Source organism: Streptomyces sp. NPDC044984 (assembly GCF_040646935.1).
Classification (GTDB): domain Bacteria; phylum Actinomycetota; class Actinomycetes; order Streptomycetales; family Streptomycetaceae; genus Streptomyces.
The window spans coordinates 1-49,619 of sequence record NZ_JBEZBE010000005.1 but is presented as its reverse complement, the minus strand read 5'-3'; the positions used below and the strand labels follow the sequence as shown (position 1 = coordinate 49,619).

Annotated in this window: 41 protein-coding genes and 1 pseudogene; 20 read left to right on the top strand and 22 right to left on the bottom strand. The window is 72.9% G+C overall.

The window, feature by feature from the left end; translation table 11 throughout:
• The 6 genes from AB0A94_RS07110 to AB0A94_RS07085 form a co-directional block, all read right to left on the bottom strand.
• The coding region (locus AB0A94_RS07110; RefSeq protein ID WP_361740056.1) for a zinc ribbon domain-containing protein at window positions 1-348 on the bottom strand (348 nt) is incomplete at its 3' end.
• 3 nt (window positions 349-351) lie between these two features.
• Window positions 352-2,874 (bottom strand): tetratricopeptide repeat protein, encoded by a 2,523-nt coding sequence (locus AB0A94_RS07105; protein ID WP_361740053.1) that lies wholly within the window; start codon window positions 2,872-2,874, stop codon window positions 352-354.
• 22 nt (window positions 2,875-2,896) lie between these two features.
• Window positions 2,897-4,231 carry a hypothetical protein gene (locus tag AB0A94_RS07100; RefSeq protein WP_361740050.1) on the bottom strand — a complete coding sequence of 445 codons (1,335 nt, stop codon included), beginning with the start codon at window positions 4,229-4,231 and terminating at the stop codon, window positions 2,897-2,899.
• A 63-nt stretch (window positions 4,232-4,294) separates the two neighbouring features.
• A complete protein-coding gene (locus AB0A94_RS07095) occupies window positions 4,295-5,338 on the bottom strand; it encodes a glutamate ABC transporter substrate-binding protein (protein ID WP_361740594.1) in 1,044 nt (347 codons plus the stop codon).
• 35 nt (window positions 5,339-5,373) lie between these two features.
• The gene (locus AB0A94_RS07090) at window positions 5,374-6,813 is read right to left on the bottom strand and encodes a hypothetical protein (RefSeq protein ID WP_361740047.1); all 1,440 of its coding nucleotides are present in this window, start codon (window positions 6,811-6,813) and stop codon (window positions 5,374-5,376) included.
• A gap of 234 nt (window positions 6,814-7,047) precedes the next feature.
• A complete protein-coding gene (locus tag AB0A94_RS07085; RefSeq protein ID WP_361740044.1) occupies window positions 7,048-8,133 on the bottom strand; it encodes a mechanosensitive ion channel family protein in 1,086 nt (361 codons plus the stop codon).
• 314 nt (window positions 8,134-8,447) lie between these two features.
• On the opposite strand from AB0A94_RS07085, the gene AB0A94_RS07080 reads away from it, so the two are divergent.
• A complete protein-coding gene (locus AB0A94_RS07080; RefSeq protein ID WP_217127748.1) occupies window positions 8,448-8,984 on the top strand; it encodes an HNH endonuclease in 537 nt (178 codons plus the stop codon).
• Between the two features lie 70 nt (window positions 8,985-9,054).
• Here AB0A94_RS07080 and AB0A94_RS07075 read toward each other — a convergent pair whose 3' ends face one another.
• Window positions 9,055-9,510, bottom strand: coding sequence for an ATP-binding protein (locus AB0A94_RS07075; protein WP_361740040.1), 456 nt, complete (start codon window positions 9,508-9,510; stop codon window positions 9,055-9,057).
• A 161-nt stretch (window positions 9,511-9,671) separates the two neighbouring features.
• Between AB0A94_RS07075 and AB0A94_RS07070 the strand changes: the two genes are divergently transcribed.
• Both AB0A94_RS07070 and AB0A94_RS07065 read left to right on the top strand, forming a co-directional pair.
• Window positions 9,672-10,580, top strand: coding sequence for a helix-turn-helix transcriptional regulator (locus AB0A94_RS07070; protein ID WP_361740591.1), 909 nt, complete (start codon window positions 9,672-9,674; stop codon window positions 10,578-10,580).
• Entirely contained in the window at window positions 10,580-10,774 is a 195-nt protein-coding gene (locus AB0A94_RS07065; protein ID WP_361740037.1) for a DUF397 domain-containing protein, read from the top strand. Before AB0A94_RS07070 ends, AB0A94_RS07065 begins: the two co-directional genes overlap by 1 nt.
• On the opposite strand, the gene AB0A94_RS07060 is transcribed toward AB0A94_RS07065, so the two are convergent.
• A complete protein-coding gene (locus AB0A94_RS07060; protein WP_361740034.1) occupies window positions 10,765-11,421 on the bottom strand; it encodes a class I SAM-dependent methyltransferase in 657 nt (218 codons plus the stop codon). The genes AB0A94_RS07065 and AB0A94_RS07060 overlap by 10 nt on opposite strands.
• Before the next feature lie 712 nt (window positions 11,422-12,133).
• Between AB0A94_RS07060 and AB0A94_RS07055 the strand changes: the two are divergent.
• A pseudogene (locus AB0A94_RS07055) lies at window positions 12,134-12,395 on the top strand (HNH endonuclease); the annotation flags it as partial.
• A gap of 75 nt (window positions 12,396-12,470) precedes the next feature.
• Here AB0A94_RS07055 and AB0A94_RS07050 read toward each other — a convergent pair.
• The 4 genes from AB0A94_RS07050 to AB0A94_RS07035 form a co-directional block, all read right to left on the bottom strand.
• A complete protein-coding gene (locus AB0A94_RS07050; RefSeq protein WP_361740031.1) occupies window positions 12,471-13,838 on the bottom strand; it encodes an FtsX-like permease family protein in 1,368 nt (455 codons plus the stop codon).
• On the bottom strand, window positions 13,835-14,533 hold the full coding sequence (locus AB0A94_RS07045) for an ABC transporter ATP-binding protein (protein ID WP_361740028.1): 699 nt from the start codon (window positions 14,531-14,533) through the stop codon (window positions 13,835-13,837). The genes AB0A94_RS07050 and AB0A94_RS07045 overlap by 4 nt, the downstream gene beginning before the upstream one ends.
• On the bottom strand, window positions 14,530-15,063 hold the full coding sequence (locus AB0A94_RS07040) for a PadR family transcriptional regulator (RefSeq protein WP_361740025.1): 534 nt from the start codon (window positions 15,061-15,063) through the stop codon (window positions 14,530-14,532). Before AB0A94_RS07040 ends, AB0A94_RS07045 begins: the two co-directional genes overlap by 4 nt.
• An 80-nt stretch (window positions 15,064-15,143) precedes the next feature.
• Window positions 15,144-18,062, bottom strand: coding sequence for a beta-N-acetylglucosaminidase domain-containing protein (locus AB0A94_RS07035; protein ID WP_361740022.1), 2,919 nt, complete (start codon window positions 18,060-18,062; stop codon window positions 15,144-15,146).
• 297 nt (window positions 18,063-18,359) lie between these two features.
• Here AB0A94_RS07035 and AB0A94_RS07030 point away from each other — a divergent pair, with 297 nt between their 5' ends.
• The 3 genes from AB0A94_RS07030 (at window position 18,360) to AB0A94_RS07020 (ending at window position 21,246) form a co-directional block, all read left to right on the top strand.
• Complete coding sequence (locus tag AB0A94_RS07030; RefSeq protein ID WP_361740019.1) at window positions 18,360-18,641, top strand: hypothetical protein; 282 nt, start codon at window positions 18,360-18,362, stop codon at window positions 18,639-18,641.
• Between the two features lies 1 nt (window position 18,642).
• Window positions 18,643-20,709, top strand: coding sequence for a 4-alpha-glucanotransferase (malQ, locus tag AB0A94_RS07025; RefSeq protein ID WP_361740016.1), 2,067 nt, complete (start codon window positions 18,643-18,645; stop codon window positions 20,707-20,709).
• A 261-nt stretch (window positions 20,710-20,970) separates the two neighbouring features.
• Window positions 20,971-21,246: a hypothetical protein gene (locus tag AB0A94_RS07020; protein WP_361740013.1), complete on the top strand. Its 276-nt coding sequence runs from the start codon at window positions 20,971-20,973 to the stop codon at window positions 21,244-21,246.
• 143 nt (window positions 21,247-21,389) lie between these two features.
• Here the strand turns inward: AB0A94_RS07020 and AB0A94_RS07015 are convergent, their stop codons facing one another.
• Window positions 21,390-21,971, bottom strand: a complete 582-nt coding sequence (locus AB0A94_RS07015) for a TetR family transcriptional regulator (RefSeq protein WP_361740010.1) — start codon at window positions 21,969-21,971, stop codon at window positions 21,390-21,392.
• Between the two features lie 128 nt (window positions 21,972-22,099).
• Between AB0A94_RS07015 and AB0A94_RS07010 the strand changes: the two genes are divergently transcribed.
• Window positions 22,100-23,599, top strand: coding sequence for an FAD-dependent monooxygenase (locus AB0A94_RS07010; protein WP_361740007.1), 1,500 nt, complete (start codon window positions 22,100-22,102; stop codon window positions 23,597-23,599).
• A 23-nt stretch (window positions 23,600-23,622) separates the two neighbouring features.
• Here AB0A94_RS07010 and AB0A94_RS07005 read toward each other — a convergent pair whose 3' ends face one another.
• A complete protein-coding gene (locus AB0A94_RS07005; protein ID WP_361740004.1) occupies window positions 23,623-24,129 on the bottom strand; it encodes a MarR family transcriptional regulator in 507 nt (168 codons plus the stop codon).
• Window positions 24,130-24,239: 110 nt separating this feature from the next.
• On the opposite strand from AB0A94_RS07005, the gene AB0A94_RS07000 reads away from it, so the two are divergent.
• On the top strand, window positions 24,240-25,247 hold the full coding sequence (locus tag AB0A94_RS07000; RefSeq protein WP_361740001.1) for an EamA family transporter: 1,008 nt from the start codon (window positions 24,240-24,242) through the stop codon (window positions 25,245-25,247).
• A 130-nt stretch (window positions 25,248-25,377) separates the two neighbouring features.
• Here the strand turns inward: AB0A94_RS07000 and pepN (AB0A94_RS06995) are convergent, their stop codons facing one another.
• Window positions 25,378-27,954 carry an aminopeptidase N gene (gene pepN, locus AB0A94_RS06995; protein ID WP_361739998.1) on the bottom strand — a complete coding sequence of 859 codons (2,577 nt, stop codon included), beginning with the start codon at window positions 27,952-27,954 and terminating at the stop codon, window positions 25,378-25,380.
• 173 nt (window positions 27,955-28,127) lie between these two features.
• Here pepN (AB0A94_RS06995) and AB0A94_RS06990 point away from each other — a divergent pair, with 173 nt between their 5' ends.
• The gene (locus AB0A94_RS06990) at window positions 28,128-28,604 is read left to right on the top strand and encodes a DUF1203 domain-containing protein (RefSeq protein WP_361739995.1); all 477 of its coding nucleotides are present in this window, start codon (window positions 28,128-28,130) and stop codon (window positions 28,602-28,604) included.
• 16 nt (window positions 28,605-28,620) lie between these two features.
• Here AB0A94_RS06990 and AB0A94_RS06985 read toward each other — a convergent pair whose 3' ends face one another.
• Window positions 28,621-29,988: a TerD family protein gene (locus AB0A94_RS06985; protein ID WP_361739992.1), complete on the bottom strand. Its 1,368-nt coding sequence runs from the start codon at window positions 29,986-29,988 to the stop codon at window positions 28,621-28,623.
• Between the two features lie 139 nt (window positions 29,989-30,127).
• Window positions 30,128-31,147: an aspartate-semialdehyde dehydrogenase gene (locus AB0A94_RS06980; RefSeq protein ID WP_361739989.1), complete on the bottom strand. Its 1,020-nt coding sequence runs from the start codon at window positions 31,145-31,147 to the stop codon at window positions 30,128-30,130.
• Between the two features lie 334 nt (window positions 31,148-31,481).
• Here AB0A94_RS06980 and AB0A94_RS06975 point away from each other — a divergent pair, with 334 nt between their 5' ends.
• From AB0A94_RS06975 to AB0A94_RS06960, 4 genes are all read left to right on the top strand, one after another.
• A complete protein-coding gene (locus AB0A94_RS06975; RefSeq protein ID WP_361739986.1) occupies window positions 31,482-32,024 on the top strand; it encodes a sigma-70 family RNA polymerase sigma factor in 543 nt (180 codons plus the stop codon).
• Between the two features lies 1 nt (window position 32,025).
• Window positions 32,026-32,736 carry a hypothetical protein gene (locus tag AB0A94_RS06970; protein ID WP_361739983.1) on the top strand — a complete coding sequence of 237 codons (711 nt, stop codon included), beginning with the start codon at window positions 32,026-32,028 and terminating at the stop codon, window positions 32,734-32,736.
• An 87-nt stretch (window positions 32,737-32,823) separates the two neighbouring features.
• Window positions 32,824-33,351: a sigma-70 family RNA polymerase sigma factor gene (locus AB0A94_RS06965; RefSeq protein WP_361739980.1), complete on the top strand. Its 528-nt coding sequence runs from the start codon at window positions 32,824-32,826 to the stop codon at window positions 33,349-33,351.
• A complete protein-coding gene (locus AB0A94_RS06960; protein WP_361739978.1) occupies window positions 33,348-34,046 on the top strand; it encodes a hypothetical protein in 699 nt (232 codons plus the stop codon). Before AB0A94_RS06965 ends, AB0A94_RS06960 begins: the two co-directional genes overlap by 4 nt.
• Window positions 34,047-34,112: 66 nt before the next feature.
• On the opposite strand, the gene AB0A94_RS06955 is transcribed toward AB0A94_RS06960, so the two are convergent.
• The gene (locus AB0A94_RS06955) at window positions 34,113-37,409 is read right to left on the bottom strand and encodes a S8 family serine peptidase (protein ID WP_361739975.1); all 3,297 of its coding nucleotides are present in this window, start codon (window positions 37,407-37,409) and stop codon (window positions 34,113-34,115) included.
• Window positions 37,410-37,820: 411 nt separating this feature from the next.
• Here AB0A94_RS06955 and AB0A94_RS06950 point away from each other — a divergent pair, with 411 nt between their 5' ends.
• From AB0A94_RS06950 to AB0A94_RS06935, 4 genes are all read left to right on the top strand, one after another.
• Window positions 37,821-38,591 (top strand): hypothetical protein, encoded by a 771-nt coding sequence (locus AB0A94_RS06950; protein WP_361739972.1) that lies wholly within the window; start codon window positions 37,821-37,823, stop codon window positions 38,589-38,591.
• A 14-nt stretch (window positions 38,592-38,605) separates the two neighbouring features.
• The gene (locus AB0A94_RS06945) at window positions 38,606-39,127 is read left to right on the top strand and encodes a hypothetical protein (protein ID WP_361739969.1); all 522 of its coding nucleotides are present in this window, start codon (window positions 38,606-38,608) and stop codon (window positions 39,125-39,127) included.
• Window positions 39,127-39,510 carry a hypothetical protein gene (locus AB0A94_RS06940; protein ID WP_361739966.1) on the top strand — a complete coding sequence of 128 codons (384 nt, stop codon included), beginning with the start codon at window positions 39,127-39,129 and terminating at the stop codon, window positions 39,508-39,510. Before AB0A94_RS06945 ends, AB0A94_RS06940 begins: the two co-directional genes overlap by 1 nt.
• A gap of 663 nt (window positions 39,511-40,173) precedes the next feature.
• Window positions 40,174-41,937: a TIGR03767 family metallophosphoesterase gene (locus AB0A94_RS06935; RefSeq protein ID WP_361739963.1), complete on the top strand. Its 1,764-nt coding sequence runs from the start codon at window positions 40,174-40,176 to the stop codon at window positions 41,935-41,937.
• Between the two features lie 72 nt (window positions 41,938-42,009).
• Here the strand turns inward: AB0A94_RS06935 and AB0A94_RS06930 are convergent, their stop codons facing one another.
• Together AB0A94_RS06930 and pepN (AB0A94_RS06925) are read right to left on the bottom strand one after the other, a co-directional pair.
• Window positions 42,010-43,062 (bottom strand): hypothetical protein, encoded by a 1,053-nt coding sequence (locus tag AB0A94_RS06930; RefSeq protein WP_361739960.1) that lies wholly within the window; start codon window positions 43,060-43,062, stop codon window positions 42,010-42,012.
• Window positions 43,063-43,252: 190 nt separating this feature from the next.
• The gene (pepN, locus tag AB0A94_RS06925) at window positions 43,253-45,847 is read right to left on the bottom strand and encodes an aminopeptidase N (RefSeq protein ID WP_361739958.1); all 2,595 of its coding nucleotides are present in this window, start codon (window positions 45,845-45,847) and stop codon (window positions 43,253-43,255) included.
• Between the two features lie 150 nt (window positions 45,848-45,997).
• Between pepN (AB0A94_RS06925) and AB0A94_RS06920 the strand changes: the two genes are divergently transcribed.
• A complete protein-coding gene (locus tag AB0A94_RS06920) occupies window positions 45,998-46,645 on the top strand; it encodes a DsbA family protein (RefSeq protein WP_361739955.1) in 648 nt (215 codons plus the stop codon).
• 3 nt (window positions 46,646-46,648) lie between these two features.
• Here the strand turns inward: AB0A94_RS06920 and AB0A94_RS06915 are convergent, their stop codons facing one another.
• Together AB0A94_RS06915 and AB0A94_RS06910 are read right to left on the bottom strand one after the other, a co-directional pair.
• Window positions 46,649-46,891: a hypothetical protein gene (locus AB0A94_RS06915; RefSeq protein ID WP_361739952.1), complete on the bottom strand. Its 243-nt coding sequence runs from the start codon at window positions 46,889-46,891 to the stop codon at window positions 46,649-46,651.
• Window positions 46,892-47,122: 231 nt separating this feature from the next.
• The gene (locus AB0A94_RS06910; protein ID WP_361739949.1) at window positions 47,123-48,541 is read right to left on the bottom strand and encodes an amino acid permease; all 1,419 of its coding nucleotides are present in this window, start codon (window positions 48,539-48,541) and stop codon (window positions 47,123-47,125) included.
• A 381-nt stretch (window positions 48,542-48,922) separates the two neighbouring features.
• Here AB0A94_RS06910 and AB0A94_RS06905 point away from each other — a divergent pair, with 381 nt between their 5' ends.
• Window positions 48,923-49,507 (top strand): biotin transporter BioY, encoded by a 585-nt coding sequence (locus AB0A94_RS06905; protein ID WP_361739946.1) that lies wholly within the window; start codon window positions 48,923-48,925, stop codon window positions 49,505-49,507.
• Window positions 49,508-49,619 lie beyond the last annotated feature (112 nt).

Genomic DNA, 49,619 nt, shown 5'->3' with positions numbered 1-49,619 from the left:
GCCGGGCACCGGAGGCGGCGGTACGGGCGCCCCCTGGACCGGTGTTCCACGGCCGGCCGGCGTGCCGGGCGGGTCGGCCGGGCGGTGGACCGGTGGGGCGGCGGGGCCGTCCGGGGCGGGCCAGGCCGGTGCGGCGGGCGGGTCCGACGGCGGCCGGGGCAGGCCGCGCTCCGCCGGGGCCTGCGACGGCACCGCGCCGTTCATGGCGATCGTCGGCTCGTCCCGCGGCCGTGCGGGGACCGCGGACAGGTCGTATCCGCACGCACCGCAGAAACGGTCACCCGACTCGAGGGGCTCCTCGCAGCTCGGGCACTTCGACAGAGCGGCCTGCTGAGGCATCTGCGACATCAACTACACCCACGTCCGGGGGCGGTAACGATTGGCACGTTCCACCAGGTCGATCCTCTCCTCGCCGCTGCGCGCCAGCCGGGCCAGCGTGCGGTACGAACGCTCCAGGCCGAAACGGAGGCCCCGCTCGTCCAGACCGCTGCCGAGCAGCGTCCGCCCCCCGGCGGCGGAAGGAGCGGAACCCTGGCCCCCGGAGAGTACCCAGTCCAGCCCGCAGCCGAGGACTTCGGCCGACAACAGCTCGCGCCGCGCCGGGTCCAGACCGTACGCCTCCAGGGCCTCGACCTGCCCGGCGGCGGCGGTCAGGTCGTCCAGGAACGGTACGTCACCGGCGGCGGCCGCACGCCCGCGCAGCCGCGCCCGGACGGACGCCACCCGCGCGGCCGTGTAGTGGATGGAGGACTCCGGCACCGACACCAGCGTCCGTACGGCGCCGTTGCGGTCCCCGGCCGCCAACTGCACCCGGGCCAGCCCGAACGCGGCGCTCACATGGCTCGGGTCGGTCGACCACACCAGGCGGTAGTACTCGGCGGCGTTGTCCAGCTGGCCCAGCACCTCCGCGCACACGCCGAGCGCCAGCTTCGGCGCGATCTCACCGGGGAACGCGTCGTAGACCGCGTCGAAGGCGAGCGCGGCGCCCTCGTGGTCGCCGGTGACGAGCGCGGCCACCCCCCGGTACCAGACCACCCGCCAGTCGTCGGGGTCCCGTTCCTCCAGCGTGCCCAGCGCCGCCAGCGCGGTGGACCACTCGCCGGTCTCCAGCCGGGCGCGGACCTCGCGCAGCCGGGTCTCCGCCGACGGGGCGGGCGCGGCGGCGAGCGCGTTGATCAGCTCACCGGGCGCGGACGCCAGCAGACCCGCGAGGAAACCGGCGTTGGGATCGGCGGGGTGCACGTGCGGCACGGGCAGGGCGAGCCCGGCGGCGGCGCAGTCGACGGGCTTGACGAGGACGGAGGTGCCGGCGGCGGCCGGGAGCACCCGGGGCGCCCCCTTGCGGGCGCGGCCCGGGCGGGAGCCGAGGCGGGAGACGTCCCCGTTCAGCGCGGGGAACAACTCCGTGTCCGTCACCCGCAGTTCCGGGCCGAAGAGCGTGGACAGCGCGGGGCGGGCGCGGCCCGACTGCAGGGAGACCACCTCGCGCAGCACGCCCGTCAGCTGCTCGGCCATCTCCTGCGCGGAGGCGAACCGGCGGGCCGGGTCCGGGTCGGTGGCGCGGACCAGGAAGCGGTAGAAGGACTCGTACCGCCGGAAGACCTCGATGCCGTCCGGGTCGGGCAGCGAGTCCACGTAGACGTTCGTGTAGCCCTGGAAGTCGAACGTGAGGACGGCGAGCGTACGGGCCACCGTGTACAGGTCCGACGCCACCGAGGGCCCGACGTCGGCGACCTCGGGCGCCTGGTAGCCGACCGTGCCGTAGATGGCCGACTCCTCGTCGTCCGTCCGGCGCACCGCGCCCATGTCGATCAGCTTCAGCTGGTCCTCGGTCTGGATCGCGTTGTCGACCTTGAAGTCGCAGTACAGCAGGTTCCGGCTGTGCAGGTGGCCGAGCGCCTCCAGGGCCTCGATGCCGTACGCGCACGCCTGCTCCACCGGCAGCGGATCGCGCCTTCCCTCCGGTGTGCGGCGGCCGTTGGCGATCTCCTTCAGTGACTTGCCGCCCAGGTACTCCATGACGATGTAGCCGTCGAGGGAGCCGGTGCGCTGGTCGAGGTGCTCCACGAAGTTGTAGATCCGCACGATGTTGGCGTGCTCGATCTCCGCGAGGAAGCGCCGCTCGGAGATCGCCGCCGCCATCGCGTCCTGGTCACCCGTGTCCAGCAGGCCCTTCAGCACCACCCAGCGGTCCGAGACCGCCCGGTCCACGGCGAGGTAGATCCAGCCCAGACCGCCGTGCGCCAGACAGCCGACCACCTCGTACTGGCCGTGCACGACGTCGCCGCCCCGCAGCTTCGGGACGAACGAGTACGGGTGGCCGCACTTGGTGCAGAAGCCCTCCGTGCGCCCCGGCCGGCCGCTGCGGGCCCGGCCCACCGGCGCCCCGCAGTCCGAGCGCGAGCAGAACCGCTTCCGCTCGGGCACCTCGGGGTTCTCCAGCACCATCGCGCGCGGATCGGGGCGCGGGATCGGCGGCACCTCGACCAGGCCGGCACCGAGGCGGCCCCGGCCGGACGAGCCGGCGCCCGCGCCGGAACTGCGCACCGAAACCGAACGGCCCGTGGGCCGGCCCGACAGCGAGCGGGAGAGCCGTCCGGAGACCGAACGGCGGGACTTCGACGACTGGGACGAGGTACGGGAACTGCGGCCGCTGCGGCCGCTGGAGCGTCCGCTGCCCGCCGAGCCGCGCGAGTCGCGGCCGCCCGCCGTGATGCCGGTCGGGGCCGAGCCGACCATGCCGGTCGGCGACACCACCGGGGCGAGGCCGCAGGTGTCGCAGTACAGCTCGCCGCCGCCGACGTCCTCGTACGCGCCGCCGCAGCCGGGACGCTGGCACCCGGTCCCGGGTGTCCGGTTCTCCGGTTCGCTCATGGCGCGGCCTCCCCCTCGTCGCTCATGCGCCGGGTCCCCTCCGGTCGTCGGGCACGCCCTGGCCCGGCACCCGCGGCGCCGTGCCGAGGACCTCCGCGGCGGCCTGCTGGTAGCGCAGCACCGCCCGGTCGGCGGCGCGCAGGTCGCAGGGCGCGCTCCACAGCATCCGGCGCGCCTTCTCGTACCGCTCCACCAGGACGGGATCCTCCGCCAGGCCGTGCCGGGCCACCTTCGCCTTGTACGCGTCCAGCCGGCCGCGCAGCTCGGCACGGACCGCCAGCGGTGCCGTCACCGCGGTCAACGACTCGCGGGCGCGCAGCAGTTCGTCCTCCGCCTTCTGCTCGAGGGACTCCAGGAGCGGGGACAGGCGGTGCCACTGGGCGTGTCTGCGGTACTCCGCGGCCGTCGACAGCTGCTCCTGCAGCACGGTCGGCGGTCCGCTGACCACCGGCACCTCCGTCGCGGCGATCTTCGCCAGCACCTCGCCGCGCGCGGTGCGGGCCTCGGCGAGGGTGCGGTCGGCACGGGACAGCACGTCCCGCAGCCTGACGATGCGCTTCTCCGCGTCCTGGCGGACCGTCAGCACCGCGTCGATCTCCCGGCGCACGTCCTCCAGCGCGCGCGCCTCACGGTCGTAGACCGTGGTGTCGGGCCGTCCGCCGCCGGGCGCCGAACTGCCCTCCGCGCGCTTCCAGTACGCCAGCGGGTCGGACACCACCTGCTCGCGCAGCTTCGTCAGCGTGCGGGTGATCCGCTCCAGGTCGTCGCCCGCCGGGTGCTCGCCCGGGCGCACGCCGACCGAGTGCGCGAGCCGGCTGGTGCGCTGGAGCTCGGCGGCGAGCAGGTCGATCCGGGCGGGCAGCGCCGACCACACCGCGTCGGCGGCGACGACCATGTCCAGCGAGGTCGCGTACAGCTCGTTCATCCGGTCGACGAGGGCGGCCAGCGAGTAGCGTTCGCTGAGTCTCCCGGGGGCGGCGTGGAGCGTCGGCGCGCCGGCGGTCGCCGCCGCACCGCCGGCCACGGTCACCGAGTCGCCGCGCAGCAGCTCCGTCAGCTCCACCAGGTCCTCACGGCTGGACCAGCGGCGGCGGGACCGGATGTCCCGGGCCGTGCGCAGCGCGTCCGTGTACGCGTCGAAGTACGTCCACAGCAGCGTGATCGACGCCTCGGTGGCCGTCCAGCGCTCCTCGGTGATGCCGGTGAGCCGCGCGCCCTCCAGGAGTCTTCGGCCCGCGTGGTCCTGCAGGGCGAGGAGCGAGGTCTCGATCGCCTCGTGCTCCGCGCCGAGCCGCGCCAGCGCACGGTCCACCTCGTCCCGGTCCATCACCGGCCCGGTGGGATCCGTGTCGGCCATCGATCACCTCTCGCTGGGGGGTTGTTGACGGTTGGGGTGTGTCCGGCCGGGGCCGGTCCGGGGTCAGCTCTCGCGCAGGTACTCCGGGGTCGGGGGCCTCGACTCGGAGGAGTCGGCGCCCAGCGTGGCCGAGAGCCACTCGGTGTACGCGTCCTGCCAGCCGTCCGTGGCGTCCTCGCGGAAGTCCACCAGGATCCGGTTGACCCGGCGGACCAGGTCGTCCGCGTCCTTCTTCATCGCCACGCCGTAGTACTCGGTCGTGAAGGCCTCGCCCTTGAGCTGGACCGTCGGGTCCTGCGCGGCCTGGCTGGCCGCGAGCGCGCCGTCGGTGACCACGGCGTCGACCTCGCCGAGCTGCAGCCGCACCAGGCAGTCCAGCTGGTTGGGGACGGTGGTGCGGATGTCGGTGGACGCCGGCAGCCTGCCCGCCTCCTTGTCCGCCTCCAGCTTCGTGTACGCGGTCGAGCCCGTCGCCGTGCAGATCTCCCGGCCCGCGAGCGTCTCGTCGTACCCCCGGACCGGTGAGGACTTCGGGGCCAGGACCTGCTGGCCCGTCTTGAAGTACGGCGCGGAGAACGCCACGTCCTCGATGCGGTCGCAGTTGATCGTCATCGTGCGGACGACCATGTCGACCCGGCCCGCCTGGATCGCCGGGATGCGCTGGTCGGTCGGGATCGCCTTGAACTGGACCGCGTCGCGGTCGCCGAGTATGTCCTCGGCGATGCGGTGCACCAGGTCGATGTCGAACCCCTCGAGGGTGCCGCCCTCCCCGCTGTTGGGGTCGCGGTAGCCCCAGCGGTAGCTGTTCTGGTCGACTCCCACGATCAGCTTGCGCTTCTCGCCCCGGCGGTTCTTGATCTCCTCGATGGTGGGGCCGTCGGCGTCGGAGGGGGAGAGGGTCTGCTTCTCCGGGTCCGTGCAGTCCTCGTCCGCCTGGGTCCGCGCGGTGTGGGACACGGTCTGGCCGGTGGTCCTCGGGGGAGCGGCGGCCGGGGCGCCGACGCAGGCCAGTGCCAGCGCGAAGACCAGGGTCAGGGCGCAGGCGGTCGCCATCGCGCCCACTCCGCCCCAGCCCTTCAGGCGGGCCCGCAGGTGTCGTGCGATCATCGTCATGGCCCCCTTCGGCTCCTTCACGCGCCCGTTCACCGGTACTCCGACAGCCTGCGGCCGATGCCCAGCACCGCGCCGGCCGCGCCCAGCACGGCGAGCACGGCCGCGCCGGCCGGCAGGCCCGTCAGCGCGTCCCGGCCGTCGCCGGCCGCCTGCTCGAACTCGTTCTCCTCGTGCGCGAGCGCCGCGGCCAGGTTCTTGTCGATGCTGTCGAAGCACTCGCCGGTCGCGCCCTTCGCGCCGATCACCATGTCCAGAGCCTGCTGGTAGTTGCCGTTCTCGTCCTGCTCGCGGGCGGCCGCGTGGCGCTTCTTCCACTCCGTCATGTTGCCCACCGCCGCGGAGACCGGCTTCGTGCCGCTGTCGTCGTCCGCGAGGCGCTCCGCCCGGGCCAGGCCCTTGCCGAGGGTGTCCAGGTCGCGGCCGAAGTCGTGGTCGTAGGCGTCGAACGTCTCGTCGCCGATCTTCGTCGTCTCGGCGCCGCGGGCCACCAGGGTCAGGTTCTCGTTGCCCCTCGCCTTCAGGGAGGCGATGCGGGCGTCGTGCAGCACGTCGAGGGAGCGGACGCCGTGGTCGTAGGAGTCGTTCAGGCCCGAGCGGGCGAGGGTGTGGCCGACCGTCAGCCAGAGGAGGACGACGGTGGCCGCCGTCGTCGCCGCCACCAGGCCGTGGTTGAGGACCCGGTTGGTGCGCAGGTAGGTGCGGCGCATGGCCCAGGCGAGGGCGGCCAGGGCGAGGACGCCGAGGGCGATGGCGGGCCAGGGGTAGGGGGTCGCGTCCGCGTAGTCGTCGCGGAGGCGCTGGTTCTCCTTGGTGTAGAGGTCCTCCGCCGCCGGGAGCATCTCCTCCTGCATCTTCTCGTTCGCGTACCGCAGGTAGGCGCCGCCCACGGGGAAGCCCTGGCGGTTGTAGGTGCGGGCGCGTTCGACCAGGCCCTTGTACTCGGGGAGCAGGCGGTTGAGCTCGGTGATGGTCTTCGCGGAGGGGGAGCCGGGGTCCGAGTTGGCCGCGGCGTTGACGAGCTTCGCGGCGGCGGTGCGGATGTCCTTCTCGTAGCGGTCCCTGGAGGCGGCGGTCTCCTGACCGCCGGCCAGGAAGCCGCTGGACGCCGCGGTGTTGGCGTCGGCGAGGGAGCGGTAGATGTCGGCGGCGTCCGAGCTGAGGGGCTGGCTGCTGGTGAGGACGTCGTCGGCGGCCGCGGCCCGGTCGGTCATCTGCCAGGCGGTCACCGCGCCGAAGGCGACGACGAGGGCGGCGAGGACCGCGCCGATGATGCGGAGGCGGCCGGGTTCGGTGGTGGCGGCCTTGCGGAGGCGGTCGGCGCCCTCGGCGAAGGCGGTGCGGCGGCCCTCCGGCGGTGGCGCGGTGGGGACGGGGACGACGGCGGGGGTGGGCTGGGGCGGCACCGCGGGCAGCGTGGGCACGGGCGTGCCGGTGCCGGGCGGTGCCGCGCCGCTCGGTGTGTGTGTCATGTGACCTCCCCCATGGTCATCCCTCGCGGCAAGTATCGCCGCCGCGCCTGACATATGCACCGGCCTTGGCGCGATCTTGATTCGGTCGCGGTGCGATCGCCGGGGATTCCGCCCCCACCCTGCCCACGAACACGCCCGGGAAATCAGTTCGGTTCCCGTACGGGGAGCGTCAGGAGCGGTACGGGAAAGGGCGGCGCCCGGCAAGTCCCGGGTGCCGCCCTTCGGGGTCGACGGTCACTTCGTGGTGCTCGGCGGGGGCAGCGGGGAGGCCGCCGCCGACTGCGGGGAGACCGTGCTCGAGTAGACCGACGGGGGCGCGACGCCCGCAGTGGGGTCGGGGGCGGCCACGTCCTCCATGGCCGTGGCGCCGCCGACGATACGGATGCCCGCCGCGTCGAAGGCGCGCTTGATGCGCCAGCGCAGCTCCCGCTCCACGGTCAGGGACTTGCCGGGCATGGTCTTCGCCGAGAGGCGGATCACCATCGAGTCCAGCAGCACCGAGTCCAGGCCGAGCACCTCGATCGGGCTCCACAGGAGCTCGTTCCAGGGCTCCTCCTTGCTCATCTTCTCGGCGACCTCGCTCAGCACGGCCTTCACCCGGTCCAGGTCCTCGTCGGAACGGACCGTGACGTCGACGCCCGCGGTCGCCCAGCCCTGGGAGAGGTTGCCTATGCGCTTGACCTCGCCGTTGCGGACGTACCAGATCTCGCCGTTGTCGCCGCGCAGCTTGGTCACCCGCAGCCCGACCTCGATCACCTCACCGGAGGCCACCCCCGCGTCGACGGTGTCGCCGACGCCGTACTGGTCCTCCAGGATCATGAAGACGCCGGAGAGGAAGTCCGTGACCAGGTTGCGCGCGCCGAAACCGATCGCGACACCCGCGACACCGGCCGAGGCCAGCAGCGGGGCCAGGTTGATCTGGAAGGTGCCGAGGACCATCAGCGCGGCCGTGCCCAGGATCAGGAACGACGCCACCGAGCGCAGCACCGAGCCGATCGCCTGCGAGCGCTGCCGGCGCCGTTCGGCGTTGACCAGCAGACCGCCGAGCGCGGTGCCGTCCACCGCCTGGCCGGTCCGGGACATCCGGTCGACCAGCTTGGTGATCGCCCGCCGCACCATGACTCTCAGTACCGTCGCGATCACCAGGATCAGCAGGACCCTGAGCCCGATCGCGAGCCACGTCGACCAGTTCTCCTCGATCCAGCCGGCGGCGTTGCCGGCGGTCTCCTGGGCGTCCTGGAGCGAGGGCACCCGTGGTGTCCCGGACTCCGAGGGCGTCGGCGACGGATCGACGGCCGACAGGACGGCGGACAAGGACACGGCAGGTACCTCCAGGTGCATGTCTGCCCCCGGTGCGGCGGTCAATAGCTTCAAGGTCACGAAAGGGTCACCGTCGCGGGCAGAACCACCACACTAACGGGGCATTGTGAGCGGATCGGCGGCATGTGTGAAGAAGAGACCGTCCTCACCCGCGCTTGAACCGGCCATGATCCTGGGGATGAATCGGGATGTGGTCGAAAACACTCCCAGCCCGTTACCGGGACATGGTGGCGCGTCCACCAGGCATGAGGGGAGACTGACTACGGATCGTCCCGGCGCGAGCCACGCGCCGCCGGCGTACAAGGAGGCCGTCCGTGCCGCATGTCCTGGTCCTTAACGCGTCGTACGAGCCGCTCGGCGTCGTACCGCTCCGCCGCGCGCTCGTGCTCGTCCTCGAGAACAAGGCAGTCTGCCTCGAGGAGACCGGCGCCCATCTGCACAGCGCGACCGTCACAGTCCCCGCACCCAGCGTGGTCCGGCTCAAGCGTTTCGTGCGGGTCCCCTACCGGGGGCCCGTTCCTCTCACCCGCCGGGCGCTGTTCGCCCGTGACGGGGGCCGGTGCATGTACTGCGGTGGCGTCGCAACCAGCGTCGACCACGTCATCCCGCGCAGCCGCGGGGGCAAGCACGTCTGGGACAACGTGGTGGCGTCCTGCCGCCGCTGCAACCACGTGAAGGCCGACCGTCACCTGTTCGAGCTGGGCTGGCGCCTGCGCCACAAACCCGCCCCGCCCACCGGCCTGGCCTGGCGCATCATCGGCACCGGCCACAGGGACCCGCGCTGGCTGCCCTACCTGCAGCCGTACGGCGCGGACGACGCGCTGGCCCGGATCGACGGCATCTCCGCCTGACGCCGTATCCGGGCCTACGCATGACGGGGCCCGGCTCCGGGGTGCTCCGCGCGGCGTGAACACTCCGGTGTCAGGTGTGCACGCTTGCGCGGACGGGCTCCGGGGCGGGCACGTCCCACTCGGCGTACACCGTCTTGCCGACGGTCCGCGGTTCCCAGCCCCACCGCGCGGCGACCGCCTCGACCAGTAAGAGCCCCCGTCCGAACTGATCGGCGGCGTCGCCCCCGGCCGGACGCGTCCTCGGCGGCCGCTCGCCGCGCGGGTCGCTCACCTCGACCCGCAGGGTGCGGTGACCGAGGGTGACGTGTACGCGGATGAGCCGTCCCCGGACGCTGCCGTGCAGCAGGGCGTTGGTCATCAACTCCGACACGACGAGGGCGACGTCCCCGGCGAGTCCCGGCTGCCCCCACTCGGCGACGAGCCGCGCGGCCCGGCGCCGGGCGAGGGGGACGCTGCGCTGGGTGGGGGTGTAGTCGAGCCGGTCCTCGTGGAGGAGTGGTACCGGCAAGGGGACGGGTTCTGCCATGGGGGATGCCTCCGAGTGGGGGCGGCGGTGTCTCTGCCGTGCCTGCGTGGGGCAGGACGGTGCGCTTCCGCCGAGTGAGCGAATGGGTACCCACCGTAGCGAGGCGAGCCGTACGGGAGTAATCGCTACGGGGAATTAATTCCCCAGAACTCGACGTGACCCTGGATCACCGCCACACTGTGGCGGTGACGCGATCAACTCAAGCCGTAGGAAACCGGGTCTCGACAGTTCTGGGCCGCAAGCTGGGTGCCGAACTGCTGCGTCTGCGTGACGCCTCGGGCAGGACGCAGACGCAGGCGGCCGGCATCATCTCCGCGACCGCGACGAAGATCGTGAAGATGGAACGTGGCTGGGTTCCCATGCGGGACCCGGACATCCGCGCGCTCTGTGAGTTCTATGGGGTACGCGAGGACCGGGCAGTCAACCGGCTCCTCGGTATTGCTCGGCTGGACCGGGAACGTCGTAAGGCGAAGGGGTGGTGGAGGCAGTCGCCACAGGCCGAAGCGGTGGCGGAGTACATCTCCATGGAGGATGTGGCCAGTCGGGTCCGCACCTGGCAACAGTCCTTCGTGCCCGGCCTGCTTCAGACGCCCGAGTACACAAGGGCCCTGGTGGTCAGTGAGGGCGTTTGGACGGACCCGGACGAGATCGAAGGTGTCGTAGACGTCCGGATGAAGCGGCAGGAGCGTCTGGAGGGGAGCGAACCCCTTCAGCTGTACGCGGTCATCTGGGAGGCGGCTCTACGACAGCAGGTCGGCGGGCCCGACGTGATGCGAGCGCAGCTTCACCGCATCCTTGAGCTGGCTCAACTCCCCAATGTGCGACTTCAAGTGCTGCCCTTCCGTGCGGGCGGACACGCCTGTATGGCTGGAGCTTTCAGCATCGTCTCGTTCGTCGAACCCGAGGCCGTGGACGTGGTCCACGTCGACACCATCGCGGCTACCGTGTGGGTCGAGGACGAGTTCGAAAGCGCCACGTACAGCTCGTTCTTCGATCGCACCGCACGACTGAGTCTGGCCCCCAAGGACTCGCTCAGACTGATCGAGAGCATCAGCGAGGACATGCATTGATGAACGACTTCGACTTCGTGAAGTCCAGCTACAGCAGCGGAAGCGGGGAGTGTGTGGAAGTCGCTCTCAACGTCCCGGAGACCGTCGCCGTCCGCGACTCCAAGGACTCCGGTGACGGTCCGATACTCCGCCTCGCGCCGCAGGCCTGGGCGCGGTTCGCGGGGGCGCTGGGGCGGCTGCCCGCTCAGGGGTGACGCCACGAGAGTGTGTAGCGCCAGAAGAGCCGCCGGCGCAGCCGGGCGCCGGGCAGGACCTCGCGGGCCTCACCGGCGATGTCGGAGAAGGTCATGTCGGCCGGCCGGGTCCGCGCGGTCATCGAGACGGGCCGGGGCGCTCCGCGGCCCTTGTTCTTGAGCCACCCGGTGGCGGCGTTCAGCGGGGTGGCGGCTGCGCCGAGCAGGTGGTCCGTGGCGGTCTGCGGCCGGAAGAGGCCCACGACGACCAGGGTGCCGCCGGGAGCCAGGTGCCGCCGGAAGGCGGTGAGGGCCTCGGTGAACGGCAGATGGTGGATGGTGGCGACGCAGGTGATGACGTCGTGGGGTCCGGCGGGGAGTCCCGTCAGGGCGTCCGCGACCGCGAAGGACACCGGCGTCGTCCCAGGGGTCAGTGTGCGCGCCCGCGAGGTGATCGCGGGATCGGAGTCGATGCCCCGGACCTCGTCGGCGCGTGTGGCGAGGAGCCGGGCCAGGTCGCCGGTGCCGGAGCCGACGTCCAGTGCCCGGCCGAACCGGCGGGGGAGCTGCCGCAGGATCCACCGGTGGTAGTGGGCGTTGTGGTCCCAGGGGTGGGCGGCGTTGAACCGGTCGAGCGCCTGGAGAACTCGGTGCGGCAGTGGCGTCATGTGGTTCCTCGGAGGACGGTCCGCGCTACGGAACCGCGCTGAGAGAGCGAAGAGGAGGAGCCGGAATCAGTCGCGGGAGCGGCGACCGCGGACGTGTTGTCAGACGACGGCCCCGGCATCGCGCGCGGCCGACCTGCCGTCAGTACCGCCGGCGATCCCCGGACCGCGCCGATGGGGCGGTGACCCGCGTACTCCACGTACTCGACCGGCTGCACCACCCGGCGGGACATGACCCCCCGAGGACTCATGACACCTCCCCTGCCGAAAAGAGTGAGCATCTGACGGGTGATTGCAACCCGCTCACTCAAATGAGCGGAACATGAACACCGAAGGCCGAGATGCTCCCGATTTTCAGAGGGATGCATGCCTCCTGGCGGCGCGGCGAGGGATCGGTCCCACGATGTGATGCGGGCGGTCAAGGCCTCCGCGTCCCGGTACCAGGGCCGTGGCGAGCTCCAGGGAAGCGGCGGTCCGCGAAGTCTCCCGTGAGGACGGGCCGGATGCCCGACTCGGCAGCACCGACCGTCCCACCTGTGAATTCCGGCGCCGTGAACCGCGGCACCATGCGACGGAACGCCACCTCGAGGAGCCTGCTGTACGCGCACAACAGGATCCGACGCCCGGTCAGGGCGACGAAACGGCCATGGGCGGTCCGCCGGGGCTCTGCGGGGCGTGGGCGGCGGACCGACAACACCGCGAGTACCTCCCCGACGTCGTAACCAGCGTCGACCACGTCGCGTCCCGCGCAGCCGCGGGGGCAAGCACGTCCGGGACAACGTGGTGGCCTCGTGCCGCCGCTGCACCCACGTGAAGGCCGACCGCCAGCTGCTCGAGCCGGGCCGGCGTCTGCGCCACAACCCGCCCCGCCCACCGACCTGGCCTGGCGCATCACCAGGCACCGGGACCAGGCACCGGGCCCTGAGCACCGGGACCAGCGCCGGCTGTCGTACCTGCAACCGTACGGCGCGGACGACGATCCGGGCCAGCGCACTGCCCGGCCCGGGAAGCCCCCCGCGCTTCCCGGGCCGTCCGGCACGCCCGCCGGCGGGTCACGCGTACCGCAGCTCCGCGGGCCGCACCGTGCGCCCCAGCAGGGGAAGGGCGGTGGCCGCGGCCAACAGGCAGGTCGCATAGACCGCGAGCGGGACCAGCAGGGCCGCCCACGGCCAGGAACCGGCCCCGGTGAGCGCGGCGTACCCGGTGCCGACCGCCATACCGCCGACGCCCGCCAGCAGCAGAGCCGGTGCGAGCGGCAGCGCGGTCTCCAGCAGCAGAGCCCGGTTCAGCACCGCGCGCGGCACCCCGGCGGCGGCCTGCGCGGCCAGGCCCCGGCGGCGGGTGGAGAGCGACTCGGCGGTGCCGACGGCGAGCGCGGACAGGGTGATCACCAGTCCCACCACGATCGCGGCGGCGGTCAGGTCCAGCCCCGTCGTGTAGTACGTGATCCTCTCCCCGAGGTGTCGGCTCTCGTGCAGATCCTCCAGGAACGCCTGCCGTACGCCCACGAACCCGGTGCCCACCACCGTCACCAGCAGGACCGCCGCGTGCGTACGGGCCGCCGCCCACGGGTCGTCGCGCAGCCGTCCCGCCGCGATCAACGTCGCCGCCGAACGGGTCCGGACCGTCAGGGTCCGCCCCACGAGACGGCAGGTGGCCCCGGACAGCCACACCGAGCCCGCGCCGACCGCGAGGAGCGCCGCGAACACCGTCATCGGTGTCCACAACCGCATCGGGCCGCGGGGAGGGCCGACCGAGGTGATGCCCGCCGCGAGCAGCGCCAGCCCGGCCAGCAGCAGCAGCGACACCAGGAACAGCCGTCCCGGCCCGCGCCCCGAGCGCGCGGGGCCGACCCGGCGCACCCAGCCGAGCGGCGAGGCCACCACCCTGCGCAGCGCCAGCCCGCCCGCCGCCGCGCCCAGCACCGGCACGGCGACGGCGACCAGCGCGAGCGCCACCCAGGTGAGCACCGCCGGACGTTCCCACACCCGCACCAGGGCCAGTACCGAGACGACGGTCGCGACCGCCGACCCGAGCAGACAGGCCAGCCCGGTCTCCAGCGCGGCGATCCGCCGCACCTGGCCCGGGGCCGCCCCGGCCAGTCGCAGCCCGGCCAGCCGCCGGTCGCGGTGCAGCGCCCCGATCCGGGCGCACTGACCGAGGAAGCCGAGCACCGGGACCAGAAGCAGCAGCAGGGTGAGGACCACCCCGGAGCGGGTGCCGGGCTCGCTGAGCAGTCCCTCGGCGAGGGACACGGGGTAGTTGCCCCGCAGGGAGGCCAGGGTGGCGGCCGTCAGCGCCAACCCGGTCGCGAGCGCCGCGCCGGCCGCGGTGAGCGCGATCCGCCACCACTCCCGCCGGTCGGAACCGCGGGTGAGCTGCCAGGCGAGCCGCAGGTCGGCGTCGAGGGACGTCGTCACGCCGTCACCTCCAGCGGGGCCACGGCGCCGTCCCGCAACTGCACTTCCCGGTCCGCGTACGCCGCCACCTGTGCGTCGTGCGTGATCAGCAGCACCGCCGTGCCGGCCTCGCGGGCCGTGTGCACCAGGGCCGTCATCACCTGCTCGCTCGCCAGCGAGTCCAGCGCGCCGGTCGGCTCGTCCGCGAAGACCACCCTGGGGCCGGTGACCAGGGCGCGGGCCAGCGCGGTCCGCTGCGCCTGGCCGCCGCTCAGCTCGCCGGGCCGCGACTCCGCCTGCCCGCGCACCCCGAACCGCTCCAGCCACTCCCCGGCCGTCGCCCGGGCCTTGGTGCGGGCGGTACCGGCCAGCATCAGCGGCAGCGCCACGTTGTCGAGCGCGGTCAGCTCCGGGATCAGCTGCCCGAACTGGAACACCACCCCGAACTCGGTGCGGCGCAGCTCGCTCAGCCGCTTCTCCGGCAGCTCCTCCAGCCGCTCACCGGCGTACGTCACCGACCCCTCGTCGGGACGGACGATGCCGGACAGGCAGTGCACCAGCGTCGACTTGCCGCTGCCGCTGGCGCCGGTGACCGCGAGGATCTCACCGGCCCGCAGTTCGACGGAGGCGCCGCGCAGGGCCTCGGTCCTGCCGTGCGCCTTGACCAGGGAGCGGCCCGCGAGCAGTGGCCCCGCCGTGTTGTCCCGCATGCTCATGCTGTGTCGACCTCCGCGGTCAGGGTGGTGAGCCGGGCCGCCGTGGTCGTCATCCAACGAAGGTCGGCGTCCAGGTGGTTGAGGGCGAAGTCCGCCGAGAGCACGGTCGCCAGATCCGCGCCCCGCGCCGACTTCACCGCGGTCAGCTCCCGCATCCGCTCCATGTGGGCGGCGCGCTGCGCGCGCAGATACGCGGCCGGGTCGCCGCCGGACAGGATCGACACCACGACCTTGGCGAAGATCTCGTTCGTCACGAACGGCGCGGGCGGGGCGATCTCCCCGGCCCAGCGCGCCAGTTCGCGCGTCCCGTCGTCCGTGGTGCGGTACAGCGTCCGCTCCGGACCGCCGTCCGAGTCGGTTCCCTCGACCTCGGCGAGGCCGTCCCGGACCAGGCGTTGCAGCGTGGTGTAGGCCTGCCCGTAGGCCAGCGGGCGGGCCTGCGGGAAGCGTTCGTCGTGGCGTCGCTTGAGGTCGTAGCCATGGCTCGGCCCCGAGGCGAGCAGGCCCAGCAGGATGTGGCGGGTGCTCATGACGTCATTATGTACTCAGTACATGTACTGAGTGAATAGTGATCACCGAAAAGATCCACACCGAATGAGGGGAGGGACGCTCAGTCCGCGACCGCGTACGCCTCCACCGACCACAGCGAGTAGCCGTACCGCGTGGCGCGCTTCTCGCCCTGGACCCGGATGTGGCGGACTTCGGGCTCGTCCATGCGGACGGTCTCCCGGCCCTCGTGGCCGTCCCGCACCGTCGCCGCCGTGCGCCAGGTGCGGCCGTCCGCCGACACCTCCACGCGGTACGCCGACGGGTGCGCCTCCTGCCAGTGCAGCGCGACCTTCCCCAGCCGCACCGGGCGCTCCAGCTCGACCTGCCACCAGGCGTCGTCGTCGACCGGGGACGACCAGCGCGTCCCCGGGTCGCCGTCGTTCGCCGCCGGGGCCGGGAAGTCGGGCGTCTCGTCGGCCGAGGAGCTCGCCCGGCCGGTGCGGGCCAGGTCGGGGCCGGCGGTGCGCGGAACGGCGTGGACCGTCAGCGTGCGGGTCGTGCCGGCGAAGGCGAGCCGGACGTCGTACGACCCGGTGGGCGTGCCCGGTTTCACGGTCACCTCGACCGGGACCTCCACCGGCGTACCGCGCGGGACGGTCAGCGCGTCCTTCGGCACCCGGACCCCGACCCCCTTCGGCGCCTTCGCGGTCAGCCTGCCGCGCACCTCGCCGGGACGCAGCGGGCCGAGGGTGGCCGTCACCGTCCGGGTGCCGCCGATGTCGGTGTCCGCGCGGTCGTCGGACAGCTCCAGGGAGGCGGCGGGCGCGTCCGTGAACCAGGGGACCAGGTGCCGCACCCGGGAGGCGTCGGCGCCGGTGACCCGGACGGAGTCCACCGGGTCGTCGCCGGGCCGCAGTTCGGTGGCGCCCGTCGCGGACAGCGCGCCGAGGCGACGCCACCCCTCGCCCGGCACCCTGACCTCCACGGCCCCCCGCGTGCCGGGCTCGGTGAGCACCGTCACGGCGTCCAGCGCGCGGGCGCGCGGAAGGCGGAGCGTGCGGTCGCCGCCGGACCGCGCCGGCGGCTCGTGGTCGATGCCCGCCCAGTTCTCGTACGCCTTCTGCGCCCGGCTCAGGAACGGGTCCAGCACGCCCTCGCCGACCGTCACCCGGGACGGTTCCAGCCGGGCCCGCTGCTCGCCCAGCCGCCGGTACGCCGTCCAGGCGGCGCCCGCGTCCCCGGACCGTTGCGCGCGGAGCAGGTCCAGGGCCGTGGTGCCCGCCTCGCCGTAACGGGCCAGCCGCCGGGACCACGGGCCGGTCTCGGCGGCGAGCCCGGTCCCGGACAGCCGCTCCGGCAGCTCGCGCAGGACGGTGAAGGCCGCCCGCAGCCGCCCGGCCTCCGCCGTCCCCTCCGCTGTCCCGCCCTTGCCGCGGGCGGTCGTGCGGGTCCGCCAGAACGCTTCCACCAGCGGCCGCAGGTACGCCGACTCCTCGCCGCCCAGCACCGAGGACGCGGTGTTCCCGGCGAGCGCGGCCAGGGCCTCCCCGCGCCGGGCGTCACCGGCGGCGAGGTCGGCGATCGCGGCCCGCCAGGACTCCCGGGGGCGGTAGTCGCGCGGGTTCCAGGCGAAGTCGGCGGCGGTGAACAGCGGAACGCGGGACGCCTCGGGCTGCTCCATCGCGTTGGCGAGCAGCGCGGCCGAACCCGTGGCGACGGCCGGTTCACGGCCCTGGTAGGGGCCGAGGAAGATCCGGCCGGGGGCGTAGTCGTTCACCGGGTAGTTGTCCATGGTCACCAGCGGATGCCCGAACACGCGCCGCGCCTCCGCCAGTTGGCCGCCCGTGATGGTGCGCGGCACCACCCCGACCCCGGTCCACGCCACCTCGACCCCCGCGTCCAGTTCCTCCGCGAGGGCGCGCCGGTACGCCGTCGAACCCTCCTCGTAGAACTCGGTGGGCATCACGGACAGGGCGGGGGAACCCGGGTGACGCTCCGCCAGGTGCCGGGCCACCGCGTTCACCACGTGCGCCTGGGCGCGGGCGGCGGCGCCGGGTCCCGAACCGAACCGGTCGGCGTCCGCCCCGCAGTGCCACTCGCTGTAGCTGACGTCCTGGAACTGCAGCTGGAAGGCGCGGAAACCCAGTGCCCACATCGCGTCCAGCTTGCGGGTCAGCGCCCGCAGGTCGTCGTCCGAGGCGAAGCACATCGCCTGCCCCGGCGCCACCGCCCAGCCGGGCGTGACGTGGTTGCGCCGCGCCCGCTCGGCCAGCTCCCGGAACTCCGCCCGCCGCTCGGCCGGGTACGGCTCGCGCCAGCGGGCCTGCCGGTGGAGGTCCTCGCCGGGTGCGTAGAGGTACCGGTTCTGCTTGGTGCGGCCCATGAAGTCCAGCTGGGCCAGCCGCTGCTCGTGCGTCCACGGAGTGCCGTAGAAGCCCTCGGTGATGCCGCGCACGGCGGTGCCGGGCCAGTCGCGGACGACGGCCGCGGTGAACGTGGCGCCGTCCGGGCGCAGCAGCTGGCGCAGTGTCTGCACGGCGTGGAACAGACCGTCGCCGTCCGCGCCGGTCAGGGAGACGGCACCCTTGCCGACGGTCAGCGCGTAGCCGCCGGCGGGGAGGGCGTGCCGGGGGTCGTCCGAGGCGCGTTCCCTGCCCACGCGCACCACGAGCGCCCCCTCGGGCACCCGGGCGCCGGGGGCGGTGAACCGGCGTGCGCCCGCCTCCCGCAGCAGTGCGCGGAGCGCATCGAGGGTGTACGCGTCGGCCGTCGCGTCCGCGGTCAGGGCGACCTCCTCGGTCACCGCGACCGGGGCGCCGTTCGCGCGCAGCGAGTGGGGGCGCGGCCACACGGACGGCTCCGCCGCGCGAGCCGTGCCGGCAGTCGGGGACGTGTCGGCGGCCAGGGAGGTGGTGGCGGGCGGCGCGGCCACGGCGGCGGGCGCGGTACCCGGGGTCCCGGCGCCCAGGAGTCCGGCGAGGACGGCGAGGGCGAGGGTGGTCCTCCTGGCGTTCGCCGTCCTCCCGCGCCGCAGTCGCACAGGGCCCTCCTGATCGCTCGACGGGCCGCCCGGCCCGGTGGCCGGTGCGGCCGTGTCCATTCCGTTACCGAGGAACCCCGAGCCCACCATTTCTGCGGTGAACGTGTCAATGAGAGGGGGTGTTGTGGCGCGTTTGTCCCACTGCGGAGAGAGGAGACGGGGGAAGAATGTGATCAGGGACACGTGGGAAGAGTTTGTGCGTCTGGCATCGCGCCCCCTGGGTAGGGCTGCGAGATAACCCGCACGACCCGCACGCCCCGCGTGATCCGCGCGCCGTGCCCGACGAGGAGGCCATCTGTGGCTGCACCCGCCTACGTTCCTTCCCCCATCCTGTCCAAACCCGCGGCGGAGCTCTCCGCCGACTTCGAAGAGCCGCACTTCTGCGTCTTCAGCGCGGAAGGCCCCTGCGCCGAGGTCCCGCTGACCAGCGAACCCCCGCTGCCCGACGCCGAACCCCTCACCAGCGAACCGCCGCTCGCCGACACCATCCCCCTGACCAGCGAGTCCGACGCCTTCCTGGACACCTCGGACTCCTCCGGACTCGACTCCTTCCCGGCCCAGTACCGCCCGGAGCCCTAGGGTGGGCGCGCCACGGCCGGCCGAACCCCCTTCCGGGGACCTGTCCCGGCTCGCCGCCCTGCACGGCGTCGCCACCTCCTACCGCCCCTCCCCCGACCGCACGGTCGCGGCCTCGGCCACCGCCGTCACCCTCGCGCTGGCCGCCCTCGGCGTGGACACGGCCACTCCGCAGGCCGTCCGCGCCGCCCTCACCGCCCGCGAACGGGAACTCGGCGAGCGGCTGCTGCCCCCCACCCTGGTCGGCTGGGACACCCACGCCCCCGCCGCCCTGGCCGCACTCCCCGAGGGCACCCGGCTGCACGTCGTCACCGAACAGGGCGAGACCCGCGCCTCCGCCGAGCACCTCCCGCCCGGCGTCCACGAGGTGACCGCCACCGCCCCCGACGGCCGCACCGCCCGCGCCCACCTGATCGTCGCCCCGCCCAGGCTGCCCGCGCCGCCCGGACGCTCGTACGGACTCCTGGTCCAGCTCTACTCCCTCCTCTCCCGCCGCTCCTGGGGCATGGGCGACCTCGCCGACCTCGGCGAACTCGCCGGCTGGGCCGGACGCGCCCTCGGCGCCGGATTCGTCCAGGTCAACCCCCTGCACGCGGCCGTCCCCGGCCCGCCGACCGACCCCTCCCCCTACCGCCCCTCCTCCCGCCGCTTCCCCGACCCGGTCCACCTGCGGATCGAGGACGTCCCCGAGTTCGCGTACGTCGACGACCGCGACCGCGTGCGCGCCCTGCTGGAGCGGGCCGGACGACTGCGCGAGGCGGTGCTGGACCGGGGCGCCCTGATCGACCGGGACGCCGTGTGGGAGGCCAAGCGGGAGGCGCTGGAACTGGTGCACGAGGTCCCGCTCGGGCCCGGCCGCCGCGCCGCCTACGACGACTTCCGCGCCGGACAGGGCCGGGCCCTTGAGGACCACGCCACCTGGTGCGCGCTCGCCGAGGTCCACGGCGCCGACTGGCACCGGTGGCCCGCCGCACTGCGCGACCCGCGCTCACCCGACACCGCCCGCGCCCGGCGCGAGCTGGCGCACCGCGTCGACTTCCACTCCCGGCTCGTCTGGCTCACCGACGCCCAGCTCCGCGCGGCGCAGCGGGCCGCGCGCGAGGCCGGGATGCCGGTCGGGATCGTCCACGACCTCGCCGTCGGCGTCCACCCCGGCGGCGCCGACGCCTGGGCGCAGCAGGAGTACTTCGCGGCCGGCACGTCCGTCGGCGCGCCCCCGGACGCCTTCAACGCGCGCGGCCAGGACTGGGGCCTGCCGCCCTGGCGCCCCGACCGGCTCGCCGACTCCGGGTACGCCCCGTTCCGCGCCCTGCTCCGCGGGCTCTTCCGGTACGCGGGCGCCCTGCGCATCGACCACGTCATGGGCCTGTTCCGGCTGTGGTGGGTCCCCGAGGGCCACCCGCCCACGGAGGGCACGTACGTCCGCTACGACGCCGAGGCGATGCTCGCCGTCCTCGTCCTGGAGGCGTCCCGGGCCGGGGCGGTGGTGATCGGCGAGGACCTGGGCACCGTCGAGCCCGGCGTGCGCGAGGCACTGCGCGAACGGGGCGTGTACGGCACGTCGGTGCTGTGGTTCGAGCGGGACTGGGACGGCGACCGGCGCCCGCTGCCGCCGGACGGCTGGCGCGCGGACTGCCTGGCGACCGCGACCACCCACGACCTGCCGCCGACGGCCGCGCGGCTCAGCGGTGAGCACGTGGAGCTCCGGGACAGCCTGGGGCTGCTCACGCGGCCCGTGGCGGAGGAGCGGGCGGAGGCGGTGGCCGACACGGCGGAGTGGCGGGAGCTGTTCGTGAGGCTGGGGCTGCTGGGGGCGGGCGCCTCCGAGGAGGCCGAGATCCAGGCCGTCCACCGGTACCTGCTGCGTACGCCGGCCCGGATGATCGGGGTCTGGCTTCCCGACGGCATCGGCGACCGGCGCCCGCAGAACCTGCCCGGTACGTGGGACCAGTACCCGAACTGGCGGCTGCCGATCGCGGACGCGCGGGGGAGACCGGTGACGCTGGAGGAACTGGCGGGGTCGGCGAGGCTGCGGGCACTGACGGACGTGCTGCTGAGGGGCCGTTCGTAACCGCGGGCAGTCGTGCCTCCCCCAGTGCCTCAAGGACCTGGGAGGTACCCCCAGGGCGATGGGGGTCCCCCGCCCGAGCGAAGCCGAGAGCGGGGGAGAAGCCGAGAGTGGAGGAGGCACCCCGCCGGCGCCGGGCCGCGCGAACACCCCCCCGGGTCCGCACCGGCGCGGGGCACCGCGTGCCGCCCCGGAGCGGGCAGGCCCGTCCCTTAGCGCACCCCGCCCGCGCGCACCCCGACCGCGTTGGATAGTTTGGGCACCGTGGACAAGAAGAACGCCCTGCGCGCCGGCGCCCTGGCAGCCGGTACGACGCTGATGATGCTGCTCATGTCGTCCCCCGCGCTCGCGCTCACCCGCGACGACGGCGACGACCCCGGCACGGGCCTGAGCGTCATCGAGACGCTGGGCCTCTACGTCGTGGCCCCGATCGCGCTGTTCGTGATCATCGCCGCCCTGGTGATGGTCGGCGACAAGTCGCACCAGAAGAAGGACACGACCAGCTCCAACATCGCCACCAAGGCCGAAGCCAAGGCCTGATCCGGGGCAGGCCGCTCACGAGCGGTCCCGCGCACTTCCACGAGGGCGCCGACCCTTCCGTACGCACGCGCATCCGCCGTACGGGACGGGACGGCGCCCTCGGCGCGTCCACCGTGCGGCGAGGCGGCGGGCCCGGACGACGCTCACTGCGGGTACGGCGCCGTCAGACAGCGCTGCACGGCGGGCGCCAGCCACGCCACGGCCTCCTCGGTGTCCAGCGCCACGGCCGGCGGGAACCGCAGGACATAACGCGTCAGCGCCAGCCCGAGCAGGTGCGACGAGACCAGCGCGGCACGCACCGGTACCTGCTCGGGGTCGGGGCAGAACCGGCGGGCGAGCGGGAGGACCTGGTCCCGGAAGACGCCCCGCATGCGTTCGGCCCCGGCCTCGTTGGTCGCGCCGGCCCGCAGCAGGGCCGTGAGCACGTCGCTCTCCTCCCACATGGCGAGGAAGTGCGTCACGAGGACCCGGCCGACCTCCTCCCGGGACAGCGACGACGGGTCCGGCAGCCTCAGGTCGATGGTGACGGCCGCCGCGAACAGGCCCTCCTTGTTGCCGTAGTAGCGCATGACCATCGACGGATCGATGTTCGCGTCCCTGGCGATGGCGCGGATGGTGGCGCGCTCGTAGCCGTCGGCCGCGAAGCGCTCACGGGCGGCGTCGAGGATCGCCGTGCGCGTGGCCTCGGAGCGGCGCTGCGGTGCGGGGGGCTTGCTCGATGTCATGCCGACAACCGTATGCCAACGCCTGTAGGCCAACAAGTGTTGACGTTCTGACCGGTGTCGCTCTACGGTTGTCCACAGATGTTGGCCAACAAGCGTTGGCAAACGACCGTTGGCATCCAGGAGGCCCCATGAGCGGCACCGGCACCAACTCCACCCGCCCCGACGCCACCCGCCCCGGCGCCGAGCACTCCGGCTCCACATCCCCCGTGATCGTCGTCGGCTCGGGCCCCACCGGCCTGCTCCTGGCCGGTGACGTCGCGGCCGCCGGCGTCCCCGTCACCCTCGTCGAGAAGCGCCCGCACGGAATCAGCAACCTCTCCCGCGCCTTCGGCGTGCACGCCCGCACCCTGGAACAGCTCGACGCCCGCGGCCTCGCCGACCGGCTGCTCGCCACCGGCACCACCATCACCGAACTGCGCCTCTTCCGCCGTCTCACCCTCGATCTGGGCGCGCTCCCGTCCCGCTTCCCGTTCCTCCTCGTCACCCCGCAGTACGAGGTCGAGCGGCTCCTGGAGGAAAGGGCGCGCGCACTCGGCGTCGAGTTCCTCTTCGCGCACGAGGTCGTGGGCCTGCGGCAGGACGGCGCCGGCGTCGACCTCGACATGCGGGGCCCGGACGGTGCGGCCGTCACCCGCCGCGCGGCCTACGTGGTCGGAGCCGACGGCCACCGCAGCGCCGTACGCCGGGCGGTCGGCCTGCCCTTCCCCGGCGTCTCCGTCATCACGTCCCTGTTCCTGGCGGACGTCCGGCTCGCCGAACGACCCGGGAGCGTGCTCACCGTCAACGGCACGGGTGACTCCTTCGCGATGATCGCGTCCTTCGGCGACGGCTGGTACCGGGTCATGGGCTGGAACCGCCGCCACGAGGTCCCCGACGACGCCCCGCTCGACCTCGACGAGGTCAGGGAGGTCACCCGTCGCGCCCTCGGAACCGACTACGGCATGCACGACGCCCGCTGGCTCTCCCGCTTCCACAGCGACGAACGGCAGGCCCCCGAGTACCGGGTCGGACGGGTCTTCCTGGCCGGCGACGCCGCGCACGTCCACTCACCGGCCGGCGGCCAGGGGATGAACACCGGTCTGCAGGACGCGGCCAACCTCGGCTGGAAGCTCGCCGCGGTCGTCGACGGCCGGGTGCCCGAGGGGCTCCTGGACACCTACCAGGCCGAACGCCACCCGGTCGGCCGGGCCGTGCTGCGCAGCAGCGGCGGACTGGTCCGGCTGGCGCGGGCGCGGCACCCGGCGGCGCGTGCCGTGCGCGCCCTGGTCTCCGCGTTCGTCAACGTCTCCCGGCCCGCCCGGACCAGGGCCCTGGCCCAGATCTCGGGCATCGGTCACGCGTACGCCGCCCCGCGCGGTGCCCACCGCCTGGTCGGCACCCGGGTCCCCGACGTGGCGCTGGAGGGCGGCCGTCTGCACGAGGCCCTGCGCGGCGGCCGTTTCGCGCTGATCACCCCGGAGCCGTACGACGGCGGGGGCGCGCGCGGGCGACGGCTGGCGGTGGAGCGCTGGGCGTCCGGCGCCCGCCGTACGACCGTGCTGGTGCGCCCCGACGGATACGTGGCCTGGGCGTCGGACGCGGCGGGCCCCGCCGAGATCGAGGCCGCGCTCGCCGCACACGTCGGCTGAGGAGCCGAGGAGGAGGGCGGTCCCTACCTCTCGGCCGCGAACAGCAGCTCCCGCAGCAGGCCGGCCAGTTGCTCCGCCCGCTCCCCGTCCAGTGCGGACAGGGCCTCCGTCTGGACGGCGAGACCCGCGCCGACCGCCGCGTCGATCAGGCGCAGGCCCGCCTCGGTGAGCGTGACCTGCAGTCCGCGGCGGTCGTGCGGGTCGGGGGAGCGGCGGAGCAGTCCCGCGCGCTCCAGCTTGTCGAGGCGGCCGGTCATCCCGCCGGTGGTGAGCATCAGCGTGGCCGAGAGCTGGCGGGGGGAGAGGGTGTGGGGCTCCCCGGAGCGGCGCAGGGTGGCGAGGACGTCGAACTCCCCGCGTGAGATCCCGTACCTGGCGTACTCCTTCTCCATCCGGTCGCCCATGGCGCGCGCGAGCCGGAAGACGCGCCCGAAGACCTCCATGCCGGCGGTGTCGAGATCGGGCCGCACCCGCGCCCACTGCTCGATGATCGCGTCGACGGGGTCCTGGGGGCGCTGCTCTGCGGTCATGGGCAGGAGTATCCGCCGGGAATGGGTCATCCGCAAGAAAGTGGCTTGAGGGCAAGTAGCTTGCCGCTAAGCTACTTGTCATCGACCTACTCGGAAGAGGTGCGCCCGTCATGGCCGCGAACCGCGCCACCCTCATCGCGCTCACCGCCCTCGCCCCCGTCTCCTGGGGCACCACCTACGCCGTGACCACGGAGTTCCTCCCGCCCGACCGCCCCCTGTTCACCGGTCTGGTGCGTGCCCTGCCCGCCGGACTGGTCCTGCTCGCCCTCGTCCGGGTGCTCCCGCGCGGGGCCTGGTGGTGGAAGGCGACGGTGCTCGGCGCGCTCAACATCGGCGCCTTCTTCCCGCTGCTGTTCCTCTCCGCGTACCGGCTGCCCGGTGGCATGGCGGCGGTGGTCGGCTCGGTGGGCCCCCTGCTCGTGGTCGGCCTCTCGGCGCTCCTGCTGGGGCAGCGGCCGACGGCACGGAACGTGATCACCGGGGCCGTGGCCGCGTCCGGCGTCAGCCTGGTGGTCCTGAAGGCGGCCGGCGCGCTGGATCCGCTGGGCGTGCTCGCGGCCCTCGCCTCCACCGCCTCGATGTCCACCGGCACCGTCCTCACCAAGCGCTGGGGCCGCCCGGAGGGTGTCGGCCCGCTCGCCCTGACGGGCTGGCAGCTGACGGCCGGCGGCCTGCTGATCGCACCCGTCGCCTTCCTGGCCGAGGGCGCGCCCCCCGCCCTGGAGGCCCCGGCGGTCGGCGGCTACCTCTACCTCGCCCTGGCGAACACGGCGATCGCGTACTGGCTCTGGTTCCGGGGCATCGGCCGCCTCACCGCCACCCAGGTCACCTTCCTCGGCCCGCTCAGCCCCCTCACGGCGGCGCTGGTCGGCTGGGCGGCCCTCGGCGAGACGCTGACCCCGATGCAACTGGCGGGCATGGCAGTGGCGTTCGGGGCGACGGTGGCGGGACAGACCGGCCCGCCCGCCCGGACGGCCCGTGCCGCGGGACCCTCGGGGGGACCCGGCGGAACGGTCACGGTCCTCCGCCCGGCCCGGGCGATCTCGTCCGGACCGTCGTCGGGTTCCCGGACGGGGGCGACCGGTAGCGGCCGGTTCCCGGCCGGGGGCGACCGGTAGCGGCCGAGTCGCAGACGGAGCCGGCAACCGCCGCCCGGCGGAACGCCGACGGGGAACAGGGGCGCCCGGAACGCCGACGGGGAACAGGGGCGCCCGGAACGAGGCCGGGCGCCCCTGATGCGCGTACCGGCTAGGACGCCGCCGCGTCCGCCGCCTGGGCGCGCAGGGCGCGCTCCACGCCCGCGCGGGACTCCGAGACCAGGCGGCGCAGGGCCGCGCCCGGCTCGGCGGAGGCCAGCCAGGCGTCCGTCTTGTCGAGGGTCTCGCGGGAGACCTGGACCGTCGGGTAGAGGCCGACCGCGATCTGCTGGGCGATCTCGTGCGAACGGGACGCCCAGACGTCCGCCAGCGCCTCGAAGTACCGGTCCGTGTACGGCGCCAGCAGCTCGCGCTGGTCGGTCTGGACGAAGCCGGCGATGACCGCCTCCTGGACGGCGTTCGGCAGCTTGTCGGACTCGACGACCGCCTCCCACGCCTCCGCCTTGGCCTGCGGGGTCGGGCGGGCCGCGCGGGCGGTCGCGGCGTGCCGCTCACCGGCCGCCGTCCTGTCCCGCTCGTACTCGGCCGCGATCTCCGCCTCGTCGAACCGGCCCACCGCCGCCAGCCGCTGCACGAACGACCAGCGCAGCTCCGTGTCCACGGCCAGCCCCTCGACGGTCTGCGTACCGGCCAGCAGGCCCTCCAGCAGGTCCAGCTGCTCCGGCGTGCGGGCCGTCGCGGCGAACGCCCGCGCCCACGCGAGCTGGTGGTCACCGGCCGGCTCGGCGGACCGCAGGTGGGCCAGCGCGGCGTCGGTCCAGCGGGCCAGCAGGGTCTCGCGGGCGTTCGGGTCGGCGTACAGGTCGATCGCCAGCTTCACCTGGCGGTGCAGCGACTGCACGACACCGATGTCGGACTCCTTGCCGATGCCCGACAGGACCAGGGACAGGTAGTCGCGGGCGGCGAGTTCCGCGTCCCGGGTCATGTCCCAGGCGGAGGCCCAGCACAGCGCGCGGGGCAGGGACTCCGCGAAGTCGCCGAGGTGCTCGGTGACGACGGCGAGCGACTGCTCGTCCAGGCGGACCTTGGCGTAGGAGAGGTCGTCGTCGTTCAGCAGGACGACCGCCGGGCGGCGCTTGCCGACCAGCTGCGGTACGGCCGTCAGCTCGCCGTCGACGTCCAGTTCGACGCGCTCGCCGCGCACCAGCCTGCCGTCCGCGTCGAGGTCGTAGGCGCCGACCGCGATGCGGTGCGGGCGCAGCGTCGGCTCGCCCTTCGCGCCGGCCGGCAGCGCGGGGGCCTCCTGGCGGACGGCGAAGGAGGTGACCACACCGTCGGCGTCCGTCTCGATCTCCGGGCGCAGCACGTTGATGCCGGCCGTCTCCAGCCACTGCCTCGACCACGTCTTCAGATCGCGGCCGGAGGTCTCCTCCAGCGCGCCCAGCAGGTCGGACAGGCGCGTGTTGCCGTACGCGTGGCGCTTGAAGTACGCCTGCACGCCCCGGAAGAACTCGTCCTCACCGACGTACGCGACGAGCTGCTTCAGCACGGACGCGCCCTTGGCGTACGTGATGCCGTCGAAGTTGACGAGCACGTCGTCCAGGTCGCGGATGTCCGCCATGATCGGGTGCGTGGACGGCAGCTGGTCCTGGCGGTAGGCCCAGGTCTTCATGGAGTTCGCGAAGGTCGTCCACGAGTGCGGCCACTTCGAGCCCGGCGCCGCCGCCTGGCAGGCGATGGACGTGTAGGTGGCGAACGACTCGTTCAGCCACAGGTCGTTCCACCACTCCATGGTGACCAGGTCGCCGAACCACATGTGGGCCAGCTCGTGCAGGATGGTCTCCGCGCGCACCTCGTACGCCGCGTCCGTCACCTTCGACCGGAAGACGTACTGGTCGCGGATGGTCACCGCGCCCGCGTTCTCCATCGCGCCCGCGTTGAACTCCGGCACGAACAGCTGGTCGTACTTCTCGAACGGGTACGCGTAGTCGAACTTCTCCTGGAACCAGTCGAAGCCCTGCCGGGTGACCTCGAAGATCGCGTCGGAGTCGAGGTACTCGGCGAGCGACGGACGGCAGTAGATGCCGAGCGGGACGGACTGGCCGTCCTTCTCGTAGACGCTGTGGACGGAGTGGTACGGGCCGACGATCAGCGCCGTGATGTACGACGAGATGCGCGGGGTCGGCTCGAACGTCCAGACGTTCTCCCGCGGTTCGGGCGTGGGCGAGTTGGAGATGACGGTCCAGCCCTCGGGCGCCTTCACGGTGAACTGGAAGGTCGCCTTCAGGTCCGGCTGCTCGAAGCTCGCGAAGACGCGGCGGGCGTCGGGCACCTCGAACTGGGTGTAGAGGTACGCCTGGTCGTCGACCGGGTCGACGAACCGGTGCAGACCCTCACCGGTGTTGGTGTACGCGCAGTCGGCGCTCACCCGGAGGATGTTGCGGCCCCTCAGCAGGCCGGGCAGGGCGATGCGGGAGTCCGCGAAGACCTCGGCGGGGTCGAGGGAGTCCCCGTTGAGGGTCACCTCGTGCACGGTGGGAGCCACCAGGTCGATGAAGGTCTCCGCGCCGTCGCCGTCCTCGGCGACGTCGAAGCGCACCGTGGTCACGGACCGGTAGGTGCCGCCCTCCTGCGCGCCGGAGAGGTCGAGATCGATCTCGTACGAGTCAACGGTCAGCAGCTTCGCCCGCTGCCGCGCCTCTTCGCGAGTCAGGTTTGTGCCAGGCACGCGGTCATCTCCTCGATATGTGTGGGTTGCGCCATCCTTCCACGCGACATCGGGATGAGGCGATGACCGAGCCGGACCATGGGGATTCCCCTGTGTCGTCCGGCGGGCGAGGGTGGGGCTCGACGTCCGGAATCCGCCGGTGGGGCGGGGCGCGGGGAGCGAGCCTGGAGGACATGACGCACCGCACCGCACGTCCCGTACCGCCACCGGTCCTGCGGGAACTGCTGGCCGCCGACGACGCCGGCCGCCCGGCGGTCCCCCGCACCGACGAGGAGGGCGGCGCCCCGCTCCGCTGCTGCCTGCGCCGCAGCCGCCCCGGGGAGCGCGTGGCCCTCGTCTCCTACGCGCCGCTGCGCCGCTGGGCGGCGGAGACGGGCGCGGACCCCGGCGCCTACGACGAACAGGGCCCCGTGTTCATCCACGCCGAGGAGTGCGCGGGCCCAAAGGGCGCGGAGCTTCCCTTCACGAACGCCCACCGCACGCTCCGCCGCTACTCCGCCGACGGCCGCATCCTGGGCGGCCGCCTGGTCGGGGCACCGGAGGACTTCGGACCCGCCCTCACCGAGGCCTTCACCGACCCCGAGGTGGCGCTGGTGCACGTACGGGCCGTCGAGTACGGCTGCTTCCTGTACGAGGTGCGCCGGGACTGAGCTCCCGGGGCCCGTCTCAGCCGCCCACCCCGACCCGCCAGGGGCCGTCGGCCTCGATGCGCAGGAGGCCGGGCGCCTGGACGGGGGCCAGCACGTCGAGCCGGCCGACCTCGTTGACGAGGAGGTCCTCGTCGTCGCCCTGCCACTCGGGGTCGGGCGAGGTGAAGTGGTGCCAGACGGTGAAGTTGCTCTCGCCCTGGTGCACGAAGGACAGCACGCCCGCGGGACCCTCGTACACCAGCAGGTCCGCACCCCTGCCGTTGAGGCTGTGCACCAGGCGCCGGGCGTGGGCGAGCGGCAGCACCCGCAGCGTCCAGGGCGTGTCGGCGCGCACCAGCAGGGACAGCGGGCGGTCCTCGGGGACGGTGGCGAACGTACGGGCGTGCACCTCGTCCTCGTACGCCGCCAGCAGGTCCCGGTCGGCGCGACCGTACGCGTCGCAGGCGTCGATGCGCACCGAGATGCTGTCCCGGCACTCGATCTCGACGACCACGCGGGCGCCGGGCGGCAGGTTCGGCGGGCAGGTGACGCGCTGCTTGCCCGAGGCCTGGTGCGTGAACGGCGGGAAGGAGAGCGCCAGCTCCGACGCCAGCCGGCCGGCGGGCGCGGCCGGGGAAGACGGGGCGGCCGGAGCCGCATGAGGGGGCGCCGCCGGGGGAGCGTAAGGGGCCGGAGGAACGTAAGAGGTCGGGGGAGCGTAAGAGGCCGGAGGGGAGTAAGGAGCCGCAGGGGCGTAAGAGTCCGGAGGGCCGTAAGGGGCCGGAGCGAAGCCGGAAGGCGGGGGCGGCGGCGGAGGAGAGGCCGGGGCGGCGGCGGGGAAGGGCGCGGGAGCGGCCGCGGGGACCGGCTGCGGGTCCTCGGCGACCGAGATGCCGAAGTCCGTCGCGAGCCCGGCGAGGCCCGAGGCGTACCCCTGTCCCACCGCGCGGAACTTCCAGCCGCCGTTCCTGCGGTAGAACTCGCCGAAGACGAAGGCGGTCTCCGTCGAGGCGTCCCCGATCGCGAAGGACGCGACCGGCTGCCCGTCCGGCAGGGCGACCCGGACGTCCAGCAGCGGCACCTGCCCGAACGTTCCCGCGTCGGCGGACGCGGCCACCGCGACCCGGTCCACCCCGGGCTCGACGGCCGCCAGGTCCAGCCACAGCCAGTCGGCGCTCGTGCCCTCGGCCCCCTGGCCCTTGCCCAGGTGGCGCACGGTGCCCGACGGATGGGCCGGCTGGTTGTAGAAGACGAGGTCGGCGTCCGAGCGGACCCGGCCCGTCGCGTCGAGCAGCAGGGCCGAGACGTCCACGTCCGGTACGGAGGGGCCCTGCCGCCAGGTCACCGCCACCTGGAGGGCGGCTGCGGGAACGAGCAGGTTGCCGCCCTTCGTCATCTGCGTCATGGCGCGATCTTCACATGATCGACACGAGCGGCGGGGCGGATTGCCGCACTCCGCAACCGGGGACGTCACACGGGGACGGGGCGGTCACCCGGTACCGGGTGACCCCCGCGCCGGGTGACCGCCCCTGGGAGGCGGTGTCCTACGCGGCGGACAGCTCCGCCGCCACCAGCTCCGCGATCTGCACGGCGTTCAGCGCCGCGCCCTTGCGGAGGTTGTCGTTGGAGACGAACAGCGCGAGGCCGTGCTCCACCGTCTCGTCGGGGCGGATCCGGCCGACGTACGACGGGTCCTGGCCGGCGGCCTGGAGCGGGGTGGGGATGTCGGTGAGGACGACACCGGGGGCGTCCGCCAGCAGCTCGGTCGCGCGCTCGGCGCTGATCGGACGGGCGAAGCGGGCGTTGATCTGGAGCGAGTGGCCGGAGAAGACCGGGACGCGCACACAGGTGCCGGAGACCTTCAGCCCGGGGATCTCCAGGATCTTGCGGGACTCGTTGCGCAGCTTCTGCTCCTCGTCGGTCTCGTTCAGACCGTCGTCGACGAGGTTGCCGGCCAGCGGCAGCACGTTGAAGGCGATGGGGCGCTGGTAGACGCCGGGCTCGGGGAAGTCGACCGCCGCGCCGTCATGGGTCAGCTTGTCGGCCTCGTCGATCACCTTCGACGCCTGGCCGTGCAGCTCCGCGACGCCCGCGAGGCCCGAGCCGGACACCGCCTGGTACGTGGCGACGACCAGCGCCTCCAGGCCCGCCTCCGCGTGCAGCGGACGCAGCACCGGCATCGCGGCCATCGTGGTGCAGTTCGGGTTGGCGATGATGCCCTTGGGGCGGTTCGCGATGGCGTGCGGGTTCACCTCGGAGACGACGAGGGGGACCTCGGGGTCCTTGCGCCAGGCGGAGGAGTTGTCGATCACGACCGCGCCCTGCGCGGCGACCTTCTCGGCCAGCGCCTTCGAGGTCGCGCCGCCCGCGGAGAACAGCACGATGTCCAGGCCGCTGTAGTCGGCGGTGGACGCGTCCTCCACCGTCACGCCGTCCAGCTCCGTGCCCGCCGAACGGGCCGAGGCGAACAGGCGCAGCTCCGTGACGGGGAAGTTCCGCTCCTTGAGGATCCTGCGCATGACCGTGCCCACCTGACCGGTGGCTCCGACGATTCCGACCCTCACGGCGACTCCCTACTGTGTCCTGGTTTGTTCCTGAATGCCTGGCCGAGGCTCTTCCATGATGCGGCCGACCACGGCCCGCCTGTCCAATTCTTTGCGGGTGCTGCCCACCACGTGGGACACACCGGCAGCGGCCACCGGTTGCGGACCTTCGGCCGGCACCCCTGTGAACTGCATAAATTCAGCTTCCGGGGGTCGTGGACCGCAAGGTCCCCTGCCCGGTCCGCCCCTGTCCACACGATGGTGTGACGTACGCCTCGACGGGGTTCGGAGGACCCCGTCGAACGTTCCGGGCGGGACCGGCGTCGTAGGGGAAACAGCGTGAGGGGGGTGGCCGGTGCTGCGCGGAAGGATCCGGCGCGGCCGGGGGTCGTCGTACGTCGCCACGGACGACGACCCGCTGGACGCGGCGCAGGAACGCCGGGTGCGGGCGGTGCTCGCACTGGGCGGGGTACCGCAGGCGGACCTGCCGGACGGGGTGCAGCAGGTCCGCCTGCGGCTGCTGGAGCGCGCCGCGAGCGGGCGGGAGGCGCCGCGGGACGTCTCGGCGTGGGCGGCGGTCGTCGCCTCCAACCTCGCCATGGACTGGCACCGCGCCAAGCGGCGCCAGGAGCGGCTGGGCGAGCGCCTCACCGCACTCCGCCCGGCGGAGACGGTTCCGTCCGGCGAGGAGACCAGCCTGCTCTCCCTCGCCGTCGCCCGCGGCCTGGACGAGCTGCCCGACGCGCAGCGCCAGGTGGTGGTGCTGCGCTTCTACGCCGACCTGCCGGTACGGTCCATCGCCGAGCAGCTCGGCGTCCCGGAGGGCACGGTCAAGAGCAGGCTGCACACGGCGGTACGCGCCCTGCGCGCCCGCCTGCACGAGGACGAGGTGGTGTGACATGGCCCCCGAACACAGCGGTGCCGACGCGCTGATGTCCGCGATCACCGGTGAGCCGCTGCCGGACGAGGCGCGCGCGGACGCCGCCTTCAGGGCCGAGCACCGCAGGGCCGAGGCGGACGTGGTGCTGCTGCGCGAGCAGCTCGGGATGATCGGCGACGCGCTGGCCGGGGAGCCGTCGCCCCGCACCGCGCCGGCACCGGTCAGGGAGTCGTACGGCCGGCGCCGACGGCCCCGGTGGGCCCTCGCCACCCTCGTCGCGGCGGCCGTCGCGGCCGTGACGGGGGGCATGGGGTGGCTGATCGCGCAGGGCGGGGGTGCCGGCTCGGCCTCGGGGAGCAGCGCCGACTCGGCCGCCGCCAAGGAGGAGTCCGGCGTCCTGTTCGGCAGCCCGCGCTACCTCGCCTGCGCCTCCCTCGTCGTCGAGGGCACGGTCACCGCCGTCGAACGCGTCGAGCGGACCGGCGTGCTGCGGATCACGATGGACGTGACCCGCTCCTACAAGCCGGAGGGGCCGGGCGGACGCGAACTGGTCATCAGGGCCGAGGAGGATACCGTGTCCGACGTCGCCGCGGGGGCCCGCGTGCTGCTCGGCGTGCCCCGGGGCTCGGCCACCCCCGACCACTGGGTCGTCGGCGAGCGGGACGTCGCCCGCGAACGAGCGTTGATCATCGCCTCGCTGGGCCCGTCACGGGGGCTCGACTGCCCGTGACGCGAACTTGATCGAACGATCCGCGGTGCTCCCGCGTCATAGGAGAAACGCGTCACAGGAGAAACACGGATGAGGGGGTAACAACGGGTGCCGATCAGGAGACCTCGGGACGCGGACGCGGGCGCCGACCCGCTGGACACGGCACAGGCCGACCGGGTCCGTGCCGTCCTGGCTCTCGGCGGGGTTCCGCAGGACGACCTCCAGGACGGGCTCCAGCAGGTACGGCTGCGCCTGGTCGAACGCAGGGCGCGGGGCGAGGAGCCGCCGCGGGACGTCGGGGCCTGGGCCGTGGTGGTCGCCTCGAACCTGGCCGTGGACTGGCACCGCACCAGACACCGGCAGGAGCGCGTCAGTGAGCGGCTCACCCGGCTGAGCGCACCGGACGACCGGGTCCAGGACGGCACGGAGAACAGCCTGCAGGCCCTCGCCGTAGCTGAGGGACTCGACGCCCTGCCCGCCGCGCAGCGACAGGTTCTGGTCCTGCGCTATTACGCGGACCTCACGGTCCCGCAGATCGCCGAGCACCTCGGCATCCCCCTGGGGACGGTCAAGAGCAGGCTGTACGCGGCGGCGAAGCTCCTGCGGGACCGGCTGCACGTGGAAGAGGCGGTATGAGCGCGGACAGGGAAGACGAGCTGATGGCGGTCCTGCTGGGTGGGCCCCCGCCCGGGCGGGACGAGGACGCCGGGGGGCGGCACGCGGCCGCGGCACGCGACATGGACGCCGTGCGCGCACAGCTGCGGTGGATCGGGGACGGGCTGGCCCGCGACGCGGCCGGACCCGCGCAGCGGGAACAGGCGACGGCACCGGTGCGCGGACGACGGCGCCTGTTCCTCCTCGCCGCGTCGGCGGCCGTCGCGCTGCTGGGCACGGGGACGGCGTACCTCGTGGCCCACAACGGCGCGGTGGACGGCGGAGCCGAGGCCTCACTCACCTACGAGGGGCTCATCGCCTGCTCCGATGCCGTCGTCGAGGGCACGGTGGAGCGGGTGGAACCCGCGGGCGGGGACGACCGCTACCGGATCGTGCTGGACGTGGACCGTCACTACAAGCCGGCGGGCGGTGGACGGCACCTGGCCTTCACCGACGAAGGGGCGAACGTACCGGCGTACTACAGGACCGGGACGCGCATGCTGGTGCTGGTGTCGGACGTGGCCGGGGAAGGGCCGGAGAGCTACCGCGAGGGTGATCCGCCCACTCCGGAGCACGGGTTGGGACCCGCCGTCCGTGACGCCCTGGAGGAGGGGCGGCTGCGTGTGGAGCGGGCGCTGCCCGGAGCCCGGGGCCTCACGTGCGACGGTGCCGGCTGACCCCTGCGCACGACGAGGGGGCGGGCGCCGGTACGGGCGCCCGCCCCCTCGGGGTATCGCCGGTGCCTACGGGACAACCTTCCCGATGGCCACGCTGCCGACGCCCGCGACCGTGCCGCGCGCGTTGACCAGCTGGACCCGTCCGAAGAACGCGCGTCCCTCGGGAGCCGCCGCGGCGACGGTGACGTCACCGGAGACGGTGGCCGAGTCGCCCGTGCCGAGCTTCACCGGCGCGGAGTCGGCGACGGAGACGGAGCCGAGCGTGGCCGCGAAGAAGACGTCGCGGTAGTCGTAGTCCGTGGAACCGGCCGGGACGGAGTAGCCCACGACCTCCACGGTGTACGTGCCCGCCGTCGGCTCGACGACGGAGACCGACTCCTCCGAGTCGCCGTCGGCGGACTGGCCGACGACCTCGCCCTTCTCGTCCTTGACCGCCAGGTCCAGGTCGGCGGAGGTGTCGGAGACGTTGCCGATGGCGACGTCGAGCGACGTGGCGCCCTCGGGCACCTCCACCGTGGTGGTGTGCTTCTCACCGGTCCTGATGGCCGGACGGTCCGTCTTGGACGAGCCGAGCGGGCCGCCGACGAGCTTGCCCTCCAGGGCGGCGAACCCGTTCGTCACCTTCCAGGAGGCGGTGGCCGGTGTGCCCACCTTCGCCTCGGGCACGGTCACGGTCTCCGGGTCGAAGACCGCGCCGAGGACGGCGACGTCCAGCTGGTACGGGTTGTCGAGCAGCGGCGAGGTGCGGCGCGACTCGACCTCGATCTCCCAGACGCCCGGCTGCGGGTTCGCGTACGCACGCACGTCGGGGCGGCAGGTGTTGGCCGGGTTGGTGTAGTTCGGGTAGCAGTTGACCGTCGACGTCGGGTCGGCCGGGACGCCGTACGGGTGGATGGCGATGAACCGGGTCTGGCTGCCGCTCTTCAGCCCGCTCATCGCGATCTCCAGCGTCTGCGCGCCCTCGGGCACGGTGACGAAGTAGGAGGTGTGGCTGTTGCGCTGGGCCGTGCCGGACGCGGAGAAGGTGTGCTCCAGCGGCGCGGAGACGACCACGGTGCTGAGAATCTGCTGGTCGACGCCCTCGGTGCGCGGGTCGTCGACCTCCAGGATCGCGCTCTTGATGCCGGCCGAGCCCGGCGCGGCCTGGACCTTGACGGTGACCGGCTCGTTCAGCGGCAGCGCGACGTCGTCGTCGCCGAGGATGCGGAAGGTGCGGCCCGCGTTGTTCTCGATGTCGAGTTCGTGGCGGATCGCGCGGTCGGGTCCGGACGTACGGGTGACGGTGACGTCGTACGTCTTCTTCTGGCCGGCCTTCAGGCCGCCCTCACGGTCGTAGAGACCGGTGCCGAAGCCGGGCGTCTTCAGGAACTGGTCGATCGCGGTGTCGACCGGCGCCTTCACCGTGTACGTGTGCGCGGTGGCGCCGTCGCGGATGGCGTCCCAGGCGTCCTCGATGTCGATGAGGCCGGCGCCCTCCTCGTAGGCCTGCACGCCCTTGATGTGCTCGGCGGTGGAGGTGAGGGCGGTGCGCAGCTTCGCGGGGGTGAGGTCGATGCGCTTCTGCTTCGCGGCGGACAGCAGCAGCGCGGAGGCGCCGGCGGCCTGCGGGGAGGCCATCGAGGTGCCCTGGAGCATGCCGTAGCCGGCCGGGAGGGTGTAGCCCGCCTCGGCGACCGGGGCGCCCGGCAGCCAGGTCTGGATGGTGTTGATCGCCGCGCCGGGCGCGACCAGCGTCGGCGTGAAGCCGCCGTCCTCACGCGGACCGCGCGAGGAGAACGGCATCATGGCGTACTTCTTCTCCACCACGGAACCGTAGTTGGCGGCCCAGGTCTCGCGGGAGGCGGACGCGCCGACCGAGATGACCTTGTCGGCGAGCGACGGGTCGCCGATGGTGTTGGCGCCGGGTCCCGAGTTGCCCGCGGAGATCACCAGCTGGACGCCGTAGGTGTCGATCAGGCGGGTGTACAGCTCGGCGCGGGCGTTGTTGCCGTCGTTGAGCGCCGGCAGACCGCCGATGGACATGTTGACGATGTCGACGCCACGCTCGGTGACGAGGTCGATCATGCCCTCGGTGAGCGCGACGTTGGTGCAGCCGCCGGTCCAGGTGCAGGCGCGGGAGGAGACGATCTTCGCACCGGGGGCGGCGCCGTCCATCCGCCCGCCGAACAGGCCGTTGGCGGCGGTGATGCCGGCGACGTGCGAGCCGTGCGAGCCCTCGATGACGCCGATGTTGACGAAGTCGGCCTTGGCGCCGGCCGCGTTGTGGACGACGTCCTTGCGGATCTCCACGACGAACGGCTGGCGCTCGGCGACGTCGGTGGCCGGGTCGTCGGTGCCGAAGTACCCGATCTGGAAGCCGTCCTTGTACGGCTTCATGGGCGTGTCGTCGGTGAAGTCGAAGTTGTTGTTCAGGTCGACGCGGACGGTGCCGGCCGCCGCGTCGTAGAGCAGGCCCCAGGAGTCGGTGGTGTCGCCGTCACGGTTGGCGTCACCGGCCGCGTCGCCGCCGGCGGTGTACGACTCCAGGAAGGTGCTCACCCGGTAGGAGCCCTCCGGGGCCCGCCAGGTCCTGTCCCCGTGGACGAAGGACGGCCCGGAGACGGAATCGACCATAGGGCGCCAGGTTTTGTCGCCGTCGACGAGCGGGTCGGTGGCCGTCACCCAGTCGACGATCTTGCGCTCGCCGGTGGTGGTCTTCTGCAGCGCCGGGTGGCCGAGGTCGACGCCCGAGTCGAGGATGCCGATGGTGACACCCCGGCCGTCCGCCTTCGGGTTGTCCTCGACGAACTCGACGGCACCGGTCTCGAAGGACGGGTTGTACGGGTTCTTCGCGGGCGTCCGCTTGCCCGGCGCCGGGTACGAGGCGGTGCCCTTGCCCCCGGCCTGCTTCGCGGTGTCCGCGCTCGGTGTCGGGTCGTCCAGCGGGATCTCCTCGCGCAGGTCGACGCCGTGCACGGAGGACAGCTTGGTGGCGGCGGCGATCGCCGCGTCCGCCTTGCCGGTGGGGACGGTGGCCCGGACGTAGCCGAGCTCGTCGTGGGTCCGGCCGACCGAACCGCCCTTGACCGCGTCCAACTGCTCGGCGACCTGCTCGGTTTTGCCGGGGGCGGTGGCGATCATCATCGTGACGTTCTTGACGTCGTCGGCCTTGGCCTCGGCGAGCAGGTCCGCGTCGTCCGCGCCGAGCTTGTCGTGCGCGGACTTGACGTCCGCGTCGGCGGGGGCGGTGGGCGGCGTGTCGGCGGCCATGGCCAGGGGGATCGGCCCGGCCGCGGAGAGCGCGACGACGAGACCGGCGGCCACGGCGACGCTGGCCACGCGTCTCGCGCCCCGTATGGATTTGCGTTGGGGGGAGTGGGTCATCGGCATCCCTTGCAGGTAAGGAACGAGAGACGGGCGACCAGAAATGATTGATACAGGTCACCGCTGTCCGAAATTCGCTATCGGACGATCACATAGCTTTACGCAAGAGATGAGTTTTCGGGGAGAGTTGACCTGATCGAGATGGAGGCATAGGGAAAACCCCCTATGTCGCCGATGGGTAAATGGATTAATCCGGGCAATTCGGAACGTTGTGTCGCTTGGGCGGCCCCTTGGTGCAGATGGTGCATTTCGATTGCGCGAATCGCGTAGGTCGCGAAAATCGCCCGTGTGATTATTCCTTGCCATGAACCGGTCAAGCCTTTACGATCACTCCCGACCATGATCACGTGGTCTTTACAGGGAGGGGAGGGTGACGTGAGAAGGTCGGAATTCCGCGTCTCGAAGTGGGGCGTGTGGGCCGCCGCGGCCACCGCCGCCGTGGCGGTCGTCGTCGGCGCCGTGACCGTGCTGCCGAGCGCGGAGGCCAAGGGCAGGACCCTGGACTCGCAGCCCGAAGTGGTCGCGCACTCGATGGAGGGCACGGAATTCGAAGACGTCGGGCAGATGGCCGTGACTTCGGTCGCCGTCGTCCGTGCGACGGTGACCCAGGTGGACCCCGGGCGCATCGTGGGCGCTGACGAAACCGCCGAACCGGGTGAGGAAAGTGCCGCCACTCAGGCCCGTGACGTGACGCTCAAGGTGAACGAGGCGTTCTCGCGCAACGGGATGTACTCCTTCCCCGATCCCATCAAGGTCGAGGAATGGGGCTGGGACGCCAGTGGCGACGGGTATCAGGTGAACAACTACTCCTGGAGCGAGGTCGGCAAGGAATACCTGTTCTTCTTGCGCCGCACCGACGACCCGAAGCGCTGGAACGTGATTTCCACGGAAGGCCGGGCGGAAATCACGGCCGACGATTGGCTTATCTCCTCGGCGGAGGAGGGGTCGGCTCTGAAGCAGAGCATCGAGGGCTACCAGATGTTCGAACTGGGTTATTACCTCAAGCGGATCTACGACACCAAGAACCCGCCCGAGGACATGCCGACCCCCGCCGACATGCCGGCGGCTCCGCCCGCCGGGTACGAGGGGTCACCGATCCCGACGGCCCCCGTGGGCGCGGAACCCACAGATCTGGGCACGAACGACGGCTCGGAACCCACTCCGTACCCCTCCTCCACCTGAAACGAGAGCAGAGAATGTCACGTACTCCGCGTCCGCTCCGGATAGCGCTGATCGCCACGCTCTTCGCCTCCCTCACGTCGCCGGCCCACGCGGGCCACGACGACAGCTCCTTCGACCCGGACAACAGGAATCAGGCGGTCAAGGGCTACAGCCTGACGGCGAAGGGCCAGGGGGCCATGGAATGGGGTAAGCAGCAGCTCGAACGAAGCGTCATCACCACGTCGTGGGGGGGCGGGGACCTCGAGGTCCACGACTACAAGACCACGGGGGTCACCTGGGCGGCACAGACCCGGTGCAAGGACTGGAACGCGCTGTGGACTTCCTGTGACGTCTTCACCATTCAGTTCAACACCGCTCAGTATCACAGCGACCGCGAATGGCTCACGATGGGCTGCCACGAATTCGGGCACACCGCCGACCTGGGTCACCGCAAGGCGTCGAACGACACCGACAACAACTCCTGCATGCGCAGCACGACGGCGGCTCACTACAAGTTCGACACCCACGACCTGAACGCCATCAAGGCGGGTACGTGATGCCCCGGCGTACGCTCCTGCGGGTGGGCGTCGCGGTGCTCGTGTGTGGTGCCGCCGTGGGAGTGCTGGGCCACCAGTGGGCCACGGCGGACGATTTCCCGAACGCCCGGCAGCAAGCGGCCTTCTGCCGCACCGCGTCCCCCCTGGATCTGCAGACCGCGCACGACATGGGCCTGCACGAGAAGCACCACGTCCTGGCGGACCTGAGCGAGCAGGCGCCCGACGGCGTCCAGGACGAATTCACCACGCTCCTCGACTGGTACGACCACTTCGATCCCGAGGACGAGGAGAACGCGCGAGCGGCGAGTTTCGCCGTGGGCGAGTTCATCGAACACAGCTGCAAGGACATCAACATCGGAGGCATCAAGGCGGCGGACGGCTGACCGCGGCCGGACGGCTGACCGCGGCCGGACGGCGCCCGGCGGACCAGGGGCGGGCCCTCGCAACGGGGCCCGCCCTTGGTCCGCCCCGCGTACTGTCCTGCCGATCCGTCGCCGCCGGGCCGACGTCCCCCGAGGCGACGGAATCCGAGGGTGGCGGCCTACGGCGTGGTGGTGCGCGACGGACAGTTCCCGCCCGCTTCGGCCGCTCCGTCGACCACCACGGCGTACGACCGGTCCACGAGGGCCGGATCACCGGCGGCGAACCCCTCCCCCCGTCCCGGCTTCGCTCGACCGGGGGGACCCCACCGAACTCGCCGCCCGGCAGCCCCTGGACGCCGTCCCGGACCTGGTCCGCGTCCGCATGGTCGACATCGGGCTGCGACTGTGGCGGGAACGCCCCGCGGCAGGACGGGTGGAGGCGGTGGAAGGCTAGCCGCTGCCCCGTGAGATGAACGCGGAGTGACCGCTTCCCGGCGGGCGCGGGAGCGGTCGTCGACACCTGCGGCGGTCCGGGAGCGACGTACGGCGATAGGCGTCGCGCGTTGCCGTCTCGTTCACGCCCGGGCCATCCCCGGCGCCAAGCATCCAGGACGAGCGGGACGTTCGCCCGGCGGGCGCTCCGCGACCACTGCCGACGCGTTCGCACCCGGGGAGACAAGCGCCATGTCGCGCACACGCTCAGTCGCCGGCTCCACTGGACCCCACCGTCGTTCCCTCCTCGCCGCCACCGGAGCGGTGGCCCTCTCCGCCGGGGCCGGCTACGCCCTGTGGCCCGGCGACGACCGGGCCGCGGCCGCGGCGGGCCCGGCTGCCGGTGCGGAGGAGGCCGTGCTCGCCTCCTCCCGCCAGGCGCCGGCCGCTCCGCTCGCCCCGTACACCCGAGGCACCACCGTCGCCGCCGCGGCGGCTCCGCGCCGCGGCCCGGGTTACCGGCGTCTCGCCGAGGGGCCGGGCTGGGGCCGGGTGGTGCGCGGTGAGCTGGCCGGACCGCAGCCCGGGCGGGACGGCCGCCGGACCGCGCTCGCCGCGTTCGTGCAGCTCACCGACCTGCACCTCATCGACACCCAGCATCCGCTGCGCCTGGAGTACCTGCGCTCGACGGACGTCCACGCCTGGCGGCCCCAGGAGGCCCTGACCGTCCAGGGCGCGGTCGCCCTCGTGGAGCGGGTCAACGCGCTGCGCGGCGCCCCCGTCACCGGCTCACCGCTGCACTTCGCGATGACCACCGGCGACAACACGGACAACAACTGCCGCTCGGAGCTGGAATGGTTCCTGACGGTGATGAGCGGGGGCCGCGTCACCCCGAACACGGGGGACCCGCGCCATTACGAGGGCGTCCAGAACAGCGGGCTGAGGCACTACTGGCACCCCGACACCGCACTCCGCGACGCCGACAAGCGGCTCGGCTTCCCGCACCTGGACGGCTTCCTCGCGGCGGCCGTCCGCGAGGTGAACAGCCCCGGCCTCAACCTGCCCTGGTACTCCACCGTCGGCAACCACGACTCCATGCCGCTCGGCTGCTACGCCTCCCACGGCGACTCCCGCCTCACCGAACTCGCCGTCGGCGGACGGAAGCTGATGGACCTGCCGGCGGCCGAGGCGCACCGGCTCCAGCAGACCATCAAGAAGGCCAAGGACCCCAGGGGTGTGCGGTACGGCGACTTCCTGGCGGCCCATGCCCGCTCCATGCGCTCCGTCACCCCCGACGAGAAACGCGCCCCCTTCACCCCCGCCGAGTACCTCCAGGCGCACCTGGACCCGGCGTACCGCGGTGTCGGCCCGGTGGGACACGGCTACTCCGCGGAGAACCTCGACGCGGGCACCCAGTACTACGCCTTCCGCATCGCCGACGACGTCCTCGGCATCAGCCTCGACACCACCGACCCGGGCGGCCACTACACCGGCTCCCTCGGCACGGCACAGCTGCGCTGGCTGGAGCGGACGCTCGCCGGGAACCAGGACTCCCACGCCATCGTGTTCAGCCACCACACGAGCACGTCGATGAACAACACCCACCGCGACCCGGCCCGCCCCGAGGAGCGGCGCCACACCGGCGAGGAGCTCGTCGCACTCCTCGGCCGGCACCGCAACGTGGTCGCCTGGGTCAACGGCCACATCCACCGCAACGCGATCACCCCGCACACCGGGTCCGGCGGCGCCTTCTGGGAGATCTCCACCGCCTCCCACGTCGACTTCCCCCAACTGGCTCGCGTCATCGAGCTGGTGGACAACAAGGACGGCACGCTCTCGCTCTTCACCACCCTCGTCGAGTCCTCGGCCCCGCACCGCACGGACTTCACCGACCTCTCCCAGACCGGCCTGGCCGCCCTCTACCGCGAACTCTCCTTCAACGCCCCCGGCTCCCGCACGGACCTGGCCGGCGACCCGGGGGACCGCAACACCGAGCTGGTGCTGAGGAAGCGCTGACCCGGCGCACGCACGGGGAGGGGCCGCCCGGCGGCCCCTCCCCTCCCCTCCTGACGGTGCCGCCCCGGCCCCCTACCGGGGCAGCACCACGACGTACGCCGACGGGCCGCGGTCGGCCGAGGCCATCAGCGCCGTACGGACCACCGCCGCCTGCTGCTCCATCGCGTCCCGCAGTTTGCGCGGGGTGATGTGGACGACCGTGATGCCGAGGCGCTCTAGGTGTTCGCGCTTGCGGGCGTACTGCGACCACTCGGCCTCGTCGTCGGGCCGCCGGCCCGGGCGCGGCGCACGGGTGTCCAGCTCCACCGCCACCGCGTGCTCCGGCCAGTACGCGTCCAGACCGCCGAGGCGGGGCCCGCCCGGCAGCCGCAGGTCGACGTTCCAGCACGGGTCGGGCAGGCCGTGGTCGCGCACCATCCGGTACAGCCGGGACTCCGCCAGCGCCCGCCCCTCGGCCAGCAGCGAGTCCACCGCGTCCACCACGTGCGGCCGGTTCAGCAGCTTCGCGGCGGTCAGCTCGCGCACCACCGCCGCCGGGTCGCAGAAGCCGCCGCGCACCGCCTCCGTGAGCAGCCGGCGCACCGTGCCGGCGTCCTCGAGGCCCGCCACGGCGTCGGCCAGCGCGCGCGGGACCGGGGCCACCGGCAGGCCCGTGACCTGCTCCGGGACGGGCAGGTCGGCGGTGCGGACGATACGGGCACAGCCCGTCGAGCGCAGCCGGCGCAGCCGCGGGACCAGGACGTCGAAGACCTCCAGGGACGGCAGCGGGGGAGTGGAGGAGAAGCCGTGCAGGGTTAGCGCGGCCGGCCCGGTGATCATCACCTCCCCGCAGGCGGACGCCGGAGGGCCCTCCGTACCGGGCTGGACGGGGACGCCCGAGGTCCGCTCCCGTGCCGCGTACAGCAGCACCGCGTGCAGCCGCTCCTCGCCGGTCGGCGGGCCGGGGTGGAGCAGGACGACGCCCGGGAGGAGCTGCTGCCAGGGTCCGTCGGGGCCGCACCGCCGGCCGGCCTCCGCGGCCGAGACGCCGTGGGCGCGCAGCTGCGCGTGGGTCAGCACCCGGCGCCCGGCGCCGGCGGAGAGGTGGTGCAGGGGGCGGGGGGAGAGCGGGGTGTTGTGGTTCATGCCCGGCAATTTCCCGCCTTCGGCCCGTCTCCGAACCCCTGTTACACGTTCGTCGACAAATGAGGACAAGCACGCACTAAAGGACGTGTGTTCGGATACCGAGAACCCCTGGTCCGCCCGGTTGCGGACCAGGGGTCACGGGCGTCTTGTAACGATGGCGGAACGCCCGGCCGAGGGCCGGATCCGCCCCTCAGCGACCGGCGGCGGCCGCGTCGCAGGCCTGCCCGCGCAGCGCGCGGGCCAGGTCGTCACGGGACTCCAGGACCAGGCGGCGCAGGGCCGGGGCCGCGTCCTCGTGGGACGTGAGCCACGCGTCCGTCGCGTCCAGCGTCGCCTGCGAGTCCTGGAAGGCGGGGAACAGGCCCCGCACCACGTCCATGCCGATCTGGATCGACCGCTCGGTCCACACCCGCTCGATCGCCGCGAAGTACTTCTCCGCGTACGGCGCGAGCAGCTCCCGCTGGGACGCCTGCGCGAAGCCCGAGATCGTCGCCTCCACCAGCGCGTTGGAGAGCGCGTCCGACTCCACGACCTGCGCCCAGCACCGCGCCTTGACCGCCGCCGACGGGCGGGCGGCCAGACAGCGCACGTGGTGCCGCTTGCCGGACGCGGTGTCGTCCCGGGCCAGCTCCTCGTCCAGCCGCTTCTCGTCCGCCACCCCGTGCGCGGCCAGCGGCTCCAGGAACGCCCAGCGCAGCTCCTGGTCCACCTCCAGGCCCGGCAGGGTCACCGTGCCGTCGAGCAGCGAGGCCAGCAGCTCGAAGGCGGCCGGCACATCGGCCACGCGCGCGAAGAACCGCGCCCACGCCAGCTGGTGCTCGCTGCCCGCCTCGGCGGAGTGCATCTGGACGGAGGCGATCTGGCAGAGCTCCCGCCCGGCCTCCGCCCGCCGCTCGGCCGCGGTGTAGTGCACCGCCGCCGACTCCGCCCACGCGTGCAGCATCTGCAGCACGCCGATGTCGGTCTCCTGGCCCGCGAACTTCACCACCAGACCGATGAACTCCCGGGCCGGCAGCAGCGCGTCCCGCGTCATGTTCCACAGCGCCGACCAGCACAGGGCGCGGGCCAGCGGGTCGGTCATGTGGCCGAGGCCGCGCCGCAGCGCCGCCAGCGAGGTCTCGTCGAACCGCGTCTTGCAGTACGTCAGGTCGTCGTCGTTGACCAGCACCAGGTCCGGCGCCTCGGCGCCCGCCAGCTCCGCCACGACCGTGCGCGCGCCCTCGACGTCCGTCTCGGTCCGCGCGTACCGCTCCAGCGCCGGCAGCCCTCCGGCGTCCTCGGTGCGCCGGTACAGGCCCACCGCCACCCGGTGCGGGCGCAGTTCGGGGTGCGACTCGGCGGCCTCCTGCACGATCGCCAGCTCGTCGATCCGGCCGTCCGCGCGCAGCAGCACCTGCGGGGTGAGGGAGTTGACGCCGGCCGTCTGCAGCCACGCCCGCGACCAGGCGGCCATGTCGCGGCCGCTGGTCTCCTCCAGGACCGACAGCAGGTCACCGAGGCGGGTGTTGCCGTACGCGTGCCGCTTGAAGTAGCGCCGGGCGCCCTCCAGGAACGCGTCCTGGCCTGCGTACGCCACCAGCTGCTTGAGCACCGAGGCGCCCTTGGCGTAGGTGATGCCGTCGAAGTTGAGCTTGGCGTCCTGCAGGTCGCGGATGTCGGCGGTGATCGGGTGCGTGGACGGCAGCTGGTCCGCGCGGTACGCCCACGCCTTGCGGCGGTTGGCGAAGGTGATCCAGCCGTCGGTGAAGCGGGTCGCGCCGACCAGCGAGAACGCGCCCATGAAGTCCGCGAAGGACTCCTTCAGCCACAGGTCGTCCCACCACTCCATGGTGACCAGGTCGCCGAACCACATGTGCGCCATCTCGTGCAGGATGACGTTGGCGCGGCCCTCGTACGACGCCCGCGTCACCTTGCCCCGGAAGATGAACTCCTCCCGGAAGGTCACCATCCCCGGGTTCTCCATCGCGCCCAGGTTGTACTCGGGCACGAACGCCTGGTCGTACTTGCCGAACGGGTACGGGTAGTCGAAGTGGTCGTGGAAGAAGTCCAGGCCCTGCTTGGTCACCAGGAACACGTCGTCGGCGTCGAAGTGCGGCGCGAGCCCCTTGCGGCACATCGCGCCGAGCGGGATCTCCAGGCGCGTACCGTCCTCGAGGACCCGCTCGTAGGAGTCGGTCACGTAGTGGTACGGGCCGGCCACCACGCACGTGATGTACGTCGAGATCGGCTTGGTCTCCGCGAACCGCCACACGCCGTCGGTGAGTTCACCGGCGCCGTTGCTCCACACCGTCCAGCCCTCGGGGGCGCGCACCTCGAAGCGGTAGGGCGCCTTGAGGTCGGGCTGCTCGAAGTTGGCGAAGACGCGACGGGAGTCGGCCGGCTCGTACTGGGTGTAGAGGTACACCTCGCCGTCCTCGGGGTCGACGAAGCGGTGCATGCCCTCGCCGGTGCGGGAGTAGGCGCACTGCGCGTCGACGACGAGTTCGTTCTCGGCGGCCAGGTCCTCCAGCGTGATCCGGGAGCCGTCGAAGACCTGGCCGGGATCCAGGTCGCGTCCGTTGAGGGAGACCGCCGTCACGCCGGGTGCGATCAGGTCCGCGAAGCTGCTCGCGCCCGGCTCGGCGCAGCGGAACCGGACGGTGGTGACGGAGCGGAAGGTGCGCGGCCCGCCGCCGCTGTGCTCGCCGACCGCCGAACGCAGGTCCAGGGACACCTCGTACCCGTCGACGGACAGCAGGGCTGCCCGCTCCCGGGCCTCGTCGCGGGTCAGATTCTCACCGGGCACGGGCGGCACTCCTCAGGCGTCGTCGACAGGGATGAACAGGACCGATCCTGCCATGCGCTCCTGACGCGGGGCAGCCGGGAATGGCCGGGAGGAGGCGCGGTGTTCCCCCCCGGGGAAACACTTCCCTCACCGACCTCACTGAGGAGCGACATGTCGGAGCAGTCTCCCGCCACGCCCGTCGACTTCTGGTTCGACCCGCTGTGCCCCTGGGCCTGGATGACCTCCCGCTGGGTGCTGGAGGTGGAGAAGGTGCGGGACATCGAGGTCCGCTGGCACCTGATGAGCCTCGCGGTCCTCAACGAGGACAAGCTCGACGAGCTCCCCGCGGAGTACCGGGAGATGCTCGAGGTCAAGGCCTGGGGCCCGGTCCGGGTGGTCATCGCGGCCCAGCAGGAGCACGGCGCCGAGGTGCTCGGCGACCTCTACACCGCGCTCGGCACCCGCATCCACAACCAGGGCGGGGGCCCGGAGAAGGAGACGGTCGCCGCCGCCCTGAAGGACGTCGGCCTGCCCGAGTCCCTCATGGAGCACTGGGACTCCACCCCGTACGAGCCCGAGCTGCGCGCCTCCCACAAGGAGGGCATCGAGAAGGTCGGCCAGGAGGTCGGCACCCCGGTCATCGCGGTCCCCGGGCCCGACGGCGAGGAGATCGCCTTCTTCGGCCCGGTCGTCACCCCGGCGCCCCAGGGCGAGGAGGCCGCCCGCCTGTGGGACGGCACCCTCGCGGTGGCCTCCGTCCCCGGCTTCTACGAGATCAAGCGCACGCGGACGAAGGGACCGGACTTCAGCAACCTGTGACGGTCACTCGATCACGGGTGCCTTGATCGGAGCGGCGAAGGGCTTCTTGTTGAAGCCCGTGCGCAGGTTGCGGCACTGCCTCCCGGTGTCGGGGTCGAGCACGTTCACACAGAGCCAGAACTCTCCGACCCCGGACCGGCCGAGCCGTTCCTTGAGCCAGTCCTCCTCCTTCCCGTTCAGCCGACGGTGCTCCTGCTCCCCGTCGCAGGTCCAGCAGTAGTCCTTCATCGTCCTCTGTGTCGCCATTGCGCAACGATGACCCTGATTCACCGCATACGGGAAGCCCCCGCGAGTCCTGTCCCCGCGGGGGCTTCCTTCTTTCAGCCTGCCGGGTGAACGGTGAGAAGACGGCCACGGGGCGGGACGCATGTTGCGAAGTACTTGCAACTGCACGCTAGCAGCGAAAAGAGCCGTCCGTGAGCATCCGGTACGCGAAACGGCCCCCGCGGGTGCGCGCGAGGGCCGTCGGGGCGGGCGTCAGCTCCGGGCGCGCGCCCGCTGCCAGGCGTATCCCCCGGCCGCCAGGAGCAGCGTCATCGCGCCCGTCGAGTACAGCTGCACCCGCGTGTCCGGCTCCCGGGCCATGAGGACGAAGACCGCCGCCATGCCGGCCAGCGCCACCCACGTCAGCCACGGGAACGCCCACATCCGCACCGTGAGCCGCTCCGGCGCCTCGCGCTCCAGCCGGCGGCGCAGCCGCAGCTGGGAGACGGCGATGAAGATCCAGACGACCAGGATCACCGCGCCGATGGTGTTCAGCAGCCAGGCGAAGACGTCGTCGGGACGCCAGTAGCTCAGCAGCACGCACAGGAAGCCGAAGGCCGAGGAGGCCAGTACGGCGATCCGCGGCACCCCGCCCGACACCCGGCCGAGGACCTTCGGCCCCTGGCCCCGCTCCACCAGCGAGTAGCCGATGCGTGAGGCGCCGTAGATGTTGGCGTTCATCGCGGACAGCAGCGCGACCAGGATCACGACGTTCATCACCTGGTCGGCGCCCGGGATGCCGAGGCGGTCCAGGGCGGCGACGTACGGGCCGTCCTCGACCACCGCCGGGGAGTCCCACGGGACCAGGGTGACGACGACCGCCATCGAACCGATGTAGAACAGCGCGATCCGCCACATCGCCGTACGGACCGCGCCCGCCACGCCCTCGACCGGGTTCCGCGACTCGGCCGCCGCGATGGTCACCGTCTCCAGACCGCCGTACGCGAAGACGGAGGCGAGCAGTCCGATCACCAGGCCCTCGCCGCCGTGGGGGAGGAAGTCGGTGAGGTGGGAGGCGCCCGGGGAGTCCGTGCCCGGCAGCACGCCGGCGATCGCCAGCGCGCCGAGCACCAGGAACAGGGAGATCGCGCCGACCTTGAGGGCCGCGAACCAGAACTCGAACTCGCCGAAGTTCTTCACCGCCGCGAGGTTCGTCCCGCAGAACACCACCATGAACAGCGCCACCCACGCCCACGCGGGCGTGCCCGGCAGCCAGCCGGTGACGATCGTCGCGGCGCCGATGCCCTCCAGGCCGACCGCCGTGCACAGCAGCACCCAGAACGACCAGCCGGCGGTGAACCCCGCCCAGGGCCCGATCGCCCGCTCGGCGTGCGCCGAGAAGGAGCCGGACGACGGATACGCGGCCGACATCTCGCCCAGCATCCGCATCACCAGCATCACCAGGAGGCCGGAGAGGGTGTAGGCGACGACGACGGACGGACCGGCGGCGGCGATGGCGGTCCCGGAGCCGACGAACAGCCCGGCGCCGATCACCCCGCCGAGGGCGATCATCGACAGATGGCGTTGCTTCAGACCGTGCGAGAGGGAGACGCGGTTCGCCTCGGGAGACGTCTCGACCGGGGGTGTCCCCTGGTCGGGCGAAGCCGAGGGCTCGGGGGAGGTGCGGGGCATGGCGCGGCTCGTCCAATGCGGGAGACGGCAAAAACGCCGCCCAGTCTGGGCGGGCCGCCCGCGTGCGCGGGGAGGGCGCCCAGCATATGGACACGTGTCATGCGGAGGGTGATGCTCCGGTTACTTGGGGGGCATCGCGCGGTGCGCGGAGCCGTCCGGCCCGTTTGGTGGATCCCTACAGCCGCCGTTCCCCGGCCGTGTGTCGGCGAAACCACGTCACCTCAGTGACCGGCGTCACCTCGCGCCCCTCCTCGCCCCGTCCTTTGTCCGGAGCCCACCAAGTCCGCGTCGGCGCCTTTGTCGACCGCTGACGGTGATCGGCGCGCGGACGCCGGTATAGCGTCGCGGTGTCCCCAACTGCCCTCACCCCGCGGAGACCTCATGAGCACCGCCACCGTCACGTCCGCCCGATCCGGACAGGTTCTCGCCGACCTCATCCCGGCCTCCCGTGTCCGGGACGCCGCGCTCGTGCTCGGCGGCGCCGCGCTCACCGGCCTCGCCGCCCAGATCGCGGTGCCCGTCCCCGGCTCCCCGGTGCCGGTGACCGGCCAGACCTTCGCGGCGCTCCTCGTCGGCACCGCCCTCGGCGCCCGCCGCGGCTTCGCCTCCCTGGCGGTGTACGCGCTGGTGGGCATGGCCGGCGTGCCGTGGTTCGCGGAGGGCAGGTCGGGGATGGGGATGCCGTCCTTCGGCTACGTCCTGGGCATGCTGCTGGCGTCCGTCGTCGTGGGCGCGCTCGCCCGCCGCGGCGCCGACCGCTCCGTCTGGCGCACGGCGGGCACCATGGTGCTCGGCTCGGCGGTCATCTACGCCGTCGGCGTGCCCTACCTGGCCCTCGCCACCGGCATGTCCGCCTCCGCCGCGATCGCGGCCGGCCTCACCCCGTTCCTCATCGGCGACGCCCTGAAGGCGGCCCTGGCGATGGGCGTGCTGCCCACCGCCTGGAAGCTCGTCGACAAGCGGTAACCGCCCGGATCCCGCGGCAGGAGGCTCGGCGGGGCGCCGTAGGGCGCCCCGGCGACGCCGTCGACCCGGCCGTCCTCCCGGCCGCCGTCCCGGCCTCCGACGAGGCCGCCCC

What these genes read in the sequence shown, in the direction of transcription:
- AB0A94_RS07105 (WP_361740053.1), bottom strand. Translation starts at nt 2,874, where the DNA reads ATGAGCGAACCGGAGAACCGGACACCCGGGACCGGGTGCCAGCGTCCC.
- AB0A94_RS07100 (WP_361740050.1), bottom strand. Translation starts at nt 4,231, where the DNA reads ATGGCCGACACGGATCCCACCGGGCCGGTGATGGACCGGGACGAGGTG.
- AB0A94_RS07095 (WP_361740594.1), bottom strand. Translation starts at nt 5,338, where the DNA reads ATGATCGCACGACACCTGCGGGCCCGCCTGAAGGGCTGGGGCGGAGTG.
- AB0A94_RS07090 (WP_361740047.1), bottom strand. Translation starts at nt 6,813, where the DNA reads ATGACACACACACCGAGCGGCGCGGCACCGCCCGGCACCGGCACGCCC.
- AB0A94_RS07075 (WP_361740040.1), bottom strand. Translation starts at nt 9,510, where the DNA reads ATGGCAGAACCCGTCCCCTTGCCGGTACCACTCCTCCACGAGGACCGG.
- AB0A94_RS07065 (WP_361740037.1), top strand. Translation starts at nt 10,580, where the DNA reads ATGAACGACTTCGACTTCGTGAAGTCCAGCTACAGCAGCGGAAGCGGG.
- AB0A94_RS07060 (WP_361740034.1), bottom strand. Translation starts at nt 11,421, where the DNA reads ATGACGCCACTGCCGCACCGAGTTCTCCAGGCGCTCGACCGGTTCAAC.
- AB0A94_RS07045 (WP_361740028.1), bottom strand. Translation starts at nt 14,533, where the DNA reads ATGAGCATGCGGGACAACACGGCGGGGCCACTGCTCGCGGGCCGCTCC.
- AB0A94_RS07040 (WP_361740025.1), bottom strand. Translation starts at nt 15,063, where the DNA reads ATGAGCACCCGCCACATCCTGCTGGGCCTGCTCGCCTCGGGGCCGAGC.
- AB0A94_RS07015 (WP_361740010.1), bottom strand. Translation starts at nt 21,971, where the DNA reads ATGACATCGAGCAAGCCCCCCGCACCGCAGCGCCGCTCCGAGGCCACG.
- AB0A94_RS07010 (WP_361740007.1), top strand. Translation starts at nt 22,100, where the DNA reads ATGAGCGGCACCGGCACCAACTCCACCCGCCCCGACGCCACCCGCCCC.
- AB0A94_RS07005 (WP_361740004.1), bottom strand. Translation starts at nt 24,129, where the DNA reads ATGACCGCAGAGCAGCGCCCCCAGGACCCCGTCGACGCGATCATCGAG.
- AB0A94_RS07000 (WP_361740001.1), top strand. Translation starts at nt 24,240, where the DNA reads ATGGCCGCGAACCGCGCCACCCTCATCGCGCTCACCGCCCTCGCCCCC.
- AB0A94_RS06990 (WP_361739995.1), top strand. Translation starts at nt 28,128, where the DNA reads ATGACGCACCGCACCGCACGTCCCGTACCGCCACCGGTCCTGCGGGAA.
- AB0A94_RS06985 (WP_361739992.1), bottom strand. Translation starts at nt 29,988, where the DNA reads ATGACGCAGATGACGAAGGGCGGCAACCTGCTCGTTCCCGCAGCCGCC.
- AB0A94_RS06970 (WP_361739983.1), top strand. Translation starts at nt 32,026, where the DNA reads ATGGCCCCCGAACACAGCGGTGCCGACGCGCTGATGTCCGCGATCACC.
- AB0A94_RS06960 (WP_361739978.1), top strand. Translation starts at nt 33,348, where the DNA reads ATGAGCGCGGACAGGGAAGACGAGCTGATGGCGGTCCTGCTGGGTGGG.
- AB0A94_RS06955 (WP_361739975.1), bottom strand. Translation starts at nt 37,409, where the DNA reads ATGACCCACTCCCCCCAACGCAAATCCATACGGGGCGCGAGACGCGTG.
- AB0A94_RS06945 (WP_361739969.1), top strand. Translation starts at nt 38,606, where the DNA reads ATGTCACGTACTCCGCGTCCGCTCCGGATAGCGCTGATCGCCACGCTC.
- AB0A94_RS06940 (WP_361739966.1), top strand. Translation starts at nt 39,127, where the DNA reads ATGCCCCGGCGTACGCTCCTGCGGGTGGGCGTCGCGGTGCTCGTGTGT.
- AB0A94_RS06935 (WP_361739963.1), top strand. Translation starts at nt 40,174, where the DNA reads ATGTCGCGCACACGCTCAGTCGCCGGCTCCACTGGACCCCACCGTCGT.
- AB0A94_RS06930 (WP_361739960.1), bottom strand. Translation starts at nt 43,062, where the DNA reads ATGAACCACAACACCCCGCTCTCCCCCCGCCCCCTGCACCACCTCTCC.
- AB0A94_RS06920 (WP_361739955.1), top strand. Translation starts at nt 45,998, where the DNA reads ATGTCGGAGCAGTCTCCCGCCACGCCCGTCGACTTCTGGTTCGACCCG.
- AB0A94_RS06915 (WP_361739952.1), bottom strand. Translation starts at nt 46,891, where the DNA reads ATGGCGACACAGAGGACGATGAAGGACTACTGCTGGACCTGCGACGGG.
- AB0A94_RS06910 (WP_361739949.1), bottom strand. Translation starts at nt 48,541, where the DNA reads ATGCCCCGCACCTCCCCCGAGCCCTCGGCTTCGCCCGACCAGGGGACA.
- AB0A94_RS06905 (WP_361739946.1), top strand. Translation starts at nt 48,923, where the DNA reads ATGAGCACCGCCACCGTCACGTCCGCCCGATCCGGACAGGTTCTCGCC.